Genomic DNA, 50,419 nt, shown 5'->3' on the forward strand with positions numbered 1-50,419 from the left:
TAGAGGGCGACCGCAGCCTCGACGACGGCTTTTCCGGAGGGACTTTTCGGCCTTCCGCCGCTCTCTTCCCAGTAGGCGACAACCTCGAGCGCACTGGTGAAGGGCAAACCGTGCAGCCGGTCGAGCAGCGCATCGTGATCGCCGCAGAGTTTGAGGGCCTCGATCACCAGTTGCGGGTCGTGCCCCTCCCTGACGGCACGGTCGTAAGCCGCCACAAGCCGGGGATTCTGACTTTGGAGGACCGTGGTGCTGATCCGCTGCCTCCGGGCGGAAGATGCGGCAAGCCATGCTTTTTCGAAAATGGAGTGATCGGGATCCTCAAGAGAGAGGTAGCGCTCCGGATTGCCTCGCGCAAGCCCGAAAAGGGCGTCCATCTCGAGCGCGGGCGCATGGCGGCCTTTCGCTTCGATCTTTTCGGCGATGTCGTCGCGATCGGCGATACTCCAGAGCGTGAATACCATACCGTTGCCCCAGTCGGTTTCCGGCATGGCCTCAATCGCCTCGAGCATATCCTGCCGAAGCGCTTCGGAAGCGTGCGTTCTCTTGAGCGGCTCCTCGAAGCGACGCGATTTCCAGTAGTTCCACAGCGCGACGTGCATGACCGGCCCGTCGGCGTGCCGCAGGAGCAGCAGACGGCGGAATATCGCATCCGCTTCCGGATGCCCCCCCTCTACCGCGCCCGCCAGCTCAAGGGTGGCCTCACGGCTGTTGCCCGTAAACAGGCGCTCCACCGCCCTGTTCCTGAGAAACGGGCCCAGAAGGGGAACGGTCGCAAAAAGGTGTTTTTCGGCTTGCATCGGATTTCAGGCAGTCGGCGAATGATCGATTTCCAGACTGGATTATACATATATTACGCTCTAACAAGCAAACAGAAGGGTACCTCTGTAAAGTTATTGCACACCCAAACTGCTGTGTTGGCCGGTGCTCGAAATCCTCATGTACTACGTGTACACTCCGGTTTTTCCGCTCCGGCCGCGCTGCTATACTCGCGCTCCTTTATGGAGCTTGCATTTTGATCGCTCATCACACTTTATAGAGATACCCGGAAGGCTCGATTTCGATACGGTTCACAAGGAAATCCGCCTGCCTGCATGCCTGCGCCTCACGGCATCATCCTGCGATAGTATTTCATTCGATGCCCCGGAACCAGCCCGGGATGAAAGATCGCGACGAGATCCCTGAGCACTTCGTCCGGTTCCATCATGCCCGTCTCCCAGAAAAGCGTCCGTCCGTCGTCGAAGGTGAGGTTGTCGTTGTTGAACACCTTGCCGGATTTGACCGAAGAGAAATACTGATAGCGTTTGTCATCGCCAAGCAGGTCGGTAATGGTTTTCGCATTGTACCGGGGATTGACCCAGTATTCCGCTTCGATGCCGACCTTGAGGGCGTGTTCGAGACTGACCGGATTCTCTTCGTATTCGCCGCTCTCTTCGAGTATGTAGCGCGCACCTGCGTCGTGCAGGAATCTGATGAACCATGCGCTCGAACCGTGCGTGGTCCAGATGCCTCTGGTGGCGTGGCCGACAATAACCGTCGGGCGCACGCTGAAAGAATCCTTCACCGATGCTTCGAGTTTTTCATAACGTTCCGCTGCGCTCCTGAAACAGGCCTCCGCCTCCTTCTCCCTGCCATAAAACGCACCGAAAAACCGTATCCACTCCAGAACGCCGAGAGGATGCTCCTCGAGATGCATGCACACCAGCCCAGGCCTGATGCCCATCGAAAGCAGTTTGTCATGGATGTCGGTATCGCTTCCCGACGAGTAGACGAAGGCGATATCAGGGTCGATGTTCACCATGGTCTCCATGTTCATATCGGCGGACATGCCCGTCTCGAGCACCTCTCCGGCAGCCATCTTCCGGCGGATCTCAGGGTTTCCCGTCCACTTCCCCATGCCCACCCCCGCTATGCTTTCGATCCGGTCGAGCTGCCCGATCATGGCTACCTGCAGGCCAAGACCGCAGGTTACTTTCCTGACAGGAGTGGCCACAACCAGGGCGTCAGGATACCCGGAAGGCGCGGTTTCTCCTCCGGGAACGAGCAGATAGCGATAGAACACCCCGAGCCTGGCCCCTTTCGGCTTCCTGATCTCGATGAGGGTACAGGAACCAACCTTTTTCATGGTAAAACAGCGGGCGTAACGCAGGGGGATTTCCTGCTCCACGACCCTCTTCGCACCCCTTCTGACCGGCCGTTCCCGCTCCTGCCGGCACCCCGCCAGCAGCAGAAGGGGCAGTACCGTCACCAGTACTGCCCGCATGATCCGGAATGAAACGAATCTCATCTGCTTTTCCATACCTCAGAACGTTACCGTATATTTCACGCCGAACGACCTGCCCGGCATGTTGTAACCATCCTTTTCGGTGTAGTTTTCATCCAGAAGGTTCTTCACCGTCAGGGCGACGCTGTTCTTCCCGTCGATGGAAACGCCAACCGTCGCATCGAACACAAGAGCCGGTTCATGCTCAAGAACGGAATTCTTCAGCGTCGGACGTATCGACGTAAAATAGTTGTCCTCGTAACGGGAGCCCAGGTAACGGGCGCTGAGACGGGCATTGAGAAGATGGAAGTCGTTGTACTCGATACCGAACGAGCCGAGCCCGGCGCGAACATATTTCATCGGGCTCTCGACGCCGTACTTTGTTACCTCGGCTTCGAATTGACGGGTGTAACTGGCATAGCAGCGCAAGGAATAACGGTAGTCGGCCATCGCTCCGAAATCGCAGGAGAGTTCGAACTCCATGCCCCGCAGCCTGGCGCTTGCCGCATTGACATAGGTTTTGATCTTGCTGCCGTCGCTGGTGCTTTCCGTTGTGATGAAATCCTCCCATTCAGTATCGTAGTAGGTGACATCGGCCCGCAATCCCCGTTTCTCGTCGCTCCAGGTCAGACCGGCATCCCAGGTCACGCTCGTTTCCGGCTCCAGGTCCGGGTTGCCCCGCACCGTCCAGCCATAGGTATCGATATACTCCCCGGCCTTCTGCAACGCGGAGGGCGACACAAACGCCCGGCCGATGCTCGCATGGGTCTTCAGGGCAGGCAGTAATGAGTACTGGAAAGCCAGCGATGGGCTGAAAAACCCGTCATGCGTCTCTTCCGTATCCACGTCCGCGATCAGCGGCGTATCAAGCATGGCAAAGGTGCTCATGTCGTAACGCATTCCCGGAGTGACGACAAGCCGCCCGTCGAGGAACGAGAGCCCGGCTTCGGCAAAGAGGCCGAGGCTGCTGGTCCTGCCGTCCGGACTGTAGGGAGCGGCGGAAACCCCTGGAGCGCTGTGCCTTTGGGTTTTGTAGGTCGATGTATGGTAATCGACGCCGGCCGTCACGCGATGCCTGCCGATGGTTACGGCATCCTGCAGCTGAAAACCGTACTCCTCGTTTCGGCCTTCGAAATAGGCGTACGTCTTGCCCGAGGCGCTCTTCAGGTTTCGGCTCTCGTCTTCAGACCAGTAGGGCATGAATTTGACATGGTGTCGTCCCGCCGTACCGGTAAGGGAAATATCCGCGGTTTTGCGGAAGACATCCTTCAATCCGTCTTCATAATAACCCCAGATGGAACCGGGCGTATGAACCGACGGAGCGTTGAAAAACGCGCCGCGCAGGTCGAGCCTGAAACTGTCGCTGAGACGGTAGCCGATGCGGAGCGAACCGGAATTGCTGGAATAGGTGGAATTCCGCATGGCGCCGATCCCTTCCTCGACCATCTCCGGGGAGGGATCCGAGATGAGCGTGTTATTGCCGACCTTGTAATCCTCGTTCTGGCTGAAATACCGGAAACCGAGGTCGAAATCGAAACGGTCGCTGATCGAACCGCCGATCGCGCCGCTGCCGTCGAAGGTTTCGAAGCTGCCGTAGCCGAGCGATACCTTGCCTCTGATGGGTCCCTGGGACTTTTTCGAAATGAAGTTGATGGTGCCTCCCATGCCCTGCGATCCGTACAGTGCCGATGAAGGCCCTTTGATCACCTCGACCCGCTCGATCATGTTCATATCGACGGCGGCGAGGTTTCTCGTGCCAAGCGGCCTGCCGTCAAGCAGATACGAGACATACTCGGCATTGTAATACGAGCCGGCATTCGGAACGAATCCCCTGATCGAGACCCCCGAAAGCATGCCGGGATACTCGATGACGTCAACACCGGCAGTCTTCTTGAGCAGTTCCGAAGCACTTGCCGGATCGAGCGCCTCGATATCCTTGCCGGTGATCACCTCGATCTTGCGCGGTATGTTCTTCAGCTGTTCCTGGGAACGTGTCGACGAAACAACGATCTCGCCTGCCGAATGCGCGCTTTCGGCAAGGGCGACATTGAGCAGCTTCCCCTGACCGGGTTTGAGATACCGCGTTGCATAACCGATAGAGCTCACCGTCACCCGGCCCGCATCACCAGGAAGGGTCAGCGTGTATTCGCCGCGCGAATCGGTAACCGTCCCTGCGCCGCTCCCCTCGACCCGAATCGTTGCTCCGGGCAGAGGAGTGCCGTCATCGCGGCTGGTGACGACCCCGGTTATGACCCGGCTTTCGGCCGAGGCTTCCGGCACCCATACCGACACAAGTACGGCAAACAGTCCCGCCGTACGAAAAACTTTCTTGACTGAGTAGGATTTCATCGAGTTTTGTTTTGTGGTTGCACAATGCCAATGCGTTGTTGTTGCTGTCTGTCGGCCCCTTTCCCCCGAATGCAGGAAAGGGCCGGCCCTGCTGCGATAAGAGGGCGTCATCCATGCCGGACTCCGCCCGGACACGCTCTCTGCATGGTGCAGGCAACGGGCGCGGCATCGGAACCCTTCAGGCCTTGAGCCGAAAGGGAGAACGCTTCGCCACCGGAGAAACGGCAATGCCGCCTCCCTCCCGCCGGGAATATCATCTCTTGCTGTCATCTCTGTTCGCTTTTTTCCCGAAGCATTACTTCGTTACGGCAGGTCTTCTGACTCTCCCCATGCTTCCGGCCTTCCCGGTCCGCGGGCGCGGACCAGTGGCCTTTTCGGAAGCACCGCGCCGCCGGCGGATGCCGACGGAGGGATTACAGCAGCGGGCACTGTCCCGGATTTTCACCGGGTTCCCTTTTCATTCCGGCGCCTTGCAGCGCCGGAAACCGTAACTGAATAATTAAACGTTAGTTACTACTTGTTCTCTTCGACACAAGCCAAAGTGGACTTGGTGGACGAAATTCATCATTCATCATTCTCCTTTATCCTCCACTCACGTTTCCACCGCTCGACCTCATCGCCGGTGAAAATGTCGATCCGGCCGCCCTGAAACGCTCCTTCGACATCGCCGATCCGCTCTTCGAGATCTCCCTCGATGGAGAGGGCCGCCTGGCGCACCGCCTCGAGCAGGTCCGGCCTGGCATCCCAGAGTCCCCTCGCTTCGGCTTCGAGCAGTCGGCGGGTGATCTCTTCGAGCGCCCATGGGTTCTGCCGGCGGATCCATTCACGGTTCTCCTCGTTCTGCACGAAGGTCTCCACCACCTGCTCGAACACCCAGGTCTCCACCTCGCCCGTCGTGGCGCTCCATTTGAAGAGGTTGTTGATACGCGAAGCGAACCCCTGGGCTCCCTGGAAACCGTGCTCTTTCATGGATGCTATCCATGCCTCGTTGCAGAGCTTTGCGCGAACCGAACGCTCGGCCTCATCCCTGAAATCGCGGATATCGGGATTGCCGGGGCGGGTCGTATCGGCCCACCAGGTTTTCACGGCTTTTCCCGACAGCACCTTTGCGGCCGCCGCCATTCCCCCGGCGCTTGCGGCATAGCAGCCGCAGTCGAGCGCATCGTACTCCCCGGAGGTCTGCTTTATGCACGAGATTTCGACCCTTGCAAGCTGGCGGCTGAACAGGTCGTACGCCTTGACCCCCTGGTCGAGCTGCCCGCCGCCATAGGCGTAGCCGGAGTGGTTGATGTAGGTCTCGGCAAGGTCGCGCCGGTCGTTCCATGCCGACGCGTCGAGAGCGAGGGCCACCCCGTTGGCATAGGTGCCGGGCGGCGAGGAAAACACCCGGTAGAGCGACAGGCGCTGCATGAGCGAATCCTCCATCTTCCCGGCGTGGGACTCCTGCAGCGCGGCAAGCTGCTCGAGGGTGTGCTTCCTGACGAAATTGGATTCCGCCGGTTCCTCCTCGAGGGCGCTGACGGCGGCGACCGCCCTGTCGATGAGCGCAAGAAAATGGGGAACCATATCGCGAACGATGCTGCTGGTCTCGATGGTGACATCGATCCTCGGCCTCGGCATAGCGACACCGTCGATGGTGATCGCCAGCTCGTCGAGAGGCGTGAGGGCGATCGCGCCTACCCTGCCGCTAGCCTGCCGCACCGGCCTGACCCCCATGAGGGCGAAGATCTGGGAGAGCAGCTCGCCGTCGGACTTGAAGGCGTCGGAGCTCCAGAGGCTCATGCCGATGCTTTCGGGAAAGCGGCCCTCTTCGCGATAGAATTTGTCAAGCAGCATGTCAGCCATCGCGGATCCGATCTTCCAGGCCGCTTCGGTGGGCATGGTCATGATGTCGGCAGCGTAGAAATTCCTGCCGGAAGGGAGCACGTCAGGCTTTCCCGACGACGGAGCGTCTCCGAGACCCGCTTCGATGTAGCTTCCGGAAAGAGCCCTGATCACGTTGCGCACTTCGTCGCCGGCGCGCCCTATTCCGGCAGCGGTCTCGATGCACCAGTTCGCGAGCCGTTGCGGAATCCGCCCGGCAGCCGCTCTCAGCGCGGCTTCAGCCGAGTCCGGGTCGATAACGGCCGCAAGAATTCCGGAGGCTTTCGTAAATTCGTCTCCCCCGGATGCCGGATGCAGCGCGGCAAGTTCGGCTGCCGAAGGGAAACCCTCGCCGAGACGCGGCAGTGCGCAGAGCAGCATGGACGACACCGCCCGAAGCGACGGCGGCTGACCGAAGAGATGCATCCCCTCCGGAACCATCGAAAGCTTCAGCAGCGACATCCGTCGGGAGAGGGTTTCGACCTCCGCATGCAGCTGGGCGATCGTTGCGCCTTCCGGCAGAAAGCGCAATCCGACTCCGAGATCGAGCAGCTCCTCCTGCAGGGCTTCCTGTCGCGCCGTCTCCCTGCCATCGACCGCTCGCCGGTATTCGCCCAGCAGTTCGTCGTAACGCTGCAGTTCCGTGTTCAGGACTGCCGGACGGCAAGCCGGGGTGAGATGATCGACGATGACCGCGCGACCGCGACGTTTGGCCATCATCCCCTCTCCGGGCGTGTCCATGATATAGGGATAGATGTTCGGCAGGTCGCCGAGCGAAATGTCGCTGAAGCAGTTTCGGGAGAGCACCGCCCGCTTGCCGGGAAGATATTCGAGCGCGCCGCTCGTCCCGAAATGGACGACGGCGTCGCACTCCTGCTGTATCCAGAAATAGGTCGCCAGCCAGTGGTGCGGAGGCGATATGCCGGGATCGTGCAGGATACGGCACACCTCCCCGTCACAGCGTGCACCATAGCAGCCACGTTTCGGCTGCGGCATAACCAGCACCTTGCCGAACCTGAGCCCGGTAATGAGCAGGGCCGGTTGTCCTTCGACTTCGAGCGCCATGCCCTCTCCGGGAAAAACGCCCCACTCTTCGTTCACCTGGCTGCGTACCTTTTCGTCGAGGGTGCCGAACCAGGTCTGGTACTCCTCCCGGTTCACGGCGTGCAGGACGCCCCCCTTTCGCAGGATCCCGTCAGCCGTTGTCCAGCGGAACTCAAGCAGCGCCTTCCGATCATGGATCATGGCGAGCAGGTCCTTCCCGGATTCGGGAAGTTCCCCGACGTCGTACCCTTCGTGCCGCATCCGCCGCAGGAGCAGCAGAAGGCTTTCGAAGGTATCGAGTCCTGCCGCCATGCCGATGGTGCTCTCGACTCCCTTGCAGGGATTGTTGTGCAGGATGAGTGCGATGCGCTTTTCGCCGTTCGGTGCATGGCGCAGACGGGCCCAGCGCTTCACCCGCTTCACGACCATGCCGATACGCTCCGCGACGGGAACGGCGGTGCGCACCATTGGCGGATCGCCGGGATTGCGAACCGTTCCGGACACCATGACCGGGTCGATGGCGCCGAACATTTCCGGCTGCACCAGCGAATGGGTCAGGGTCATGGCGCTGATGCCGACGGGATCGTCGAGCCACTCCTCGGGCGAAAGCATGAAATTCCGGATAAGCTGTATCACCGGCACGTCGAGATCCTGCAGCACCCGGCGATCTTCGGTCGTCGAGATCAGGCGCCCGAGCAGGAAGTTCAGAATGATGTCGGGGGGCAGTTCGCCTGAGGAGAACAAGCGGTGCCACGGATAGCGATCGCGCTGCAATGTGGCGGCCTCGCTGTCGCAGAAGACGCAGAACGGAATGACGCCGGCCGCAGAAAGTGCGGCGATGAGAGCATCGACATCGGCATGGTTGCCCTCCGCAAGCAGCGTGTAATGCATGATGATGCCGGCCACGGGAGCCTTCCCGGAAAACCTGTCCGTCGAGCGGAGCCAGCCGGCATAGTCGGCGGCCGTGTCGAAAAAGCTCCCGCTGTCGGGATGATAGATGCCTGTCGTACAGGCCGGGCGGCAGGGCTCGTGAACGAGACCGGCAAGCCGTCGCAACCCGTTATGGAAATTCTCTTTCGAAAGCACGCCGAAATACTCCCGCAGCGTTTGCTGTTCGCCGTCCGAAACGGTGGAAAAGGATTCCGGCAGACCGGGATGCAGGGCGACCCTTACCGGAACCCGCATCATCTTCGGCAGCACTCCCTGCAGACCGGGCGCTTCGGGAGGAACATTTGCCAGCAGCACGTCGATGGCGCCGTTGTCGAGATGTTCGACAAACGGCTCTTCGCCGCCGAAACCGAACGAAAGCAGCTCTATCCCCTCCGGGCGGACCACAGAGGCAAGCTGATGCCAGATTGCCGAACTGTGGATGTTGTTGTAGTATGCGATGGTGATCACGCTCATATCCTGTTTTATGGTTACGGTGCCGTCTGCCGCACGCCGGGAAGGGAACCGACGTCCATCACCATATCCTGAAGGGGCTGCCGGCGCACCCGGTGCGGAAGGGCGAATGCGACCGCCCGATCGATGTCCCCGGCGCCGACGCTGTCGCGTCCGTCCCAGGCTGCGATGGTTTTCGCCGTTTTCATGATGATGATGTCTCCCCGGTGTCCGTCAACGCCTGCATTCAGGCAGCTTTTCGCTATCCCGAGAAGATGGGCGCGGCTTATCGAAACGGACGGACAGAGATCGCGGGCCCGAACGATTCTTTCGGCAAGCTGTTGCGACGCCTCCTGCCATTCGGCGAAAAACCGTTCAGGATCTTCCTCGAAGGCGAACCTCCGCTCCATGACCGTCACCCGGTCCTGGGGATCGGTAATCCCTCCGACATGCACGCAGAGGCCGAAACGGTCGAGAAGCTGCGGACGAAGCTCCCCTTCCTCCGGATTCATGGTGCCGACGAGGGTGAACCTCGCCGGATGGGAAAACGACACCCCTTCGCGTTCGATGGTGTTCACGCCCATCGCGGCAGAATCGAGCAGCACATCGACCACATGGTCGTCGAGCAGGTTCACCTCGTCAACGTAGAGAATGCCGCGATGGGCTCCGGAGAGCAGACCGGGTTCGATGCGTTTTTCGCCGGCCTTGAGCGCGTGTTCGAGGTCGAGCGTGCCGACGACCCGGTCTTCGGTAGCCCCGACCGGAAGTTCGACCACCTTTACCTTGCGCAGCTCGACGGGCAAGGCATCGGCAGCCGGCATTGCCTGGCCCGTCACCGCAAAGCACTCCCGAACCGTTTCAGGATCCTCGCCCGGCGAAAGATTGAACGGAATGCCGCCGATCACCCCGATCTCCGGCAGGATGTCGGCAAGCGCCCTTACGGCGGTCGATTTTGCCGTCCCCTTCTCTCCACGTATGAGAACGCCGGAAATGGCGGGGTTGATGATATTGAGAATCAGGGCAAGCTTCATCTCCTCCTGACCGACGATGGCCGTGAAGGGATAGGTGTATTTTTTTTTCATGGTGTCATGTTTTTTACGATGGAAACGAGGGTATCTGCGCGCAGGTCGTCGATGCGGAAATACCATGCATCGAGCAGACCGGCGAGTTTTTTTGCGAGTCCGAAATTGACGAGGCCGGGCTCTTCGGTATCGACAACGAGATAGCGGATGCGCTCTTCACCGGCAACCCGCCGGGCGATCAGGAACGCCTCGTCGAGAGGCCTGGACGAACCGATAGACCGGTTCGCCTTGCCGTCGGTGACAAGAATGACGAGCGGACGCCCCTGCGGCTCCTTGCGCAGATAGTTCATCGCTATTTCGTACCCTTTTACGAGGCCGGCCGAGAAGGGAGTGCGCCCGCCTACCGGCATATCCCTGAGCAGTCTCGCGGCAAGTTCGATGGAAGAGGTAACCGGCAGATTCACCGCCGCGCCCTCCTTGCGGAAGGAGACCATGGCAAGCTTGTCGCGCTTCTGGTATGCGTCGAGCAGAAGCGACATGATCGCCCCTTTCGAGGCCGCCATCCTGCCTCTTGCGCCCATCGAACCGCTCGCGTCCACGACGAAAATGAGCAGATTGCCAAGGCGCTTCTCCCTGATCTTTTCGCGTATATCCTCGTTCTGCAGAACCACCGCCATGCCGTTCGGGTTCAGGCGATACCGCTGGAAGGGCGCTGCGGCCCTCAGCGTGGCGTCAAGCGCGATATCGTTCGTGCCGCGGGGCATGGTGCTTTTGGTGTAGCGCCCCTGTTTCTGCGAAACCCGCGACCGGGAGCGCTTACCCGAACCGCGACGCATTTTGCGGTCCTTCGGCGTCACGATGCTGCGGACCCTGAAGGAGGGGGCTACGCCGAACAGCTCGTCGGTTCCGGAACGCTCCTCCCCTTCACCCCGATCTTCCGGCTCCTGCGGTTCCGCCGGCTCCTGCCGATCTCCGTCGCTCTCTGCTGGCCGGTCTCCTTCGAGGCCTTCAGCGCTCTTCTCCCCGGAGTTCTCCTTCGGCTCCCCGGACGTCCGGCCATCATCTTCCGACTGCTGCTGGTTGTCGTTCTCCTGCCCTTCGCCCTGTTCCGGCTCCCTGGGCCGCTCTTCGGGCGGAGGCACGGGGTCCCTGCGCCGATGGACGAGAGCGAGCGGAGCCACTCCGGTGATATCGGCAACCGACACTTCCCGTGAACCTCGCAGTGCGGCACTCGCCCGTGCGGCCTGCTCGATGACAAGATCAGCCCGATGGCCGGCGACGTTACTGTTGCGGCACAGCTCCGAAATGAACCCCCGCAGGTGTGAGGGCATCCGTACCGCAGGCAGAAGGAGACGCGCGGCCGCAATCTTTTCGGCGATCCGCCGCTCTTCATCGCTGCTGTGTCCGGCAAATGCGTCGGGATCGCTGTCGAAAGCCTCCCTGCGAAGCATCAGCTCCACCCGCAGATCCGGATCGGTTTCGCCATGGACCTCCACACAGAGGCCGAACCGGTCGAGCAGCTGCGGACGAAGTTCGCCCTCTTCGGGATTCATGGTGCCGGCAAGCACGAACAGCGAGGGATGCACAAGGGTCATGCCTTCGCGCTCCACACGATTCTCTCCGGAAGAGGCCGCATCGAGCACGATATCGACAAGATGGTCGTCAAGCAGGTTCACTTCATCGACATAGAGAATTCCCTCATGGGCTTTGGCAAGGAGCCCTGGCTGGAAAATCCTGCGGCCCTCTTTCATGGTTTCCTGAAAATCGATACCGCCGGCAACCATCTCTTCGGTTGCGTTGAGCGGAAGCGTAACGACCGCCGCCGCTCCTTGCCCGGCTCTCTGCCGACGTTCGGGAAGCAGTTGGCCGAGCGCCCTGACAGCGCTCGATTTGGCGGTTCCTTTTTCCCCGCGGACGAGCACTCCGCCGGTACGGGGATTGACCGCATTGAGCAGCAGGGCCTTTTTGAGATCCTCCTGCCCGACAATCGCCGAAAATGGAAAGTAGTTTCTTTTCATGGTATGTTTCAGAAGGTGTAATTCATGCCGATCTCCCACTCGCGGGGCGGGGCATCATAACCGTCGGCGTAGAGATATTCGCTGTCGAACAGATTGTCGATATCGACGAAAAACTGCGCCGATCCTGTCCGGTAATCGACCCTGAGAGCAGCCACGAGATAACCCGCAATGGTATCGGTGTTGTCGGTTCTCGCGAAAACCTTCCCGGTATATTTCACATCCGTCCTGATGGAGAGCCCGTCTGCCGGTTTCAGGAGAAGCTCTCCCGAAACGGTGTGGAAGGGAATGGCGGGCAGCCAGAGGCCGGTCTCTTCGTTGCGGGCGTGAAGATAGAGGTACGAAGGCGTAAACTCGATCCATGGCGACGGTTTCCAGGAAAGCGAAGCCTCCACTCCCTGATAGATGACCTCTCCGAAATTCTCGTACTTTCCGGTATTGTCCGAAGCACGCACATAGGTGATGCGATCGGTGATGTCCCGATGAAAAAACGACAGTTCGGCGCTGAGCTTTTCCGAGGGAGCGAACGACACCGAGCAGCCGGTGTTCAATGCCTGCTCCATCTCAAGACCGGGATTGGGACGGGTGGTCGAGGTCTCGTTATAGCGCTGCCTGAAGGTCGGCAGGTTATTTGTCGCGCCGGCCGTCAGCTCCACTCTCCACGGCTTCCTTTTCCACGCCACCTTCGCCTCCGGATTCAGGGTATTGCGGAAAGCGGAGTAGATGTTCTCACGGATGCCGACATCGGCCGACCACGGGCCATCCTTCTGCCGGAAAAGCCTGGTAAGATGCAGCCAGCCCCGCCGCTCCTCTTTCGCGCCGAACCCGCTGCCGCTTGCCGACTGCCATTCGTAGCCGAAACCGGCCTTCAGCGATCCGGCAAGAGGCAGGCTGACCGGCCCATCGACACTCATACCGGCGGAGAGCACCTCCAGGCCGGAAAAAAAGTCCCTGTCGGAATCGCTGTTCTGCGTCAGGGTTTTACGGAACCAGGCCCGCCCGTCAAGGGAATTGCGGCTGATGCCGAAAAGCAGCGAATAGTCGTCGTACCCCATTCGGGCGTTCGGCGTCCGGCTTCCGGGGTACCCCCGCATCCCCTTCTCCTGCGTGCTATAGTCACCGGAAAGGAACAGCGAGGTGCCTTCAAGCGGAGCGTAATCGAGACGCAACCCCGTGCGATACTCCCGCTTGTCGTCGTTGACCGTAAATCCGTCGTACCCCTTCGCTCCCGCAGTCAGGTTCGCGGCAAAACGGTCGAAACGGCCCTGCAGGTTGATATCGGCATGCCTTTCCCCGTTATTGCCGGCGCCGACGCCGACCATTCCGCCTATGCGGCCGGCCTTTTTCGAGGTGATGACGATAACGCCGCCCTCCGTATTGTCGCCGTACGAGACGCTCCCCCTCCCTTTGTGGATCACGATTTTTTCGATGCCGGAGAGGGAGATCATCGACCATTTCACCGATCCCGAATGCGATGTCGGATCGTTTATCGGCCGCCCGTCGAGCAGTACCTTCACGTTGGAAGAGCCCCGTATGGAGACCGACGATTCGCTCGCCCTGACGCCGGGGATGCGATTGAGCAGCTCGGCGACATCCGTGGCGTCCGTGGCTTCGAGTTCGGACGCGCTTATGGCAACGATATCTTCGTTGCCCGCCGCCAGGAGCCGTTCTTGCCTGACGCCCCCCATGATCAGCGCGATAACCAGCAGCATAACCCGGACACCGTTCACTCGTTGATCTCCTCGAGCTGGCCTTCGGTTTCGAGATACTCCTCCTGCAGGCGCAGCTTCATGTCGTCACCCGCATTCCACATGCCCCGGCTGATCGCTTCGAGCAGCTTGTCGAGAATGTTCTGGCGCGCATAGGGATTGACCTCATCCATCCACTTCTTCATCGCTTCGTCGAAGACATACTTGCCGGCAACGCGCTCGTACATCCAGTCATCGACCACCTCGGCCGTGGCGTCCCAGCCGAGTATGATATCGAGCACCTTCGAGATGTCGCCCGCCCCCTTGTAGCCGTGCCGCTTCAGCCCTTCGAGCCATTTCGGATTGAGCAGGCGCGAACGGAAAACATGCTTCGCCTCCTCGAAGGTGGTGCGCACCTGCACCCGGTTCGGATCGGAGCTGTCGCCCATGTAGGCTTCCGGCAGAACGCCCCCTCGCTGGCTCTTTGCCGCCGTGATGAGACCGCCATAGTAGTTGTAGTAATCGGTGCATGAGAACATGTCGTATTCGCGGGTGTCCTCGTTTTTCACCGTGGCGTCCATGCGGGAAAGCACCCTGCGGAAGGTATCGGGTTTCTGCCGGCCGTAGGATCCCCGGCCGTAGGCATGCGAAGAGTAGCGGATGTAGTTGGCCGCCAGGTCCTCCTGCGTCTGCCAGTTCTTCGATTCGATCAGCTCCGAAACCCCCGCCCCGTAGGTGCCCGGAGGGCAGCCGAAAACCCGGAACGAAGCTTCGCGGAGCGCTTCTTCGTCGTTCATGCCGTCCCGCCGGTACTCCTCGACGTCCGCAAGCACGTTGCGGCGGAGCAGATTGCTTTCGGGCGGCTCGTCAAGCGCGGCGACCATCCTGACCGCATCGTCGATACGTTCGACAAGCAGCGGAAACGCGTCGCGGAAAAATCCGGAAATCCTGGGCACAATGTCGAGCCTCGGACGCCCGAGTTCGGCGAGGGGAATGACTTCGACCCCTTTTACGTAGCCGCTGCCCTGCTGCCAGACCGGCCTGACGCCCATGAGGTAAAAGATTTCCGCGAGATCGTCGCCTCCGGAACGCATGGTGGCCCCGCCGAAGAGGATGATGCCGATGCTGCGGGGATACTCGCCTTTCTCTGCCAGATAGCGCCCGACGAGCGCATCGCCAAGACTGCAGCCGACTTTCCAGGCGGCAGGCGTCGGAATCCTTTGCGGATCGATCGAGAAGAAATTGCGCCCGGTCGGCAGGATGTCGGCCTGCCCCCTGGTAGGCGCTCCCGAAGGGCCGGGCTCGACAAAACGACCGGAAAAGCCCTTCAGGGAAGCATCTATCTCGTCGGTTACCCGCAGCAGACGGGGAACCAGATCGGTGCAGATGTATTGCAGCCCTGCCATCACATCGGGTGTCGCCAGCTCCGGCATGGCGGCCTGCACCGCATCGGGCGCAACAGCCCGGTACCCTTCCGAGGAGAGCCGCTTCACCATCGCGAGCGCATGCTCATGGGCGAGACGGATTTTCTCCCCGCCGGTATCGCAGGTCGGGCCGAATACCGGAGAACCCTTGCGGCGAAGCAGGTCGTCGTAATCGAATCCCATGGCCCTGACGATCGATTCCCGCAGCGACGGCACGCCGCCCTGGTCGAGCCTCGTGAGCTGCACGAGCAGTTCGGCAAGACGGTCATCTTCGGGAGCGACGCCCATGGTATGCAGACCGTCGGAAACCATGGTGTCGGCAATCTCGTCGAGCTTGGCGTGCAGCACTTCAAGAAATTTTTCGAAATCCGCCATCGCATCTTCGCGACCGTACCCGGTGTCCTTGTCGAGATCGGCGGCGACCAACGCGTCCCAGATCATCGGGCGCAGCACGTCGAGCTTCGCCGGATCGCTGTTTCGCGCTTCCGCATAGCTCCGCAGGTGGCCGTCGAGCACGGCCATCTCTTCGTAGAGGTCGGCGTTGGTGAAGACCGGCGTCATGTGGTCGATGATGCAGCAGTTCGACCGGCGCTTGGCCTGCGTTCCCTCGCTCGGATTGTTGATGATATAGGGATAGATGTTCGGCAGATCCATGATGGCCAGATCCGGGTAACACTCCTCCGAAAGCCCGAGCGCCTTGCCGGGCAGCCACTCCAGCGAACCGTGCGTGCCGACATGCATGACGGCATCGGCCCTGAAGACGTCCCTGATCCAGCGATAGTGCGCAAGATAGTGGTGCGGTGGCGGTATATCGGGATCGTGCAGCATCTGATCCTGACGCTCGATGCTTCCCCGTGAGGGCTGGATGGTGATGAACACGTTCCCGTTGATCGTGCCCGGAAAGAGCAGCTCTTCGTCGTGAACGAACAGTTCCCCCGGCATCCGCCCCCACTCCTTTACCATCTTCTGCTTCACGCCTGTCGGCAGCGCCTCATGCCAGGGCTGGTACCGCTCCCGCTTCGCTGTCGCTTCGGCTTTGGCGGCCATCTGCTCCGGGGTGAGCCAGCGGCGGTCGCAGGTCATTCCGGAGACAAGCTCGCGCGCAAGATCGTCGCCGGTTTCGTACTGCCTTCCGACCGCATACCCCTCCTCCGCCATTCTTTCGAGCAGCAGTCTGACGCTCGCGAAGCTGTCGAGACCCGAAGCGCACCCGATGCGGTCGTTACGGGGCGGGTAGTGGTGGAAGATGATGGCGATGCGTTTGTCGGCGTTCGGTTTCCGGCGAAGTTCAGCCCACCGGAGCGCCATGTCGGCCAGTTTGGCCGTACGCTCTTCGATGGGCATGATTTTCAGGACCTCGCCGCCGGTCACGGGATCGATGCCGCGATGCTCCCTGGTCGAAAAGGGCACCGTCATGAGAGCGCCGTCGAATTCGGGCTGCGCGGCGTTGTAGGAGACTTCCATGGTGCCAAGCCCCTGTACGCTCTGCTGCCACTGCTCCCTGCTCTGAAACGTATTGAAAGCCTGCAGAAAGGGAACGTCGAGACCCGGCAGGATGCCCGTGTAATCCGGTGATGCCAGGGTGAGGGAAAAAAGCATGGGATTGATGAGCACATCGATGCGGCTTGTGCCGTCGGGACGACGGAAATAGCGATCGGCCACATAGTCGGCGCCCCTGTTACCGCGCATCACGTCGCGGTACCGGTGATGAAACACCGCAATGACGCTGGCCCCCCGCTTCCCGATCTCCCGGATGAGACCATCGTAAGCGGCAAGATCGGCGTCGACGAAGTAGTTCTGGTAAAACCAGATACCGACGACGGGCTTCGAGGGATCGACATGCTTCGCAAGGTATCCTTCGAAATCGTCGAAAGCCGGCCAGTCGGGATGATACACCCCTTCGTGCGGCATTTCCACAGGCTCGGCAACCTCTGTCTCTTCGGCATGGAGAAGCTTGTGCAGATACCGGAGCAGATTCGCGAAATTCAGGGCGCCTCCGTTCTGCAGATAACGCCGGATCCTCTCCCCCGCTTCCGTACCATACAGGATGCTGTGTTCACGGGCAAGATCGAGCGCCTCATCGTCGCCGCCTCCGGCATGGATCACGACAAGAGGAACGGAGTCTCCTTTTTCCCGTCTCTGCGAGCAGGCATCGAGAAAGGCGTCGAAGGCAGGAAACGAGGCCTTGCCGCCCATAAGCCGGATAATGACCACATGCGAGGCTGCCGCAATCAGGGCGAACGACGCTATCTGCTGCGGAGAGGAGAGCTGCGCGGCAATGCGGGCCGTCACCTTCGCCTTGCCGCCTTCACCGTTATAGAGGCGCACCCCGCCTGAGAGCGTGGCGACTTCGGAAGGATTGACGCTGAAATAGCTGAGCGAAAAATGGTTCATGATGGAATTTCTCCTGTTTGCTTGCAGTAATCGTATATGGTTCGATAGAGCGTACAGACGAGGTCGCACTGGTTCCCTCTGTTGTAATGCATCCGGGACGGGCAGTCGCCCGGACAGCGCCCCTCGAGCACGCAGCCGGAGCACCCTCCCCTGACCGGAGACGCTCCGGCAAAGGTTCGGGAAGGCGACATGTCGGGGCGGGCGAGCGTTCCGAGAAAAAAATCAGGATCCCCCATGGTCTGGGTGCAGGGGTAAAGCTCCCCTCCGGGCGTAACGGCGAGGCTCGCTCCGGTGCAGGCGGAACAGTAGGGTGCTGCCGGAACGGCGTTTTTCAAAGCCCTCTGTACCAGCTGTTTTTCCCGAAGGACAAGAGGATGCCTTCGTTCACGGTTCAGCAGGTCGAGCGTGCCGAGCAGCCCCCCTATGCCCTGGCGCAACAGCGCCTCTTCAGGCGGTTCGATCCCGCTTCCCGGAAATGCAGAGCCTTTCCGCACGAGCAGGTCGAGTCCGATAGCCGAAGCCATTGGCCAGGAGTGCAGGGCCATGGCAAGCTTTGCAAGCTCTCCGGTATTCACGGCGGAAAGCACCGTGGTGACGCTGAAGGGAACCCCTTCGTCATCGAGTATCCTCATGGCCCTGTAGGTTGCCGCACTCTGGCCCCGCATCCGCTCCTGTATTCCCGGCAGACCGTCCACGCTTATGCCTACTGCGGTCCTGTGCTCCCTGAACTTTCGCACGGCGTCGCGGTTGAGCAATATGCCGTTTGTCTGGATGGCCGTCGTCGCCGGCAGAGCCTCGGCGTGGATATGCTCGAGAACGGCGAAGACAAGATCTGCTGCAAGCAGCGGCTCCCCCCCTGTGAACTGGACATGGAAGGGCTTTCCCCCCAGGGCCGCCGCGTCGAGCGCGCAGAGGGCCGTATCGAGACTCATGAACTCCCCGGAACGGCGCCCTCCTTCATAGCAGTAGCGGCAGGAGAGATTGCATGCCGTCGTCACCACGAGCATCAGGGAGGATACCATGGAAAGCGTCATCGTCTCCCCTCCGGTCTCCGACGGCTGAAGCACTCTCCGAGCGCCCGTTTTTGCCGTTCTATCTTGCCGAGCCACTCCTCACGGGAAGCGAAAGAAAACTCGAAAACGACCGTTTCCGGCTCGATCCGGTCGAAAAGGGCGGCAATGGAGGGGTGCTCGAACGCCTCGTGCCGGTCGATATGCCGGACATGACGCGCCGCCACGCCGAACCGGTCCCAGAATGTCGCGGCTCCGGCAAAAGGATTGGCGATCGTCCGGCTTGCCCGCACATAGTCGCCCGACAGACTCCTGCACAGATGCACCGCCCTGACCAGATCGCGATACTCGCCGAGACGATCGACCTCATCAAGAAGAAAAGAGATCGCTTCGGCCTCCGTTTTCAGCGACTGGTTCTTGTTGAAAACATGACCGGTATCGAGCACCAGACCGCAACGGGAATACGACACTCCCGAAAGCAGTCGTTCGATCTCCCTGACGCTGTCCAGCCGGAAATTTCCGGGCCACCAGAGGTTTTCGAACAGGATCCACCCCTTGTAGGAGGTCTGTCGAACGACTTCACTGATGATTTCAGCCGACAGGTCGATCGTCTCCCGCCAGTTCCAGGGCGGCTGCCAGTTGAAAACATAATCGAGCTCGTAGTGCACCGGGTGGAAAACCACATACGGAACATCGAACCGGCATGCCAGATCGAGCTGTCTGCGGTAGCAGTCGATGATCGCGTCGCGATCCGTGCCGCCGTAATAGAACCGCACGTTCTCCTCGCTGCCGAACATATCGACAAGCGCCTGGCGGTCGTTGTTCCATATCTGTCTGATCATCACGAAAAAACGGAGATGGATGCCGCCGATGATCCGCTCCGGAATGACGTCATAATCGTAATCCCCGACCGGGTAGATCTCGTATCCGTCAAAACCGGTCTGTTCGAGCAGTGAGACAGCATCGGCCCAATGCTCGCCGGCTATGGCGACATCTCCGGGATGCGTGCTGATATTGAGAAGAAAACGCATGATTGTTCGATGTTCGGTTATCGGTTATCCGGGCAGACGATGCAGCCGTGCTCCTGACTGATCAGCACGAAGGTGAGCCCGATGGAGGGAATCACCGACGCACAGGTGCTCCTGCATGCTTCGGCAAGTTCCCGGTAGAAGGGCTCATGCGCCCTGAACGGAATAAGCTCCACGACGCTGCGCACCAGTTCCCTCTCCAGGATGCTCTCCCCTGTGCTCTCCGGATATCCTGTTTTTGCGGCGAGCCCTGCGATAAACTCCCTGTCGAGCCCGACGCTCCGGCTCGACAGATCGAGCTCCCCCTGCGCGAGCTTGGTGGACTTCGCAAGCATGACCCCGACGACAACCCGCTCGAAGCCGCCGATATCGCCAATCATTTCAAGCGTTTTGCCGATCCTGTTGCCGTAATGGATGAAGGCCTGCTCCGGAAGGCCAGGGAATACGCTCCGGAGCGCGTTTTCGCTCCGGGCTCCGGCCGAAATGGCCAGTTCGCGGCATCCGTTTTCCGCGGCGACCTGCAACGCCCTCCGGATCGAGTCGAGGTAGGCCTGCCCGGAATACGGCACGACGATGCCGCTCGTTCCGATGATTGAAATGCCGCCAAGCACGCCGAGCCGCGCGTTCATGGTTTTTTCAGCCAGCGCGGCGCCGCCCGGAACCGATATGCGGACCGAGGCGCCGCCCGAAACCCCGTACCTGTCCAGAAGCGTCCGTACGACTCCGGTTATCATGGTTCTCGGTACGGGGTTGATGGCCGGCTCCCCGAGCGGAATGCCGAGACCGGCAAGGGTTACGGTCCCGACCCCCTCCCCGTGCAGGAACAGGACGGTTCCGTCCTGAAGATCGGGACGAAGCGACACTTCGCTGCAGATCGAGAGGCCGCTGGTCACATCAGGATCGTCGCCGCCGTCCTTTTTCACGCACGCCGTCGCCGAAATGCCGGAACGCCGGCTTTCGGTTACGGAAAATCCCGCGCACTGCCCGCCGGGCAACCTGATGACGGCTTCATGCACGCGCAGACCGGAGAGCAGCATCGACAGCGATGCTTTTGTCGCGGCGGCGGCGCAGGCCCCCGTCGTGAACCCTGTCCGGAGCGCTTTTCCCGAGTCGTTCACGGCCGCTCCCCCCTGTCGGACAACGCCTCGCGCAGAGCCGCGACGGAGTGAACGGTCCTGAACGTGGCGGGCAGAACAGGACGCCGAACGATGACTGCGGAGATGCCGCATGCCTTTGCCGCGGCAAGCTTGACCGGCAGAAAACCGGACGATCCGCTCTCCTTGCAGAGCAGGCAATCGATACCGTGCAGGCGATAGGTCGCCTCTTCCTCGGCCTGACTGCACGATGGCGCCTTTCGGATGATATCCTCTTCCGGAAATCCTTCACGTATCGCAAGATCGTACGAACGCTCCGCAGGCAGTATCCTCACCTTCATGCGATGCTCCGTCCAGTACGGACGAAGAACGGAAACGCTCTGCACGCCCGTGGCGGCAAGAACGACGCGGGGCTTCATGATTTCGAGAAGACCTGCCGCCGCGGCGAGGGAATCCGCGAAACGGACACGGGGAGTGTCGATGAGTTCAGGGTCGATACGGTAATCGCGTTCCAGCCTGATGACAGGCAGGGAAAGGGTGCCTGCGACCCGCGCAATCGTCCGGTGCAGGCCGATCGCGAAAGGATGGGCCGCATCGATAATCAGGCGAATCTCCCTTTCGGCCAGCAGGGAAACCATCGTTCTGTCGTTGAGCGCTCCGTTACGATGTTCGCCGTGGCTCATGGGAAAACAGCCCGAAGCGGACTTCGTTGCGTAGAGGTAGCGCCGCGACATGCCGTCGAGCAGGCCTGCGGCCAGGCGACCCTCGGTAGTACCGCCAAAGAGGATGATCATGCCCGTACGGCCTCCCCTGCCGAGTCCCTGAAGCCGTGCGCGAATGCCGGGTCGTAAAGCTTCGAGCGTTTTCCCCTGGCTCCGAGAGCGGCTCCGACGACCAGGAGCACGGTATTGCTTTTGCCGGTCATGCCGACCAGTTCGGCCAGACGGGAAAGCTCGCCGCGCAGGATATGCTCGTCGTCCCAGGTGAGGCGATAGCAGACCGCAACCGGGGTATCGGGAGAGTAATGCCGGAGCAGTTCCTCCTGCACGCTCGCGGCGATGCCTGCGCTCAGGTAAATGCACATGGTGCTCTGCGACCGGGCCAGCTCGCAGAGGCGCTCCTTTTCCGGAACCGGGGTCCTCCCTGCCGCGCGGGTAAGAATGATGGTCTGGACGGTTTCGGGGATCGTGAATTCGGCATGCAATGCGGCGGCGGCAGCCTGAAAAGAGGAGACGCCCGGCACGATCTCATAGCGCATGTCGTGCTCTTCGAACCAGGCCATCTGCTCCTGGATTGCGCCGTAGATCGACGGATCACCGGTGTGCAGCCTGACCACGAACCTGCCTGACCGGTAAAAGCGGTTCATGAGCTCGAGCTGCTCTTCGAGCGCCATGCCTGCGGAACTCCGTACGAGCGCTCCGGGCCTGGCCGCATGGGTGAGCTTTTCCGGCACGAGGCTTCCTGCGTAAAGGATGAGGTCGGCCTTCTCCAGAAAACGGCGGCCCCTGAGGGTTATCAGTTCCGGATCGCCGGGGCCCGCCCCTACGATGGCGATCAATCCCTCCCTGGCCGCACCGGCTGCAAGGCTTACGGCCATGGTGAAGAACCGGGGAGAGCCTGCGGCAGCGCCGGGTATGGCGCATTTCCGCTTCTCCGCGATCCAGCCGGCACTTCCGGCAAGCAGGGCTGAAGCGGCTTCGGCTACGCTCGGCACACCGATTTTTCGCATCACCGTCGCGGACGGATTGGGCACGCCGTCCACACGGCCGAGATCTTCGGCGGAAAAGCAGTGAAACGGTATCTGCAGTTTGCCGGAAAGTTCCACAAAAGCCGGTTCGTCGGCCTTCAGATCGATGGAGCCCAGCGAACGGATCGACAGGGGCGAAAGGCCAAGCTGCAGAAACCCTGCCTCGAAGGCGTCTATGAAGCCGCGGGGGTCGATGTTCTTTTCACATCCGAGCCCGACACAGAGCACTTTCGGGCGGTAGAAGACAGCCGGAACCGGAGGTTCGTACCGCCGGTGCGTCACGGCAAGCAGCAGCGCGTACGAGTCGAACGGTATTGCCCGGTAGTCGTAGTAGATATCGACGAACTCCGGTTTCGTGCGCTCCAGCATCTCCGTCACCCGGTCGCGCACGTCGAGCAGAAGCGCGGTGCGCGCATGGTTCACATAGTCCGCCATCATGAAGGTCATCGAGCGGCTTCCCCACGGCTCCACGCTCCATCCCTCCTGGCGGCCGAGAATATCGAGAGGCCAGAGGCCCTGGACGTCGCTCGACGTGGTGACGACCGGCTGGGCGCCGAGATGACGGGAGAGGCGCAGGGCGAGATCGTTGGCGCCCCCCCTGTGGCCGGAGAGCACCGGCTGGACGAAAAAGCCGTTTTCGTCGCAGTTCACGACGGCCGGATCGCATCTCTTGTCCCCTATGACGGGAGCGATCGCGCGGACGCATATGCCGAGCGAGCCGATGAATATAAACGCATCCCGGTTCATGAACTCCTGACGGACATGGCCGGCGATCGAAGGCACTTTCAGCAATCCCTCGCCCTCCCTTGCGGAAATGATTTCGACCCGGCAGCCGGGTTCTCCCGAAAGATAGTCCCGAAGGTTTCGGGCAACCGCTGCGCCCTTTCCGGTAAGCGTGGCAATGGTGATGGTATGGTGTTTCATGATGGTGTTCCGTTCTTTTCCGCCGCAGCGATGGTTATGGGATGGTGGCTGCCCGATACGATGCGGAGCTCCTCGAGCTGCCGGTAGCCGGAGCCTGCCGTCAGTGAGCGGAATCCGTCGAGCGTGCTCTGCTGTACGGCATTCACCGCAACGCGGCCTCCCGGCGACAGCATACGGTCGAGAACGGCAAATACCTCCCGAAGCCGTCCGCCATGCCCTCCGATGAAGACCGCATCGAGTGTGCCGTCCCCGCCCGCATAGATCTCATGCCGCTGATCGAGAAAATCGCCCATCACCGTTCTGATGCCCGGGACCCTGAACCTTCTGCAATTGCTCCTGAATATCGCTTCGCACTCCGGACGCCGCTCGAATGCGGTCACCTCGAGATCCGGCGTCAGCCGTTTCGCTTCGATCGAGACCGACCCGGTGCAGAAGCCGATATCCCAGAAAGTCCCGGCATTGGCAAGGTTCAGCCGCGAAAGCGTGGCCATGCGTACCGGCATTTTCGTGATCATGTCGGGACGACCGGGAAGCCCCTCGAATTCCGCTTCGCCTATGCCGAACGATCGCCAGGGAGGCTCTTCGGCCATGAGCAGAACGCAATTGAGCGAGTGGAAATCCTCATCGGCCGCATCCTCCGGCCTGAAGGTGCGCACCCGCTCTTCGGGGCCGCCGAGCGCCTCGCCGACAACCATGACGTACTCCGTAAAGCCGAAATCGAGCAGCCGCGACGCGATGGCCGCAGGGGTTTTCCTGCTGTCGGTAAGCACTCCTATAAGCGGGGAACCGGCGATCAGAAGACGGTCCAGTTCCTGCCATCCGCGACCGGTCAGAGAGGCATGGCGCATCTGCTGGTAGGGCAGCAGCATCCGGTGGGCAAGCAGCTGGAGGGAGTGAAAAAACGGAAAACAGCGTAAGGCGGCGTGCGGAAAAACGCGCTGCAATGTCGCACCGAAACCGTAGAAGAAGGGGTCTCCCGATGTGAAAACCGCTACCGGTTCCGACTCCGCGCCAAGAGAAGCGAGCACTCCGTCAAGCGGCGGCGAGATGGTGATCCAGCGATACCCCGAAGGCAGCAGGCTGGCAACGATGGCGCGATGACGGACGCCGCCGGCAAAAACCCGGTGAGACAGGAGAACTTCGCGGGCTTCACGCGAGAGTTCCGGACTGCGGCTGTCGCCGATACCGATGAGGGTGAACTGTTCAGACATCGCGGCCGGGCTTCATGGTTCGGGCGTCGTCGAGACTCATGGCAGCGTTGACGATGGTGGCGGCAACGGCGCTTCCCCCCTTGCGTCCCTCGATCACGGCAATCGGCGTCTTGCCGCAGGCGGCTTTCAGACGCAGTTTCGACTCGACGACATGCACGAAACCGACCGGAGCGCCGATCACGCCCATTGGCGAAAAGCTCCCCCGATGCAGCAGATTGGCCGCCTCCATGAGCGCGGTCGGAGCGTTGCCGATCACAAAAAGCGCATGGGGATGCTCCCTTGCGGCAAGCCGCATGCCTGCCTGGGAACGGGTTATCCCCAGCTTTTCGGCCATCTCCGGAACCCTGGAGTCGCCGAGATAACAGCAGACCGATATGCCGTAACGCTCCAGGGCGGCCTTGCGCAGTCCCGACTGCACCATGGTGACGTCGGTCACGATCTCCGCACCACCGGCAGTGAGCTGCCGGTGCCAGGAAGCTATCGCTCCCGGCGAAGCGTAAAACAGCTCCTCGAACTCGAAATCCGCCGTTGTGTGGATGGTATGGATAAGCGCCCACAGCATATCGGGCGGGTGATCGCCTCCCCGCTTCAGCATGCCGGCGATGGTGCGGAAGCTTTCGATCATGATCGACTGTCCGACGCCGTGCGGCGCTTCGCCGCTCTCCTGCAGGCGGTAGCCTCTCGGCGTGATCATGCTGCCGCGGGAAGCGAAGGTGGCAGCGTTGCCTATCAGCATGACTGAAAACATGTCGAGGGAGTCCGGATCGAACGCTCCAAGCGTGGTGAGCAGGAGCGACTCGTCCGCACGCCCGACATTGCGGGCTATGCCCAGAGGCGTTCCGGCGCTGCGGCTCCGCAGAAAAAGCTCCTTCAGACGGTGAATCTGCCAGTACCGCCCGCGGCTTTTCGGATTGTAGATTGCCGTAACGAAATCGGCGTCCGCTGCCGCCCTGATCCGGCGCTCGATAACCGGCCAGGGGGTCATGAGATCGGAAAGCGAGATAACGCAGAAGTCATGGCTGATCGGAGCGCCCAACCGGGCGGCCGCCGCCTGAAAGGCGCTGATGCCGGGCAGAACCGCAACGGCGATTCCGGCGTAGGGTTCCCGCGCATGCATTTCGAAAACAAGCGGAGCCATGCCGTAAATACCTGCGTCGCCCGAACTCGCCACAACCACATGCAGCCCCTCGGCTGCCAGGGCGAACGCTTTTTCGACACGCGCCACCTCTTCGGTCATGCCGCCCGTCACGCGGATCGCACGATCGGGCAGCAGGCGATCGATCGCCTGCATGTAGACCCGGTAGCCAACCACGGCATCGGCGCAACGCAGGGCGTGCATGACCTCGGGAGTTATCGTCTCCTCGCTGCCGGGCCCGAGCCCGACCACGGTTATGCGTCCTTCTTTCATGCTTCCTTATGTTCGATGTTCTGTGCCGGCTGCGGGCAATGACGCGAGCAGATCAGCAGCGAAAAATAGGGTATGCTCCTCCGGCGGAGCTGCCGGATATCCGAAGTGATGAATTCGCCGGGCATGCCGACTTTTTCGGCGTAAAGAAAGGGGTGGCCGCTCCGCTCAAGCCAGGGGACCAGCTCCTTCCGAATGGTCGAAAGCTTCATGACGACAACCGTTCCCCCGGCCTGGACGGCGCGTTCGAGTTCCTCGGTGCCTGCAGCCATGGCAACTACCGTGACCCGGTCGTCATGCAGCGCCAGAGGGATGCAGGCGGCCGCACCGGCGGCAAGAAACGCCGGAACCCCGGCGACGACGCGGCACATAATCCCCTCACGGGCGGCCATCTGCATGAACGGAGTGAAGGTGCTGAAAAAACCCGCGTCCCCGACGCTCGCCACGGCCACGGTTTTTCCCTCGCGGCACGCTCCGGCTATGGCGCTGAAATGCTCGGGGTACTTCTCCCCCGCGATCTCCGGGTTGCGGAACATCGGCACCGCCATGACCCGGAACCGGCTTTCGGGCAGCCCGAGAGCGCGGAGTATGTCGAGCGCGAGGCTTCCTATCCCGCCCATCCGGTCGGGCGTGCCGGGGCAGCAGATCACCTCGGAACGTTCAAGAATCCGCAGCGCCTTGAGCGTGATGAGCTCCGGCTCGCCGGGGCCGAGAGAGACCCCGTAGAGCACCCCTTGCGCGTCATCCCTTGCGGGAGCCGCGCTGTTGCCGATAGCGCCCATGGCGGCGGGCATCCCGCTATGCGAAAAGATCGATCCCATGGTCCTGTGCGGTCTCCTGTATTCTTCTGGTGAACAGAGCGGCAAACGAACGGTTCGAGCCGAGTCCTTCCATGACGGCTTCGACAGAGAACCCTTCGGCTTCGAGCCTGCTTCGCCATGAGTCGGGATCGGGGTTGTCGATATCGTGATGGGCATGATCGCCCGCCGTGATCATGAACGGCTTCAGGAGCACCCGCCGGTCCTCCCGGCGCAGCATCTCCGCTATGGTATCGTCGATGCCCGGATAGCCTTCGAGCATGCCGATATGAATGGCCGTCCCAGGATGGGCTCCGCGCAGCATATGCAGCATTTCACCGAAGACGCCCGACGAAAAAAAATCGTTGCCGTGCGCCACGTAGAGCAGCGCGGCGTTCTTCGCTCTCGCTTGCGCCACATCGTCGCCAAGTGCTGCGATAACTCCGGCGACATCGTCCAGGTAGTCATGGGTAACCCCGTAGGTGCCGAGAGCGGGGCGCGAAAGCACGATCTGCTCGAACGGAGCCCAGACCTTTTTTATGGTGCGGATCGACTGGAGCGAGGTGACGTAGGATTTCAGGTCCTCGAACTGCTCGCCGTGATAGACGTGGGTAGGCTGCACGATGATGGTGCGGTAGTCCTGATCCTGCAGATTGCCGACTGCGCCCAGAAACCCCTGTACCGAAAGAATCTCTTCCGGAACACCCTGTTCCAGCCATTTCCGGGCCTCCGCTCTCCGGCCCGACCAGATGGTGCGCACCATGTTCGAGGTGAAGCATACCCGCGTTTCAATGCCGGGAAAAGCACCGACCACCTCCTTCCGGATGTTCTGGAGCGAGGGAAGCGCAGAGGGAAAGGATGTCCCGAAATGCGCGAGCAGGATGGCCTTGCGGTTCCGCTGCTCTCTTTTGCTGTGTGTTCTGCCCATAATGCTTTCAGCGATGATTATGATTGTCGTCCGGAACGGCGCCGTCGGCAAGCGTGTATGGAATCTCACCGAACCCGACAGGCAGGGAGTGCTCGCCTATCACGAAAACGGCCGGAGTTCCGATGGCTTTTTCCCGGACTTCGCGCCCTATGGTCGCGAGCGTGCCGCATACCAGCTGCTGGCCGGGCAAGGAAACCCTCGATGCGGCGCAAACCGGAAGTTCCGGGGCGAGCCCGTTTTCAAGCAGACGGCCGGCAAACTCGTCCAGATTTTTCAGGCCCATGTACAGCACCATCGAACTCCCCTCCCTGACGAGCGCCATCACCGCATTGAACTGTTCCGTCGAGTACTGCGTGCCCTGCCCCGTGCAGAACAGCACCGAACGCATCCTGTTGCGTTCGGTCAGCGGGATATGGAGCATGCCGGCGGCCGCGATACCCGCGGTAATGCCGGGAATCACCTCCACCTTGATGCCGTGCCGGAGCAGGGCGCGCACCTCTTCGACCCCCCGCCCGAAAATGAACGGATCGCCGGCTTTCAGCCGGACACATTTGCTCCCCTGCAGGGCGCAGCGGATCATGAGCGAATTGATGCTCTCCTGCCGAAGGTCCTGGTCCTGACCGTCGTCGCACCGCTTTCCGACATGAATGACCTCGGCATCCGCGCCGACAAGATCGAGTATGGCCGGAGGCACCAGTGCGTCGTGCAGCACCACGTCTGCCTCCCTGAGACGTTTCCAGGCCTTCACGGTCAGCAGTTCCGGATCGCCGGGGCCCGCTCCGGCTATGGTTACGGTTTCCTTGATCAGCGTCATGGGAGGAAATTGGTGTTCTGCCCGTGCTCCGGCGAAACCGTCCCTTCCGGCGACGATGTGTTTCCGAGCAGAAGAGCGGTATCGAGACGATCATAAAAATGTTTCCTGCGCAGCGCCGGAACGTCGAGCTGCACGGCACAGGGCGCTCCTCCCTCGGCGCAGCTCTCGGCCCAGCGATAGTGCTCTACCGGGGGAACGGATACGAACGAACGGTTCGAAGCGCAAGCCCCGATGGCGACCTGCTCGATGGAACGCGAACCGAGAACCCTCTGGTCGTGATCATCGAGAAAATCCGCCGGCGTCACGACAAGATCGCATCCCCCTTTTGCGAGCGTTATGGCCGCCTCCGGATGGTACAGCTCCTCCTTGCCCGCCAGGGCGATACGCGCATGATCGAGATCGATACAGTCAAAATCGTCATGCCCGGCAACCCTGGTGCGGACCCTGCCCCGGCTGTCGCAGAAAAGAAGGTGCATCCGGCCGCCTTCGCCGGAAAAACCGGTACAGAGCGCGGTTTCATATCGGCCTGCGGCATCAAGAAGCTTGAGGCGGGCTTCTTCGAAACCGCAGGAGCCGATTGCGGAAAAAACCACAAGCTCGGGCCTTGCGGAGCCGGATCGGGAGAACATGCCCTCGAAACATCGCTCTTCCGGAAACGCCCCGTCCTGAACCGGCTGACAGAGCAGCTGCAGCATCCCGGGCCCGGGAAGCCTGCAGTATGCGGTCATGTCGGCTGCATAGCGCATGTCGAGATAGAGCGGGCGATAGCGTTCCGGCGTCCTGTGGCGCAGCCGAACGGCGCGCTCCGAAGGGATTCGCCCCTCCACGAGGGGAAGCGAGACATGGAACACCGTTGAAAAGGGGGAAGCCGCTTCGAGCATCACGCCGCCGTCTGCGGCATAAACGCAGGAGCAGGCCTCTTCGCACTCCATGGTTCTGTCCCTGCCGGTACGGTTGCAGGCGGCAAGAAAAAAGCCGTTTTCACGGGCCCTCGCCTGCCATATTTCTTTCGGATCGAGCGATCCTCCGGGCCAGTTCGCCGATACCAGCAGCAGGTCAGCTCCCCTGAGGGCGGACATTCTGGGTATGGAGCCGTAATAGGTATCCGAACAGATCATGACCCCAACCCTGCCCCAGGGAGTATCGAAAACGTTCCGCTGCAGAGGATCTCCCGCACACGCCCACCTGACCTCTGCGGTTATCTTCCTGTAGTTCAGAACCGGCATGCCGTCAGGTCCGATGACGGCGACGGCATTGTAATAGATTCCGGTAGCCGGATCCTCCTCGGCGTAACCAAGCGCGATATAGCAGCCGTGCGTCGTGGCGATTTCGGCAAGAGCCCTTGCTGTCGGCCCGTTCTGCGGTTCCGCATACGGAGCCACCTCCTCGCGCGAACTGAAACTGTAGCCCGAAACCCCCAGCTCGGTATTGACGAGAATCCGCGCGCCGTTTTCGGCCGCCTCCCGGTTCAGTTCGACAAGTTGCCTGCGGTTATGCTCCGTATCGGCATACCGGACGTCGGGATGGATGAGCGCTATCTTCAGTTGTTCCATTTTTCGCGGTATCCCAGCGCGCAGGCTGCGTAGATGAATTCAAGAAAAACATGGTTGTCCATACCCGCCTGCTCATGTTCAAGCCGGGCGGCATAACCGGCGTACTCCCCGCTTTTTCGGGAAACCGCCGAGGCCAGCAGGGCTCCGTGCATGACGAAAAGCTCGCGCATGCACGATTGGGGGAGAATTCCCCATGCGAGCTTGTCCCGGACATGCACCAGAGCACAGGCCGCTCCTACCGCCAGGGGATCGCGGTCGAGAGCGAGCGGGTTTTTTCGGATCAGTTCGGCGGCCTCTTCGGGAAGTCTTCGGGCAACGCCCTCCGTCAACCCCGTCCGGTCCGCGCCGAAACGGCGGATATGCTCGGAGATCGACCGCTGGTTTTCAGGGGTCAGGGAGTTCTGCAGAGCCAGTGTTTTGCCGATAGCTCGCGATACCGCCCGCCCGATCAGTTCCCCCAGCTTCGAATGCTTGCCTGCGCTCGTCAGCGGCGAGCCGCCGCCGAGGGAACAGGCAACGGCGATCTGGTCCGTTCCGGTTCCCGTCGCCAGACCGTCCGAGTAACGCGATGACACCGCGAGCTCCTGCAGAACCGTACACTTTGCTTCCGTGGCGGTCATGATGCTCCGGACCATCGCTCCGGGTGCAAGCTCCCTGTTGATGAGCAGCATGGTGTTGATGGTGCCCGGAGGCTCATCTCCGGAGGCGGCCAGCGGCTCGAATCCGGCCTCCCCCTCCCACACCGAGGCGGGATCGCCTGCGCGGCCTGCGTTGCCTTCGACACCTCCGGTGCAGATTGCCGTCACGGCCAGATTCCGGAACCTGGCCGTCTCTATTGCCGCGTAGTGCATGTTCGCTGCAGTGCCGAGCGATGCGGTCAGCCCCGGAAGCCCGTATTGCTCGCACAGTTCCGTCTGGTAGCGCAGGGGGTCGGAAACAATGGCTTTCAGCTCCTTGCGATGGTGTCCTGCCGGTTCGCACGACTGGTGGTTGAAGATGCACTGCAGATCGTCATGCATCCCGCCGTAAACCCTGCTGGTCGAGATGACCCGGTGCGGTTCGTTAAAGCGCACGATGAGCATTTTCCCGGTGCGGTGGACTTCCGCTCCGCCATAGGTTCCCAACTGCATAGGTTCATCCCGGTTCATTGGTTCAACGGCTTCCGATCGAGCCGCCTGTAATACTTCAGTTTGTGACCCGGCATCAGTTCCGGGTGAAAAATGCTGACAAGATCGGCCAGAATGAGATGGGGTTCGGTCATACCCGTATCCCAGAACCGGCTTCTGCCGTTTGCGAAGCAACTGCCGTTGTTGTTGTACACCCTGCGTTCGCGGACGCTCCGGAACAGCCCGTATCGGGAGTCTTCGCCTGTCAGATCGTCGATGGAGACAGCCCTGAAATGCGTATTCACCCAGAAATCGGCCGACATGCCCGCGCTGAGCCCCGCTTCCTGACCGATGAGATGGCCCCGCTCGAATGGCTTGCCTTTGAAGAGGTAGTCCGCTCCTGCATGGTCGAGCATGGTCGCAAACCATCGCGAAGAGCCCATGGTCGACCATGCTCCCTTTCTGCTGTATCCGGCAATGACCGAAGGACGTCGCTTCACGTCCGCCACCCTGGCCTGCACGTCCAGATAGGCCCGCTCCCGTTCACTGAAAAGCGCATCGGCAAGGCTGTCCCGGTCGAAAAACGCTCCCATGAACCGGATCCACTCGAACGCTCCGAGCGGATGCTCTTCGAGAGAGGCCGAAAACATGCCGGGAGTCAATCCGCAGGAGCGCAGTTTTCCGGGCACGTCCGAGGCGACTCCGGTCGTGTTGACGAACACCATGTCGGGTGCGGTCTTCAGCAGGCGCTCCATGTTCATTCCCCTCATGAATCCGATCACGGCAAGCTCCCCGCTGTCGATCTTTCGATGCACGTCGTCCTGACCGACCCGCTGCTTTCCCGACACGCCGGCAAGAGCGGCGGATCGACCGAGCATCTGGAGCAGCGACACCTGAAAGCCGTTTTCACAGGTAACCTTTTTCAGAGGGATTCTGACCACCATCGCTTCGCCCGCGTCTTCGGGAACAGGCTTTCCTTCAGGCACGAGCAGATAGGTGAAGGGATCCTGCCGGCTGGCGGAATCCGCAGCGGCGACCGTGATCCGGGTACAGCCGTTCTCCCTTGCGATGGTGAACAGCCTTGCATAGCGCACCTCGCCCGCCTCCCGATCAGCCTGCTGCCTGCTGCCGGTCTGCCGGCCTGCAGGCGTACAGGCGGCAAGCAGAAGCAGAATGAGGAGCAGGATGCTTCCGCTCCTTCCCGGATAACGAAACCCGAACGTATTCACCGGACAACCTCCCCTGACGATCCACTCACGCCGACAGCCGTCAGCACGTCGGAAAGAGCCTGAAGTTTGTGGGGATTGCGGGTGCTGCCATCAAAGAACTGCCAGTGCCCGGTTCCGTTCTCGCCGGCCACCACGACATGCTGCGGGACTGCCGTTCCCGGCACCACCCTGCAGCCGATCCGCTCGAGTGCTCTCCGGGTCCAGTATGCCCGCACGCCATCGCCGACAAGGCCGATCGTCCGTTCTGCATCGTGGCGGAAGCGGAACGATCCGGAGTGGAGATCGAACTCGAACCCCTTTCGCCTGAACGCCTGCTCCAGCTGACCGTCGAGCACGAGTGATTCGGGAATGCCGGAAACTATCGATGACTTCCGCTCTCCGTGAGGGGCATCGACGGGCCGCATCAGCCAGATCCTGTCGGCAGTCTGCAGGGCCATGTCGAGTTCGTGCGTCGAGAGCACGATGGCTTTTTTCTGCTCGCGGGCCAGCATTTTCAGAAGCCTGACGATCTCGAGCCGGTTGGGAAGGTCGAGATGCGCGGTGGGTTCGTCGAGCATGATGACCGGCGTATCCTGGGCGATTGCACGGGCGATCATCACCTTCTGGCGCTCCCCGTCGCTCAGATCGCCGAGATGCCGGTGCGCGAACATCCTGGTTCCGGTTGTTTCAATGGCATGGCGGACCACCGCTTCGTCCCGGGGCGAGAGGTTCCCCGCCCACCCCGTATAGGGATAGCGGCCAAGCGCCACAAGCGCATAGACCGAAAGATTGCCGGTCAGCACCTTGTCGGTCAGCACCAGGCTGAGCAGCCGGGCGCCATCTCTTGCCGAAAGACGGTCGAGTCGTGTTCCCGAAAGCAGCACCTCCCCGCCGAGCGGTTTCTGCACGCCGGCAAGCGTTCTCATGAGGGTTGACTTGCCCGATCCGTTCGGGCCGAGCAGGCATACCAGCTCGCCTTCACGCAGCTCGAGGGACATGCCTTCCGCGACGATCTTCGACCTGTTGCCCGATCGTCGGTTTCCGGACATCCCAAGCCTCTTTCCGGCGGGATACCCGATGGCCAGATCCCTGGTCTGCAGTATGCTGTTGTTCATGAAAAGGAGGACTTGAGGTTTCGTTGTTTCATAATGACCCAGATGACGACCGGAGAACCGATCAAGGCCGTCACGGCATTGATCGGCAGCGTTGTCTGGGTTCCAGGCATCTGGGCGACAATATCGCAGGCAAGCATCAGGATGCCTCCCACCAGACAGCAGCTGGGCATCAGAAAGCGATGGTCGGAGGTATCGAGCATCGAACGGGTCAGATGCGGCACGGCGATGCCGATAAACCCTATGGGGCCGCAGAACCCCGTGACGCTTCCGGCAAGCAGGCTGGTGGCGGCAATCACCGACACCCGAACGAAGAACGTGCTCATGCCGAGGCTGCGCGCGTAATTTTCGCCGAGGAGAAGCACGTTCAGCGACTTCGAAGCGGAAAAGGAGACAAGAAGTCCCAGAGCGACAACGGCGCCGAGCACGGCAAGCTGCGGCCCGAGTACTCCGCCAAGGCTGCCGAAGGTCCAGATCAGATAGTCCTGGATCTGCTCGGGTTCGCTGAAATACTGCCAGATGCTGATCAGTGAAATCGTGATATTGCCGACCATGATGCCGACGATGAGCAGCACGACGTTGTCCCTGATCCGAACGGCTATGCCGAGCACGATCAGCAGCACGGCCATCGCGCCGAGCGTTGCCGCGATGACGATAAGCCAGCTCCCTCCGAAGCCGAGCTGACGGATGGCGAACGCGTTGGCCGCGCCGCCTGAAGCAAGCATCACCACGGCGACCCCGAGGCTTGCACCGGCCGATATGCCGAGTACCGAGGGGCCGGCCAGAGGATTGCGGAAAAGCGTCTGCATCTGCAGGCCGCTCACCGAAAGGGCTGCTCCGGCAATAACCGCGGTTGCGGCTTTCGGCAGGCGGATGGCCGTAATGATTTTCTCCCAGGCGGGGTGTTCGGCGCCCCTGCCGAGCAGAATCCCGATAACGCTTTCAAGCGGTATCTGCACCGAACCCAGCACGATATCGAGAAGAAAGAGCAGCAGAAGCGCAAGCAGGAGCACGAACAGCATGCCTGCTTTCGGAGAAAGAAGGGGCCACGCATGCCCGTCCGAAGCCTGCGCGCCGGAAATACGGACGGCCATACTACCTGATCTCCCGGTAAAAGGTTAGGGAATCGGGTTTGCCGCCCTTTTTCGGCAGCAACCCGGGGTGCAGGATGGAGATAAGATCACGGAGAATCAGATCGGGCCTGAGAACGCCGTACTCCCAGTAGGCGTTTCCTCCTGCTGCGTTAATCCAGCGGTTGTTGTTGTAGACCCTGCCAGTTTTTACGGAAAGCATATCCTGGAAGCGGCTATCCATGGCAAGCAGTTCGTCCATCGATTCGACCGCTCCGGGGTTCAACCAGTAGGGCGCCTCGAGCGCAACGGGATAGACCGCTTCGATATCCAGGCTTATGCTGCCCGTACCGGGCCTGTCGCTCCATGGATAGGCCGCACCGGCGTCGTGCAGCAGGGCCGCGACGTAACTGCCGCCGGCAGGAACGAACCAGGTATCCTTTACCGGAAGGCCGGTCAGTACCGCAGGCCTCTCCCTGACGTTCTCTGTAAGGGCGGCGAGTTTCCGGTAGGAGCGCTCTATGGCGTCGAACTTTTCGCGAGCCGCATCCTCCCTGCCGAAAAGAGCGCCGAACAGCCTGATCCACTCGGCGCGCCCGAGAGGCGACGGCTCCAGCCATTCGGCAACGACGAGCACCGGGATGCCCGCCTGGACAAGCGCCTGATAATCGGTCTTCCGGGCCGCGGGAAGCGCCGGCGCGATAACCAGATCGGGGTCCAGATTCAGCAGAACCTCGACATCGGGACTGAACGGCATGCCGATCGCTTTGATCGCTCCGCTCCTTATGCGGGATCTGACCGCAGGGGTGTTGACAAACTCGGGACGGGAAACCCCGATAATGCCGTCACTCCTGCCGAGCATATCGATAAAACCGATATGCGTGGTGGAAAAAACCGCAATCCTTTTTACCGGGGTCCGGACGGGAACATAGCCATGGAAACCCTTCGGAACCGAAGCTCCGGAGGGAAGCAGGATATAGCGCAGCGTGTCCTTCCGCCCGTCCGGAGCCGGATCGATGTGCAGGGTGATGAATCCGGCGTGATGCTGCAGGGAAAACCCTTTCGCATACCGGATGAAACCGCTCCCGGCGTGCGGCGCGGAACCGGATGGCGACGGGCCGGAGCCCTCTTCCTGCACGGCAGTACACCCCGAAAAAAACAGCAGCTGCAGGATCAGACCGGCAAGCAGCAGAGCCGGGCGAACCCCTTTACGGGAAGGGGTCGCTCCACCTGGATGCGTCATCGCACTACCCTTCCGACACATACGTACCTCATCTCTTTTCATTCTCTTTCAGTCGGTATATTCTACAAGGTGCTCGAAAGCCTCACGCGGGGGAAACGATATCGCCCCTGCGGCGCATATCCTTTCGCAGGCGGAACACAGCACAATGCACCGGTACGGCTCGGCGACCGTCATCTTCGGCCGACGCCGCAGCCCCTCTTCCCGGGGCCCCGATGCGAAAACCTCTTTCGGGCAGAAATCGAAACAGGAACTGCAACTGTTGCACAGATCGGGATCGATCGCCGGATACCATTCGATCTGCTCACGGGGAACAGTCAGCCGACGTTTTCTTCTCTTGTCATGGTCGCTCACGATTATCTCCATTCACAGGTTTTGCCAGCCCCCCCGCCCCACACACAGACGGGAGGCTCTGACGGAGAAAAAGGGTCGTTCACAATGCAACCGCGTATCCGACCCGGAGAAGACGGCCCGGATCGTAATAGACGTAACGGCTGCTTGCCGTTTCAACCAGATTGCCGGAGGTCTGGATTTCGGTATCGAACAGATTTTCAACAGCGACCGTGACATTGCCGGGGCCCGCTTTCACCCTTCCGGAAAGATCGAAAGCGGTATAATTGTCCAGATTGTCCTGGCGGCCGGCAAGTATCCGGCATCTCAGGTCGAGACCGAACGGTATCGAGGCATACGTGATGCCGAAGGTATTCTGGAACTTCGGACCTGGCTGGTATTTTTCTCCGTAGATATCTTCCGAGACAGGATCCGCCCAGTATCCTGCTGCAGACAGCGAAACCCTGCCGAGAATCCCTGCTTCGCCATAAAACGGGCGCAGTCCGAGCTCCCATTCGATGCCTTTCGTTTCATACGCGCCGGCATTGAAATAGCGGTAAGGCTTTGTCTTTCGATCGATCTGGATCTTGTCGTCATACGTCATCCAGAATCCGGAAATCCTTGCCGAAGCGCAATCGCAGTTCCACTTGAACCCTGTCTCGTAACTCCAGCCCGATTCCGGTTTGAGGTCGGGATTTCCTTTGATGGTTTTGCTGTCGTAGTACAGCTGGGTAAAGGTCGGAGCCTGAAAAGCCTTGCCCGCATTGGCAAACAGATTGAGATCGTCCGAAGCTTTCCACATAAGACCGACGCTTGGCAGAAACACGTTGTAATCGGTCGTTTCCGCTTCGTTGTCGATGAACTGCTCCCTCCCGCCGAACGTCAGGATAACGTCATCGCCGAACCGTTTTTTCAACTCCGCAAATACGCCGTAATCATCGCGCGACTTCTCCCCGTAGATGTTGGAATATTCGGCATAGCGATGAACATAGTCCGCTCCCACGCTCAGCTCGAAACCGCGGGAAAAAAGAAAACGATAATCGGTCTCGGCGCCGTAATTGTAATTCAGACGCTCGACCTCCGACTCGAATACCCCATCGACGTACTCCGTCTGAACGCGATTGTCGTAAACGCCGTACAGCTTTGCCTTGAACACATCGCTTTCATAACGAATATTGAGAAAATGAAAGTCGCTCTGCTGATCCGTCCGTTCGACCAGTCCCGAATCATAACGATCGATGAAGCCCGTTTCGTAGCCGGAATACTGATAATCGATATAGGTGTCGGCAAACGGTGACAGGTTGAGACTGAACATGTACCGGTCGGTCTCGTCAAGGGCATTGGTGTACTTGTTGGTAAACTGACGGCCGACATTGTCGAGTTCGCCCATGTGCTGGTAACGAAAACCGATAGTCGCGCCGGGCAGGTTGACGCTGACGCCGTGGTTCATCCACGATTCGTTGCCGAATTCAACCGAGGCGGTCGCCGATGTTTCGCCGGAAGGTTTTTTGGTAACGATATTGATCACGCCCGACATCGCATCGGCTCCATAGAGCGTGGACGCGGCGCCCTTGAGGACCTCGATTCTCTCGATCTGGTCTATGGAAATGGCACTGAGATCATACCCTTTCGAAGCTGCCTGCTGGACAGGCATGCCGTTGACAAGAATGAGCTCGCCGTCGGCCATCCCCCTGATGTAGACCGAGCTGTTCATGCCGAGTTTGTTGACGCCAAGGGGAGCGAGGGACTTGTACCCGAGACCGCCGATTCGGGAAAGCGCTTCGATGGCGTTAGTGGCCCCGGTTTTTTTGAGTTTCTCGCTGTCGGCGACGGTTATAAACCTGGCGCTCTCCTTTTCCTTTTCAGAAAAATGGCTGCTCGTCACCACCACCTCATCGGTAGTGTAAAAGCGTTCGGAGGGTTCCCCTGCGTACAACGCGCTCTGGCATGCAACGCAAACCGCAAGAAAGGCAACTGTTTTTTTTGTCATGTGTCTGCCTGTTATCAGTTTCATAAAACTTCAAACTGACTGACAGGTCCGTCCAGGGGCAGGAAACGTACACGAAAAAAAAACACGAACACGGCATCCATACGAAGCCAACGATGCTGAAAAGCCGGAAAGGCGCGCACGGAGCAACCGAAAACAAACCGTTAGAGCAGAAAGTACCTGAGCCGCTCAGGATATGGATGTCGCCGGATACATTGTTTTTTTCATGTACAGTATTGCCTGAGACTATAAACCCGTAGTCTGATTATTGATTGCAATAGCATAACCGGCAGGTCTCCTGACTTTCACGGTTTACTTCCTTTGCAGACCTTCCCGCGCTTTTCCTGGGAGGAAATCAGCGCAGTGACCTGAAAAGACCGCTTTTCAAACTCATGTGGCCATGAGCTCTGAATGGCGGTTTACCGTTGTACAGTTGCGGGTACAGTGTACGAATCTCACGTACTTCCCTATTCTCCGGCTTTTAAGCCGGCACCTGTTATGACGAGAAAGAACTTCGAGGGAATTAGATAGCGAATAATTTTTTCAAATGCAAGAAATCTGTGAGCGGTGAGCGGTGAGCGGCAAGAATAACCGGAACGTCAGTTCAGCAAAAAAAACTCAGAACTATTTACAACTGTAACTTCCGGCACTCTTTCGCCCCCGGACTTCCGGCTAACCGCCCACCTCTCACGGCGACCGACTTCCGCCTTCCGGCTCACCACTCACCGCCCACATCTTCTGCTACTGACTTCCCGCATTCATGATGCTGCGGGCTATGCTCTTGCAGTAGTGGTGCATCTCTTCGAAGGCATGCAGCAGCTCCATATGCCGGTCGTGCGTCATGGCCGATTCGGGCAGCCTGCGCAGCCGTTGCAGATGCCGGACTTCAGCTTCCGCGGCAAGCACGGAAAAATCGTCGGCACCGTGCACGATTGCCGATGCCCTGGCGGCACCCATCTCCTGCACGGCACCGGTAAGACCGGCAACTTCACCGCAGAGAAATGCATGCAGGGCCGACAGGTCAGCCATGCCTTCCTCCGTCAGGGACATCGAGGCTTCCGGGGATCGCCCAGTCAGCTTCTGCAGGAGAGCCTCGATGCTGTCGCCTATCGACTCCTGGTCCTTGACGATAGCCATGAGTGCGAAAACTTCCCGGGACTCGCGCTCACCGAGCTCCTGCCGGCTGATGGCAATGAGATAATCCGACATTTTCGATTCAAGAAAGTCGATCTTTTCCTCCCGCATGCCGATTCCCCCGGCAAGGGAAAGCTCCGGAAAAAGCGTATCTCCTGCCGCAGGGTTTCCGGTAAAAGCCGGAAGCAAAGCCCCTGCCATCCTTTCAAGAATACGGTTCATGCGCACAGTCTCTGCCCTTGCATAGCTCAGGGCAAGCGACGGCGTGGAGAGAGCGGAATTGGTGATATACCAGACGGAAGGCCGCAGCCGCGTCTCTTCAGGACTGTCGGGAATCAGACGAATCAGCAGTTTCGCCCAGAAGGAAATCAGCGGAAGGAACATGACCGCCATAAAGACATTGTAAAACGTATGGGCATTGGCAATCTGGCGTGGAATGGCCGTTCCGGGAACCCCCGCCGCCGGTGAAAGCATGCGAACGAAATCGGCATACCAGGGAATGAGAAACAGAAAAACCGCAACTCCGCTGACATTGAAAAGCACCTGCGCAAGAGCGACGCGGCGAGCCGGACGCATGGTGCCGATACTTGCCAGCGTTGCGGTAATGCAGGTGCCGATATTGGCGCCGAGCAGCAGCGGAATGCCGGCTTCCAGGGACAGTGAACCCTGCTGGGCAAGCGTGATCACAATGCCGATGAAGGCTCCGCTGCTCTGCATCAGAGCGGTCAGCAGCATACCGGCAAGCACGCTGTACAGCGGATTTTCCATGTAGCCAAGAAGTTTCAGAAACGGCTCGTAAGAGCGGAGGGGCACGACAGCTCCCGACATCAGACTCATGCCGAAAAGAAACAGCCCGAATCCATAGAGCGCTTCACCCGCGTTGCGAAGCGCTTCCCTCCGGCTCAGGAGGTTGAGCGCGAAACCCGCGGCGAAAACCGGCAGACCGTACTCGTGAATCCTGAAGGCGATAAGCTGCGCCATGGCCGTCGTGCCGATTTCCGCGCCAAGCATGATGGAGAGCGCCTGGACATAGGTCATAAGCTGCGACTGCACCAGCCCGACCAGCATGACCATGATGGTGCTGCTCGACTGCACCATCATGGTGGCAAGGGCTCCGGCAAGCAATCCGGAAAAACGGTTATCGGTGATACGGGCAATGAAATCGCGCATGCGGCTCCCCGCGGCCTTCTTGAGGCCACCGCTCATTACCGTGATGCCGTAGAGAAACAGCGCAAGCCCCCCGGCAAAGGAAAGCGCTATGGACGGAAAGGAAAGTTCGTTATGCATGGCGGTGCAACGATGCGGAATTCATGACACCAAGAAGTTCTCCTGTCTTTCTTTTCCTGTAGGCAAACACCTCCTCGAGGCGGCGGCTCACGATCAGCGCATTGACCAGATCGCCGAACACTCCGAAAGGCATCGAATAGTCGATCCGGTCGGTCATCTCGATGCCTCCCGGAATTTCACGGAACTGATGCCGGTGGCGCCAGCTCCCGTAAGGCCCGGATTTCTGCCGGTCTTCGAAAAGGAAAGGTCTGTCGACCTTCGTTATTTCGGTCTCCCACTGCACCGGCAGCATCATGAACGGGTAAAGCGTATAGGTGATCAGCATGCCCTCGTAAATCTGTTGCCCTGCAGTACCGCTGGTGATCCTGAAAAACATTTCCGGTGGCGTGATCCTTGCCAGGTTCGCCGGATCGGAGAAAAACTCCCATGCCTCTTCGATGGAGACCGGAATGCACTGCCTGAAGGTCAGGGTGTTGAGCCCCATGATAGTAAGGCGGATTGTGTTACCGTTTTCAGCTATAACGGTTTGAAGGGGTAAAAAGTAGCCGTCTGTAATGCGGCGACACGGAATATTTTGCAGCAGGGAGCATTCGGATATCATCTTTTTTTGCCATTTTCCCTGCTGAAGGAAAGATATTGTCCCATGTAACCGCCATCCCATGACAAAAGCCACGGTAGCCGCGATCATCGCGCCGGACAGGGCCAACCGGTCGACGGTGCTGCTTACCCGGAGGGCCGTTATGCCCTTCAGGGGATTCTGGTGCCTTCCCGGAGGACATATCGACCAGGGCGAAACCGCTCTTGCAGCAGTCAGGCGGGAGGTGGGCGAAGAGACCGGGCTCGGGTTTGCCTATCCGGAGTTCCTTTGCTACATCGACGAAATCTTTCCGCAGTACGGCTTCCATGCGGTTGCGCTTGCGTTTTTCGGAACAGCTGAGGGAACCCTCCGCCTGATGCCCGACGAGGTCGAGGAAACGGGCTGGTTCCCTCTCGACGAGGCGCTTTCGATGCCACTCGCCTTCCACCATAACGAACTCCTGAAACAGTATGCGACTCGCGACATGGCATAAAGGCATCCCTTTCCTGCTCCTGCTCTCCTCGGTCCTTCTTCTCTGCACGGGCTGCATGAAAACCGAAAGCGGAGCTGAAGCAAAGCAGGAGACGAAACCCCGAATCGTAAGCCTCGCGCCGAGCATTACCGAAATGATTTTTGCCATCGGAGCCGGAGAACATCTGGTGGGGCGAACCACGGCGTGCGACTGGCCCGCAGAGGCCGCCAGGGTTCCGGTTGCGGGAGCTTTCGGAAGGCCCTCGATGGAGGTGCTGGCCTCCATGCATCCGGATATCGTCATCGACGTCGATCTCGAGGAGGAACAGAGCAACAGCAAAATCAGGGATCTGGGCATCCGGACCGAAAGGATCATCTGCAGAACCCCTGACGATATTCCCGAAGCGCTCAGGACACTCGGAAAACTCACCGGCCACCGGCCTCAGGCCGACAGCCTTGCCTCCGTCATTGAAAAAGGCCTTGCCGGATTCAGGAAGAAAAACCTCGGCCGCAGGGAAAAACCCCTGGTCTATCTTGAAATATGGGATGATCCCTTCTGGACCGGCGGCAGGGACAGCTACACGTCGGCCCTGATCAGCTATGCCGGAGGACGCAATATCGGCGACGCCGTTCGCAAGGAGTATTTCGAAATATCACAGGAGTGGGTAATCGAACAGAACCCCGACATCATCGCCTGCATGTACATGTCGAAAGAGACCCCCGCCGCCGCGGGCGTCATGCAGAGAAGCGGCTGGAAGCATATCAGCGCGGTACGGAACAGGAAGGTGTTCGACGGCTTCGACAACAGCCTTTTTCTGCGGCCGGGTCCGAGAGTGCTGGAAGGAATCGCGCAGCTGGAGCGACTTATCGAAAAAAAATAAACCCCCTGAAAGTGCTGTTTTTCAAAAGCAGCCTGCAGGAAAAGGGGTGAATTGTTTATCTTTGAGGCCTTAGCTCGATGGTGCCGCAATATAACAGCATGCATGCATGAAGAAATCGCCACTGGTCATCCTCCTCCTTACCGTTCTGCTTGATCTGATCGGATTCGGCATTGTTCTGCCCCTGCTGCCGACCTATGCCAAAGACCTTGGCGCAAATCCCTTCATGATCGGCCTCATCGCCGCGATTTTCTCCATCATGCAGTTTATCTTCTCCCCGCTCTGGGGGAAGCTGAGCGACAAGATCGGACGAAGACCGGTGATGCTCATCAGCATTTTCATCACCGCACTCTCCTATCTGATTTTTTCGCAGGCCGACAATATTCCGCTTCTGATCTTTGCCAGGGGGCTCTCGGGCATCGGATCGGCCAACATTGCCGCAGCACAGGCCTACATTACCGATGTGACCGACAGCAAAAGCCGCTCGGGAGCCATGGGCATGATCGGCGCCGCGTTCGGCGTAGGGTTCATTATCGGACCGCTCGTCGGCGGATTGCTCAAGCATAACTATGGCATTGCAATGGTTGGATACGTGGCTTCCGGCCTTATCTTCCTCGATTTCATTCTCGCGGTTTTCTTTCTGCCGGAATCCAACAAAAAAGCCGAAAAACTTGCGATCAGCATGTTCAGCCGGAAGGGCGAGGGAGCCGGATCGACCTCTTTTCTGAAAGCCAAGACCGACGAGTACATCGACGGCCTGAAGCTCTCCTTCAGTTCGAAGCCGCTTGCTTTGCTGATGATCGCCAATTACATCTTCACCTTCGCCATCGTCAACATGCAGGTGGCCTCCATTCTGCTCTGGAAGGAGTATTTCATGGCATCCGATCAGCAGATCGGCTACATTTTCGCCTATGTAGGCTTTTTCTCGGTCATCGTACAGGGTGGACTGATCGGACGGCTCATCAGGAAAGTCGGCGAACACAGGCTTTTCCTCTGGGGCCATCTGTTCACCTTTGCCGGGGTTTTTTTCGTACCGTTCATCCCTCAGGACACGCTTTTCTCCTACGGGCTTCTGATCCTGCTCTGCTTTGCGATCGGCACAAGCCTGGTAGCCCCCATCAATCTCTCCATGATCTCCCTTTACAGCTACAAGCAGCAGCAGGGGCAGATTCTCGGGCTTTCGCAGTCGGTAAATTCCTTTGCCCGCATCATGGGGCCGTTCAGCGGGAGTATCCTTTACGGCATGAATTTTCATGCGCCCTATATTGTAGCCGGCCTGCTGACCATCGTAGGCACTTTTATAGCGCTCGCCCTGTTCAAGTATAAAATTGAGGCTCTGGAACCTGCAGCAGAAACTGAAAGCATCTGACCAGGCTTTCCCTGCATGAGAAAAAAAACTGATATGCGTATAGGAGTTATCGGAACGGGAAAGCTTGGCGAATTTCATACCAAACTGCTTGGTGATATCGCCCTTGAATCCCCGGATGTGCATCTGGCGGGTATTTTCGACAGGAACAGCCAGCGCGCCGAAGAGATTGCCGGCAAATACGGAGTCCATCAGTTCGATTCCATAGAGCAGCTGTCGGCGAACTGTGATGCCGCCGTGATTGCCACGACGACAAGCACCCATTTCGATATTGCCCGCCAGCTGCTGGCTGAAAAAAAACATCTCTTCATCGAGAAACCTATAACGGCGACAATCGAGGAGGCTGATGAGCTGATCAGGCTTGAAGAGGAGAACGGGGTTCGCATTCAGGTAGGCCATATCGAACGGTTCAATCCGGCCCTCCGCGCGGTGGAATCCTATATCGGCGAACCGATGTACATTCAGGCTGAACGGCTGAGCGGATTTTCGCTCCGGGTCACCGATGTTTCGGTGGTGCTCGATCTGATGATTCACGATATCGATCTGGTGCTCTCCCTCATCAAATCCGACATCAAAAGCATTGCCGCCTCAGGCGTAAGGGTTTTTTCAAACGAGCTCGACATGGCCACGGCAAGGATAGACTTCATGAACGGCGCCACGGCAAACGTGACGGCAAGCCGCCTGAGCCGCAGCAGAATCAGGAAAATGCGGTTTTTCTGCAATGAGCCCAAAAGCTACGCGTCGCTTGACCTGACCAGCGGAAAGTCCGAAGTGTTCCGGCTGGTGCACCCTGCACAGGCTTCATCGAAAAATCCCGTCAAAACCTATGCCGCCCGGAAAATACTCGAACAGTTCGGGGAGATCAAGGATGCCATGCAGGGCATGGTGCTCGACTATATCACCCCCGATGTTCCGAAAACCAACGCACTTCGCGACGAACTCCGCCATTTTATCGATGACGTGCTCAACGACAGGCCGGTTGCGGTAAGTTCGAGGGACGGACGCAAAGCCGTTATGGTAGCCGACCGTATAACCGATGAAATTGCCGGTAATGCAGCGTTGTTCGATTGAGCGTGCCGGAAGGGAAACGATGAGCCTGAAGCAATTCACAGCGCGCGATATACCGGCGGTCCTGCTGCGTATCGGAGAAATTGCCGACCGCCTGGATCTTCCCTGTTATCTGGTTGGCGGTTATGTCCGCGACATCCTCATCGAAAAGCCCTGCAGCGACATCGATATCATGGTGGTCGGCGAGCCTGTCGCCTTTGCCGGAATCATCCGGAAGGAGCTTTCGGCAAGAAACTTTGTCGTGTTCGAACGCTTCAGGACCGCGCAGCTTGAAGTGACCGATGAACAGGCCGGAGCGCTGAAAGTGGAGGTGGTGGGAGCGCGCAGGGAGTCCTACAACGCCGACTCCCGGAAACCGGTCACCCGGATCGGCACACTGGAAGACGATCTGTCAAGAAGGGATTTCACTATCAACGCGCTTGCCGTCAGCCTCAATGCCCATAACCGGGGAACGCTTGTCGACCTTTACAACGGTCTTGATGATCTTGAAAACCGCATACTGAAAACCCCGCTCGACCCGGAACAGACCTTCTCGGACGACCCGCTCAGGATGATGCGTGCGGCGCGCTTTACCGCACAGCTTGCATGCACACCCGATCCGGCAATGCTCACGGCCATGAGCGCCATGCACGAGAGGATACGGATCGTATCAAAGGAAAGAATCAGTCAGGAGTTCTTTAAAATCATGCAGAGCCCGGTGCCCTCGAAAGGTCTCGGAATGCTCTATGAAACCGGCATTCTCGGCGACATCCTTCCCGAGGTTACCGCAATGGCCGGCATCGAACAGGTTGACGGACTCGGCCACAAGGACACGCTCTTCCACACCTTTCAGGTGGTTGACAATGTCGCCGCTCACTCCGGCAAACTCTGGCTGAGAATTTCGGCTCTTTTGCACGATATTGCCAAACCGGTCACCAAGCGGTTCCACCCTTCAGCCGGATGGACCTTTCACGGTCATGAAGCCGTGGGCATACGGATCGTTGCGAAAATCTTCAAATCCATGCGCTGGCCGCAGGAACCGCTCGACTACGTGCAGAAACTGGTTCGGCTCCACCACCGCCCCATTCCGCTTTCCAAGGAGGAGATCACCGACTCGGCAATCCGCCGCCTGATGTATGACGCCGGGCCCGATCTTGAAGACCTCATGAGCCTCTGCAGGGCCGACGTGACCAGCAAAAACCCCCGGAAGGTGGTGCGCATCATGAAGAATTTCGGCAACGTCGAACAGAAGATCGCCGAAGTCGCCGAAAAAGACCTGCTGGCAAGCTGGAGACCTCCCATCAGCGGGTCCGATATCATGGAAACGCTCGGTCTCACCGAAGGCAAAATGGTGGGCATCATCAAGAGCCGGATGGAAAATGCCGTTATCGACGGCATCATTCCCTATGAGCGCGAAGCAGCGCTTGCCTATGTCAGGAAGCTTTACGCCGAACTCGGCAGCTGAAGGCCGCAGCTGGGTTTTCTTCGTGCCAAAACGTATATTCAGGGCTGTTTCATGCCAGAAAGACCCGACAACCACTAAACCGTTCATACGTTGATACCACGTTACTCACCCGAAGATATCTCGGCAATCTGGACCGAAGAGGCAAAATTCCAGCGCTGGCTCCAGCTTGAAATCGCCGCCGTGGAAGCGCGGATGGAAGCAGGCTTCGTTCCCGAAGAAGCAGTGCAGACCATTCGTGAAAAAGCGGCCTTCAAAGTGGATGAGATCCTTGAAATCGAAAAGGAGACCAAGCACGACGTCATCGCCTTCCTCACCAATGTCGCCGGAAATGTCGGGCCGCAGTCCCGCTACATCCACGAAGGACTTACCTCCTCGGATGTGGTCGATACCTGCCTGGCCATGCAGATGCGCGACGCAGGCAAAATCATTCTTGCCGATATTGAAAAACTCGTAGCCGTGCTTGCAAAGCGGGCAGTCGAGTTCAAATACACCCTTGAAATGGGACGCACCCACGGTATTCATGCCGAGCCCACCACCTTCGGCCTGAAGCTGCTTTTGTGGCACCAGGAGATGCTGCGCAATCTCGACCGCATGAAAAAAGCCGTCGCCACGGTATCGGTCGGCAAAATCTCCGGAGCGGTAGGCACCTATCAGCACCTTTCACCGAAAATCGAGGCCGCAGTATGCCGGAAGCTCGGACTTGAGCCCTCCTCGATCTCGACCCAGATACTCCAGCGCGACAGGCATGCGGAATTCGCCACGACGCTGGCCATCATCGCCTCGTCGATCGAGAAATTCTCGGTTGAACTCCGCCATCTGCAGCGCACCGAAGTACGTGAAGCCGAGGAGTTTTTCAGCAAGGGGCAGAAAGGAAGTTCAGCCATGCCGCACAAACGCAACCCGATCACGTTCGAACGCCTTACCGGTCTGGCCCGCGTGGTCCGCTCGAACTCCATCGCCGCCATGGAAAACGTTGCGCTCTGGCACGAGCGGGACATCTCCCACTCTTCGGTAGAACGAATCATCATGCCGGATTCGACCATTGCCGTGTGCTACATGCTGCGCACCTTCAGCGATTCGCTTGAAACCCTGCTGGTCTATCCGGAGCGTATGGAGGAGAACTTCAACTCCTCCTACGGCCTGACAACCTCGCAGACCCTGCTCCTCGCCCTTACCGGAAAAGGCCTGACCCGTGAAGATGCCTACCGGCTGGTGCAGCGCAACGCCATGGAGAGCTGGTCGAAAAAAGTTCACCTGCGCGATCTTGTCCTGCAGGACGAAGAGCTCCTTCAGCATATAACGCCCGAAGAGATCGCCGAACTGTTCAGCTTCGAAAACATTCTCGGCAAACTCAGGGCAAGTGTCGATACCATTTTCGAACGCAACGGGCTCTGAACGCCAGCTGTAGTCTGAACGGGTCAGGTACGGGACCTGCAATCCTGTGCATAATCCTGACGGGAACAGGCTTCCCGGCGCTCCGGCCTTGCGGAAACCCGGTATAGGCGTGCAACGCAAAAGCCCTGCAGGAATTCCTGCAGGGCTTTTACTGATCTTTCTGTTACCCGTGACGGCAAGGAAAACCGCCAGCCTCGTGATCCGGACTTCGTGTAATTGCCGGCCGGAGCTATCAGGTGCGCCTGTTGCGGTAAAGGTCGATCAACGCATTGGTCGAACCGTCATGACCGTTTACCGCACCCTCCCGCTGGAGTTCGGGAAGAATCGCCCTGGCAAGCTGCTTGCCAAGTTCCACCCCCCACTGGTCGAACGAATTGATCTGCCACAGCGCACCCTGCACGAAAACCTTGTGCTCGTAAAGAGCGATCAGGGTGCCGAGCGAAAACGGATCGAGTTCGTCGAACACGAGCGTGTTTGTCGGTCGGTTCCCCGGAAAAACCTTGTGTGGCACAAGCATCCCGACGTTTTCGGAATCGTATCCCGCCGATACAAGCTCCTGTCGGGCCTCGGCCTCGGTTTTGCCCTGCATCAGCGCCTCCGTCTGGGCAAAACAGTTCGCCACGAGCATATCGTGATGTTCTCCGAGCGGATTCTGGCTCTTCAGCGGCACGATAAAATCCGCAGGAATGAAACCGGGCCCCTGGTGGAGCAGCTGGAAAAAGGCGTGCTGCGAGTTGGTCCCCGGCTCGCCCCATATGACCGGACCGGTTGCGTACCCGACGGTACGGCCGCTGCAGTCGACCCGTTTCCCGTTGCTCTCCATATCGAGCTGCTGCAGATAGGCTGGAAATCGGTGGAGATACTGATCGTAAGGAATAATCGCATGGGAGCCGGCATTGAAAAAGTTGTTGTACCAGACCCCGAGAAGCGCCATGATGACCGGAATGTTCTCTTCGAGCGGCGCGGTGAGAAAATGCTCATCCATGGCATGAGCGCCCGCGAGCAGCTCTGAAAAGCGCTCGAAACCAAGGAAAAGGGCTATGGACAGGCCTATCGACGACCATAGAGAATACCTTCCGCCTACCCAGTCCCAGAACCTGAACATGCTTGATTCATCAATACCGAACTCCACAACCTTCGCCCGGTTTGTGGACACGGCGGCAAAATGTCTGGCGATATGACGTTCATCCCCGTCAAAGGAGAGGAACCAGGCTCGCGCGCTCATGGCATTGGTGAGGGTTTCCTGCGTCGTGAACGTTTTTGATGCAATAACGAACAGGGTGGTTTCAGGATCAACCTTTTTCAGGGTCTCGCTGATATGCGTCCCGTCGATATTGGAAACGAAATGCACCTTGATCTTACCATGCGCGAAAGGCCTGAGCGCTTCTGTAACCATACAGGGACCGAGATCCGACCCACCGATGCCGATGTTGACCACATCGGTAATCCGTTTTCCGGTAAACCCTCTCCATGCTCCCGAGATAACCTTTTCCGTGAACTCCTTCATCTGGCGGAGCACGTCGGCCACTTCCGCCGGAACATCGAGCCCGTCAACGACAAGGCTGTAGCCGGGGGGTCTGCGCAACGCCGTATGCAGTACTGCCCGGTTTTCGGTAAAGTTGATCGGCTCCCCCTCGAACATCCGCCGCCGTTTTTCTTCAATCCCCGCTGTACGGGCGAGATCAAAAAGCAGCTCCATCGTACGCGAGGTGACCCGGTTTTTCGAATAGTCGAGCAGGAACGAGCCTGATCTTACCGAAAAACGTTCGAACCTCGAGCGGTCCTCCTGAAACAGCCTGCGCAGGGTAACCGGCTCAAGTTCCTCTCTGTGAAGCTGCAGGGCACTCCATGCAGCGCTTTTCGAAATATCCATAGCAGTTGTATCGTACCGGTTTAATTAAGAAAAATCAGCTGGGAACATAACGCAAGGTGAATGAAAAGCCCGAAGCATCGGCACGGGCGTCCGCAATTTCAGCATAGCTCCTGATAAGATGCACCCCGCGGCCCGTTGTTTTATGAAGACCGCCGGGAGCTGTGGGGTCAGGAAGATCGTCGGGGTCGAAACCCTGTCCGCAGTCCCTGAGGGTTACCTCAAGCAGATTTCCGCCGGCTGATGCGTCGAAAGTTACCGTAACCGGAAGCATTTCGTTCTGATGGTTCCCGTGCCTGACTGCATTCAGAAACGCCTCCTTGAGCGTCAGATCCAGGGTGGAAAGAAATCCGCTGCTGTATCCATGAAACCGGCCGAACAGGAAAATCGCATCATGAAGCTTTTCGTAGTCATCAACGGTGCTGCGGAGAAAAAGCTTCATGGTGCAAGAGGAAAAAACAGATTAGCGGCCTATACTGAAAAGTCGTAAACGGCTCCGGTCAATACCCGCGGCAACATACGGCAATGCCACTATCCGTCAATGTACAATTTAGGAACATGGGTTTCAATGCCCTAAATATATGCAGAAACATACCGGTAAAGCGGATATCCGGCTCTCCGGCAGAATTCACTCCCGAATCACCACAAAACTTCCGCAGCATGCACTTCCCGACAAATCCTACCTTTTTGTTGCAAATTATAGACTATGAGTTGTTTTTATATTAATTATTTAATACATTTACGTGTGATAGTTAAATTTATTAGGATAAAACAACACTCCAATCTTTGTATATCTCATGAAAAAGTTTTCGTATCCATTGCTGCTGCTTGCAGCGGCAATGCTGTTCAGCGGCACGGCATGGGGAGCTGAAGAGGTTGTCACCGACACCGGCACCACCTCCTGGATGCTCACCTCCACTGCGCTG

35 protein-coding genes, 1 pseudogene and 2 riboswitches are annotated in these 50,419 nt (G+C 59.3%); of the genes and pseudogenes, 6 read left to right on the plus strand and 30 right to left on the minus strand.

All coding sequences use genetic code 11. The features are described 5' to 3' along the window. The 28 genes and pseudogenes from WBP50_RS10685 to WBP50_RS10820 all read right to left on the minus strand — a co-directional run. Positions 1-797, minus strand: a pseudogene (locus tag WBP50_RS10685) (hypothetical protein); the annotation flags it as partial. Positions 798-1,102: 305 nt separating this feature from the next. Continuing rightward, on the minus strand, positions 1,103-2,296 hold the full coding sequence (locus tag WBP50_RS10690; RefSeq protein WP_423934320.1) for an ABC transporter substrate-binding protein: 1,194 nt from the start codon (positions 2,294-2,296) through the stop codon (positions 1,103-1,105). 3 nt (positions 2,297-2,299) lie between these two features. After that, entirely contained in the window at positions 2,300-4,609 is a 2,310-nt protein-coding gene (locus WBP50_RS10695; RefSeq protein WP_423934322.1) for a TonB-dependent receptor, read from the minus strand. A 290-nt stretch (positions 4,610-4,899) separates the two neighbouring features. After that, positions 4,900-5,114: riboswitch (cobalamin riboswitch) on the minus strand. 59 nt (positions 5,115-5,173) lie between these two features. After that, positions 5,174-8,920 (minus strand): cobaltochelatase subunit CobN, encoded by a 3,747-nt coding sequence (locus WBP50_RS10700; protein ID WP_423934325.1) that lies wholly within the window; start codon positions 8,918-8,920, stop codon positions 5,174-5,176. Between the two features lie 14 nt (positions 8,921-8,934). After that, positions 8,935-9,978, minus strand: a complete 1,044-nt coding sequence (locus tag WBP50_RS10705) for an ATP-binding protein (RefSeq protein ID WP_423934327.1) — start codon at positions 9,976-9,978, stop codon at positions 8,935-8,937. Continuing rightward, positions 9,975-11,936 (minus strand): magnesium chelatase subunit D family protein, encoded by a 1,962-nt coding sequence (locus WBP50_RS10710; protein ID WP_423934330.1) that lies wholly within the window; start codon positions 11,934-11,936, stop codon positions 9,975-9,977. Before WBP50_RS10710 ends, WBP50_RS10705 begins: the two co-directional genes overlap by 4 nt. An 8-nt stretch (positions 11,937-11,944) precedes the next feature. After that, positions 11,945-13,645, minus strand: a complete 1,701-nt coding sequence (locus tag WBP50_RS10715) for a TonB-dependent receptor (protein WP_423934332.1) — start codon at positions 13,643-13,645, stop codon at positions 11,945-11,947. A gap of 14 nt (positions 13,646-13,659) precedes the next feature. Then, positions 13,660-17,439, minus strand: a complete 3,780-nt coding sequence (gene cobN / locus WBP50_RS10720) for a cobaltochelatase subunit CobN (protein ID WP_423934335.1) — start codon at positions 17,437-17,439, stop codon at positions 13,660-13,662. Then, positions 17,436-18,506, minus strand: a complete 1,071-nt coding sequence (locus tag WBP50_RS10725; RefSeq protein ID WP_423934337.1) for a radical SAM protein — start codon at positions 18,504-18,506, stop codon at positions 17,436-17,438. The genes cobN and WBP50_RS10725 overlap by 4 nt, the downstream gene beginning before the upstream one ends. Next, positions 18,470-19,480 carry a TIM barrel protein gene (locus WBP50_RS10730; RefSeq protein WP_423934339.1) on the minus strand — a complete coding sequence of 337 codons (1,011 nt, stop codon included), beginning with the start codon at positions 19,478-19,480 and terminating at the stop codon, positions 18,470-18,472. Before WBP50_RS10730 ends, WBP50_RS10725 begins: the two co-directional genes overlap by 37 nt. 17 nt (positions 19,481-19,497) lie before the next feature. Next, complete coding sequence (gene cbiD, locus WBP50_RS10735; RefSeq protein WP_423934341.1) at positions 19,498-20,595, minus strand: cobalt-precorrin-5B (C(1))-methyltransferase CbiD; 1,098 nt, start codon at positions 20,593-20,595, stop codon at positions 19,498-19,500. Then, positions 20,592-21,365 (minus strand): precorrin-6A/cobalt-precorrin-6A reductase, encoded by a 774-nt coding sequence (locus WBP50_RS10740; RefSeq protein WP_423934343.1) that lies wholly within the window; start codon positions 21,363-21,365, stop codon positions 20,592-20,594. The genes cbiD and WBP50_RS10740 overlap by 4 nt, the downstream gene beginning before the upstream one ends. Then, positions 21,362-23,242, minus strand: coding sequence for a precorrin-4 C(11)-methyltransferase (gene cobM, locus WBP50_RS10745; protein WP_423934346.1), 1,881 nt, complete (start codon positions 23,240-23,242; stop codon positions 21,362-21,364). Before cobM ends, WBP50_RS10740 begins: the two co-directional genes overlap by 4 nt. Beyond that, the gene (gene cbiE / locus WBP50_RS10750) at positions 23,239-24,453 is read right to left on the minus strand and encodes a precorrin-6y C5,15-methyltransferase (decarboxylating) subunit CbiE (RefSeq protein ID WP_423934348.1); all 1,215 of its coding nucleotides are present in this window, start codon (positions 24,451-24,453) and stop codon (positions 23,239-23,241) included. The genes cobM and cbiE overlap by 4 nt, the downstream gene beginning before the upstream one ends. Then, on the minus strand, positions 24,446-25,861 hold the full coding sequence (gene cobJ, locus WBP50_RS10755; RefSeq protein WP_423934349.1) for a precorrin-3B C(17)-methyltransferase: 1,416 nt from the start codon (positions 25,859-25,861) through the stop codon (positions 24,446-24,448). The genes cbiE and cobJ overlap by 8 nt, the downstream gene beginning before the upstream one ends. Further along, positions 25,858-26,679 carry a precorrin-2 C(20)-methyltransferase gene (locus WBP50_RS10760; protein ID WP_423934351.1) on the minus strand — a complete coding sequence of 274 codons (822 nt, stop codon included), beginning with the start codon at positions 26,677-26,679 and terminating at the stop codon, positions 25,858-25,860. Before WBP50_RS10760 ends, cobJ begins: the two co-directional genes overlap by 4 nt. After that, positions 26,657-27,583, minus strand: coding sequence for a sirohydrochlorin cobaltochelatase (locus tag WBP50_RS10765; protein ID WP_423934353.1), 927 nt, complete (start codon positions 27,581-27,583; stop codon positions 26,657-26,659). Before WBP50_RS10765 ends, WBP50_RS10760 begins: the two co-directional genes overlap by 23 nt. 7 nt (positions 27,584-27,590) lie before the next feature. Continuing rightward, complete coding sequence (gene cobA, locus WBP50_RS10770; RefSeq protein WP_423934355.1) at positions 27,591-28,397, minus strand: uroporphyrinogen-III C-methyltransferase; 807 nt, start codon at positions 28,395-28,397, stop codon at positions 27,591-27,593. Then, complete coding sequence (locus tag WBP50_RS10775; RefSeq protein WP_423934357.1) at positions 28,394-29,950, minus strand: nitrilase-related carbon-nitrogen hydrolase; 1,557 nt, start codon at positions 29,948-29,950, stop codon at positions 28,394-28,396. The genes cobA and WBP50_RS10775 overlap by 4 nt, the downstream gene beginning before the upstream one ends. Continuing rightward, positions 29,938-31,080 (minus strand): adenosylcobinamide amidohydrolase, encoded by a 1,143-nt coding sequence (locus tag WBP50_RS10780; protein WP_423934359.1) that lies wholly within the window; start codon positions 31,078-31,080, stop codon positions 29,938-29,940. The genes WBP50_RS10775 and WBP50_RS10780 overlap by 13 nt, the downstream gene beginning before the upstream one ends. A 14-nt stretch (positions 31,081-31,094) precedes the next feature. Beyond that, positions 31,095-32,285 (minus strand): ABC transporter substrate-binding protein, encoded by a 1,191-nt coding sequence (locus WBP50_RS10785; protein ID WP_423934361.1) that lies wholly within the window; start codon positions 32,283-32,285, stop codon positions 31,095-31,097. Then, positions 32,282-33,379: an ABC transporter ATP-binding protein gene (locus WBP50_RS10790; RefSeq protein WP_423934363.1), complete on the minus strand. Its 1,098-nt coding sequence runs from the start codon at positions 33,377-33,379 to the stop codon at positions 32,282-32,284. The genes WBP50_RS10785 and WBP50_RS10790 overlap by 4 nt, the downstream gene beginning before the upstream one ends. After that, positions 33,376-34,470 (minus strand): FecCD family ABC transporter permease, encoded by a 1,095-nt coding sequence (locus WBP50_RS10795; protein ID WP_423934364.1) that lies wholly within the window; start codon positions 34,468-34,470, stop codon positions 33,376-33,378. The genes WBP50_RS10790 and WBP50_RS10795 overlap by 4 nt, the downstream gene beginning before the upstream one ends. A 1-nt stretch (position 34,471) precedes the next feature. Further along, a complete protein-coding gene (locus WBP50_RS10800) occupies positions 34,472-35,689 on the minus strand; it encodes an ABC transporter substrate-binding protein (RefSeq protein ID WP_423934367.1) in 1,218 nt (405 codons plus the stop codon). A 48-nt stretch (positions 35,690-35,737) separates the two neighbouring features. After that, complete coding sequence (locus WBP50_RS10805; RefSeq protein WP_423934370.1) at positions 35,738-36,052, minus strand: 4Fe-4S dicluster domain-containing protein; 315 nt, start codon at positions 36,050-36,052, stop codon at positions 35,738-35,740. Between the two features lie 67 nt (positions 36,053-36,119). Further along, on the minus strand, positions 36,120-38,006 hold the full coding sequence (locus WBP50_RS10810; RefSeq protein WP_423934372.1) for a TonB-dependent receptor plug domain-containing protein: 1,887 nt from the start codon (positions 38,004-38,006) through the stop codon (positions 36,120-36,122). 268 nt (positions 38,007-38,274) lie between these two features. Next, positions 38,275-38,515: riboswitch (cobalamin riboswitch) on the minus strand. Positions 38,516-38,744: 229 nt separating this feature from the next. Continuing rightward, positions 38,745-40,424, minus strand: coding sequence for a Na/Pi cotransporter family protein (locus WBP50_RS10815; RefSeq protein ID WP_423934375.1), 1,680 nt, complete (start codon positions 40,422-40,424; stop codon positions 38,745-38,747). Then, positions 40,417-40,908 (minus strand): SRPBCC family protein, encoded by a 492-nt coding sequence (locus tag WBP50_RS10820; protein ID WP_423934378.1) that lies wholly within the window; start codon positions 40,906-40,908, stop codon positions 40,417-40,419. Before WBP50_RS10820 ends, WBP50_RS10815 begins: the two co-directional genes overlap by 8 nt. 175 nt (positions 40,909-41,083) lie before the next feature. On the opposite strand from WBP50_RS10820, the gene WBP50_RS10825 reads away from it, so the two are divergent. The 6 genes from WBP50_RS10825 to purB all read left to right on the plus strand — a co-directional run bounded on the left by WBP50_RS10825 (position 41,084) and on the right by purB (position 47,623). Then, positions 41,084-41,494, plus strand: coding sequence for an NUDIX hydrolase (locus tag WBP50_RS10825; protein WP_423934379.1), 411 nt, complete (start codon positions 41,084-41,086; stop codon positions 41,492-41,494). Then, complete coding sequence (locus WBP50_RS10830; protein WP_423934382.1) at positions 41,472-42,353, plus strand: cobalamin-binding protein; 882 nt, start codon at positions 41,472-41,474, stop codon at positions 42,351-42,353. The genes WBP50_RS10825 and WBP50_RS10830 overlap by 23 nt, the downstream gene beginning before the upstream one ends. A gap of 106 nt (positions 42,354-42,459) precedes the next feature. Then, on the plus strand, positions 42,460-43,719 hold the full coding sequence (locus tag WBP50_RS10835; RefSeq protein ID WP_423934385.1) for an MFS transporter: 1,260 nt from the start codon (positions 42,460-42,462) through the stop codon (positions 43,717-43,719). A gap of 33 nt (positions 43,720-43,752) precedes the next feature. Continuing rightward, positions 43,753-44,787, plus strand: a complete 1,035-nt coding sequence (locus WBP50_RS10840; RefSeq protein WP_423934397.1) for a Gfo/Idh/MocA family oxidoreductase — start codon at positions 43,753-43,755, stop codon at positions 44,785-44,787. A 19-nt stretch (positions 44,788-44,806) separates the two neighbouring features. Then, positions 44,807-46,228, plus strand: a complete 1,422-nt coding sequence (locus WBP50_RS10845) for a CCA tRNA nucleotidyltransferase (RefSeq protein ID WP_423934388.1) — start codon at positions 44,807-44,809, stop codon at positions 46,226-46,228. Between the two features lie 90 nt (positions 46,229-46,318). Further along, positions 46,319-47,623 carry an adenylosuccinate lyase gene (gene purB / locus WBP50_RS10850; protein WP_423934390.1) on the plus strand — a complete coding sequence of 435 codons (1,305 nt, stop codon included), beginning with the start codon at positions 46,319-46,321 and terminating at the stop codon, positions 47,621-47,623. 232 nt (positions 47,624-47,855) lie between these two features. Here purB and pgi read toward each other — a convergent pair whose 3' ends face one another. Together pgi and WBP50_RS10860 are read right to left on the minus strand one after the other, a co-directional pair. Continuing rightward, positions 47,856-49,496: a glucose-6-phosphate isomerase gene (pgi, locus tag WBP50_RS10855; protein WP_423934392.1), complete on the minus strand. Its 1,641-nt coding sequence runs from the start codon at positions 49,494-49,496 to the stop codon at positions 47,856-47,858. 34 nt (positions 49,497-49,530) lie between these two features. Next, positions 49,531-49,935, minus strand: a complete 405-nt coding sequence (locus tag WBP50_RS10860; protein WP_423934394.1) for an ATP-binding protein — start codon at positions 49,933-49,935, stop codon at positions 49,531-49,533. Positions 49,936-50,419 lie beyond the last annotated feature (484 nt).

Source organism: Chlorobium sp., from assembly GCF_049593655.1.
GTDB lineage: Bacteria > Bacteroidota > Chlorobiia > Chlorobiales > Chlorobiaceae > Chlorobium.

Excerpts from the sequence above, each read along its gene's own strand:
- cobJ (WP_423934349.1), bottom strand. The coding sequence starts at position 25,861 with ATGAAAGAAGGACGCATAACCGTGGTCGGGCTCGGGCCCGGCAGCGAG.
- WBP50_RS10700 (WP_423934325.1), bottom strand. The coding sequence starts at position 8,920 with ATGAGCGTGATCACCATCGCATACTACAACAACATCCACAGTTCGGCA.
- WBP50_RS10730 (WP_423934339.1), bottom strand. The coding sequence starts at position 19,480 with ATGCGTTTTCTTCTCAATATCAGCACGCATCCCGGAGATGTCGCCATA.
- WBP50_RS10835 (WP_423934385.1), top strand. The coding sequence starts at position 42,460 with ATGAAGAAATCGCCACTGGTCATCCTCCTCCTTACCGTTCTGCTTGAT.
- WBP50_RS10840 (WP_423934397.1), top strand. The coding sequence starts at position 43,753 with ATGCGTATAGGAGTTATCGGAACGGGAAAGCTTGGCGAATTTCATACC.
- WBP50_RS10805 (WP_423934370.1), bottom strand. The coding sequence starts at position 36,052 with ATGGAGATAATCGTGAGCGACCATGACAAGAGAAGAAAACGTCGGCTG.
- cbiE (WP_423934348.1), bottom strand. The coding sequence starts at position 24,453 with ATGTCTGAACAGTTCACCCTCATCGGTATCGGCGACAGCCGCAGTCCG.
- WBP50_RS10695 (WP_423934322.1), bottom strand. The coding sequence starts at position 4,609 with ATGAAATCCTACTCAGTCAAGAAAGTTTTTCGTACGGCGGGACTGTTT.
- WBP50_RS10845 (WP_423934388.1), top strand. The coding sequence starts at position 44,807 with ATGAGCCTGAAGCAATTCACAGCGCGCGATATACCGGCGGTCCTGCTG.
- WBP50_RS10740 (WP_423934343.1), bottom strand. The coding sequence starts at position 21,365 with ATGATCATCCTCTTTGGCGGTACTACCGAGGGTCGCCTGGCCGCAGGC.
- WBP50_RS10690 (WP_423934320.1), bottom strand. The coding sequence starts at position 2,296 with ATGGAAAAGCAGATGAGATTCGTTTCATTCCGGATCATGCGGGCAGTA.
- WBP50_RS10825 (WP_423934379.1), top strand. The coding sequence starts at position 41,084 with ATGACAAAAGCCACGGTAGCCGCGATCATCGCGCCGGACAGGGCCAAC.
- WBP50_RS10775 (WP_423934357.1), bottom strand. The coding sequence starts at position 29,950 with ATGGAACAACTGAAGATAGCGCTCATCCATCCCGACGTCCGGTATGCC.
- WBP50_RS10760 (WP_423934351.1), bottom strand. The coding sequence starts at position 26,679 with ATGGGATCGATCTTTTCGCATAGCGGGATGCCCGCCGCCATGGGCGCT.
- WBP50_RS10790 (WP_423934363.1), bottom strand. The coding sequence starts at position 33,379 with ATGAACAACAGCATACTGCAGACCAGGGATCTGGCCATCGGGTATCCC.
- WBP50_RS10815 (WP_423934375.1), bottom strand. The coding sequence starts at position 40,424 with ATGCATAACGAACTTTCCTTTCCGTCCATAGCGCTTTCCTTTGCCGGG.
- WBP50_RS10820 (WP_423934378.1), bottom strand. The coding sequence starts at position 40,908 with ATGGGGCTCAACACCCTGACCTTCAGGCAGTGCATTCCGGTCTCCATC.
- WBP50_RS10705 (WP_423934327.1), bottom strand. The coding sequence starts at position 9,978 with ATGAAAAAAAAATACACCTATCCCTTCACGGCCATCGTCGGTCAGGAG.
- WBP50_RS10710 (WP_423934330.1), bottom strand. The coding sequence starts at position 11,936 with ATGAAAAGAAACTACTTTCCATTTTCGGCGATTGTCGGGCAGGAGGAT.
- WBP50_RS10765 (WP_423934353.1), bottom strand. The coding sequence starts at position 27,583 with ATGGGCAGAACACACAGCAAAAGAGAGCAGCGGAACCGCAAGGCCATC.
- cobN (WP_423934335.1), bottom strand. The coding sequence starts at position 17,439 with ATGAACCATTTTTCGCTCAGCTATTTCAGCGTCAATCCTTCCGAAGTC.
- WBP50_RS10810 (WP_423934372.1), bottom strand. The coding sequence starts at position 38,006 with ATGACAAAAAAAACAGTTGCCTTTCTTGCGGTTTGCGTTGCATGCCAG.
- pgi (WP_423934392.1), bottom strand. The coding sequence starts at position 49,496 with ATGGATATTTCGAAAAGCGCTGCATGGAGTGCCCTGCAGCTTCACAGA.
- WBP50_RS10830 (WP_423934382.1), top strand. The coding sequence starts at position 41,472 with ATGCGACTCGCGACATGGCATAAAGGCATCCCTTTCCTGCTCCTGCTC.
- WBP50_RS10715 (WP_423934332.1), bottom strand. The coding sequence starts at position 13,645 with ATGCTGCTGGTTATCGCGCTGATCATGGGGGGCGTCAGGCAAGAACGG.
- WBP50_RS10780 (WP_423934359.1), bottom strand. The coding sequence starts at position 31,080 with ATGCAGTTGGGAACCTATGGCGGAGCGGAAGTCCACCGCACCGGGAAA.
- WBP50_RS10860 (WP_423934394.1), bottom strand. The coding sequence starts at position 49,935 with ATGAAGCTTTTTCTCCGCAGCACCGTTGATGACTACGAAAAGCTTCAT.
- cobA (WP_423934355.1), bottom strand. The coding sequence starts at position 28,397 with ATGACGCTGATCAAGGAAACCGTAACCATAGCCGGAGCGGGCCCCGGC.
- WBP50_RS10795 (WP_423934364.1), bottom strand. The coding sequence starts at position 34,470 with ATGGCCGTCCGTATTTCCGGCGCGCAGGCTTCGGACGGGCATGCGTGG.
- cobM (WP_423934346.1), bottom strand. The coding sequence starts at position 23,242 with ATGAAACACCATACCATCACCATTGCCACGCTTACCGGAAAGGGCGCA.
- WBP50_RS10800 (WP_423934367.1), bottom strand. The coding sequence starts at position 35,689 with ATGACGCATCCAGGTGGAGCGACCCCTTCCCGTAAAGGGGTTCGCCCG.